Genomic DNA, 57,671 nt, shown 5'->3' on the forward strand with positions numbered 1-57,671 from the left:
TCACACGCTTTAAGGAAACATCCTTTCGCTCTAGTTCTGGAAAGGATTCGATAATTGCAAGTTTTTGTTCAAAAGTTAACATAGTGCCTCCAAAAAAATATATTTGATCATTTCTACATTATAACATTAGAAAAAAATATCTCCAAAAGCATTTAGTAAGACCGTTACCCTATTTGCTATTCTATACAAAACATTTTAGTTAAAAACATATTTTCTCGTTCGTAATTGCACATTCATAACGATTCCAATCGCTATCATATAGGTCAACAAGGAACTACCTCCATAGCTGAAGAACGGAAGTGGTATTCCCGTAATTGGCAATAAACCAACTGTCATCCCAACATTTTGAAAAACCTGGAAGGTAATCATTCCAATGATACCAGTACATAAATAAGAACCATACGGATCATGACATTGTAGAGCAATAATTGTTATTTTATGAAGAAGTAAAAAGAACAAAGAAAGAACAACTGTAGCCCCCAAGAACCCGAATTGATTCGCTATTGCCGAAAAAATAAAATCAGTATGAGATTCAGGAAGATATACATTCATGGATCCATACCCAGCACCAGTGTATTCTCCAGACCCTATCGCTAACAATGATCGAACTAACTGAAACCCTTGGGCATCTTGGTATTCGTACGGATTTAACCAGCCATAAAATCGATTCAGCTGATATTCAGGAATAAAATACGTATGAAAAAACTCAGGAAACTGAATGAAGATATAGAGAAACAAGGCAGCCGCTGCAATACAAATCGACACAATACCAATAATAATTCTCCACCGTATCCCTGATACTACTATTAGAGCAGCAATAATAGAAAGGTATACTAACGTGGTACCCATGTCAGGCTGTTTAGCAACTAATAGAATAGGTACAAGTGACGCTCCCATTATTTTAAATAGTAGAAGAAAGCTTTCTCTTACACTTGAATCTTCAAATTTTGCACGATGATCTGCAATAACCTTACTAAGTACTAAGATTATCGAAATTTTCATCAATTCTGAGGGCTGAAAATTCCCAATTCCTGGAATGTAATACCAACTTGTTGCCCCTTTTATATTCATTACTAATGGAGCTGGAAAATTAAATTCAAGTCCTAATAAGAAAATAACACCGATTCCATATGTGATCCATGCAAGATTTCTCAAATAATCAAAATGAATTAATAATGAAGCCCCTATACCAAAAGCGCCAATTAGAAACCATAACAATTGTTTTTCCATAAAATTAATTCCTTGCAAGTTAGATGGTAAAGTCGGCTCTATGCTGTCTATTGCAAATAAACTAGCAAGTACCATCATGAGCATCAGAAAGATTAACGTTATATCTAATTGCTGTTTATCATTATACTCCATACATACTTCTACCTCGATTTATAAAAGCTTTGGTGGACCAAGCTTACTTTATTAGAAGACTACAATCATGTAATGCATTGTTTGTATTGTTATCTTAACGAATAAATCATATGCGAGTATTTCTGTACAGTCAATTATTTTTATTAGAAGATTGAATATATATTCAGAGGATTAGTAGTTAACAACCGATTATATTAGAAACAGAAAAAGCATCGCTTCTTTAGGAAGCAATGCTTTTCCAGTTATCTATTTTCAGTTAATGCTCCTAGCTGTAAGGCTACCTGTTTCACTTGGTGATTTTCCATTTCTAGGATAGTCCAACTATGTTTATTTTGCTCAAACGTTTCAATTGAATCATCATCAGCATTTTGAATTTGAACTTGAATCCAGCCACCGATCGTATCGATATCTACACTTTCATCAAAAGTAATACCAAACTGATGCTCAATCTCTGTTAGTAGAACACGACCATTAATGTGATAAATTCCTTCAGCATGTTGTTGAATTTCAGGTACTTCATCTGAATCAAATTCATCACGGATTTCTCCTACGATTTCTTCTAAAATATCTTCCATCGTAATAATCCCTGCTGTTCCACCATACTCATCTATGACAAGAGCAATATGCACTTGATCTTCTTGCATTTTTAGTAAGGCATCTTGTAAAGAAGTGAACTCATGAATCAGAGGAAGTTCATGAAGGAAGTCTTTTAATTGACCTTCACGCCCTACTGCAATACTCGTTAACATTTCCTTCACGTTTACAAAACCAATTATATTATCCTTGTCTCCATCATCTGTAACAGGATAACGAGTATATTGATGCTCATCAAGTGTAGCTATAATCTCAGCACGTGAGAACGTTTGTGCAAGTGTTACTATTTGTACCCTCGGAACCATTATATCTTTCGCAACTCTCTCATCGAAAGTAAAGATGTTCTCCATATAGGATAGTTCTGTTTGATTAATTTCCCCGCTTTCAAAACTCTGCGCCATTATTATTTTTAATTCTTCTTCAGAGTGAGCTTGTTCATGACTAGCAGGTTGAACTCCAAAAACACGAAGAAGTATACGTGCTGATCCGTTTAATGTCCAGATGAGAGGATACATCGCTTTACCAAACCAATATAAAGGAGTGGCAAAAAACAATGTCATTTTCTCAGCGAACTGAATAGCTAAGGTTTTAGGTGCAAGTTCCCCTACAACTACATGCAAGAAAGTTACTAACGAAAACGCAACTACATAAGATATGGCACTTGTCATGGAAGCCGAGACTCCAATATTATGGAGGAAAGGATTTAAAATGGCTTCTACAGTTGGCTTTCCTAACATACCAAGACCTAATGCTGTTACTGTAATACCTAGCTGACAGGCAGATAAGTAATAATCCAAATCGTTAATTAATTTCTTTGCTATAATTGCTTTTTTATTTCCTTCTGCTATTAATTGATCAATACGAGACATACGCACTTTTACTACTGCAAACTCTGAACCTACGAAGAAGGCTGTTAGCGCAATTAATAAAGCCACTAAAAGCAAGTTAATAATCGTTATACTGTCCAATTGGTTCCCTCTATAATGAGGGATTCACCTCCGAAAAATAATAGTTTTAGATTTTATTCTTATTAATTATACCGATTCAATGGAAATATTTCTATTTTTTATATATGCTTTCTCCCCCTATAAAAAACTAAAAAACCTTCACCAAACTAATTGGTAAAGGTTTTTAATTTATATAACACCTTTACCTTATAGGCAAAGGTCTCGCAAACAACAATGAATGTTGCCAGTTAGGCCGGCGATGCATAAACATCACGGATTGACGACATAACTGTTAGCTACTCCCCTTTGGAGTATTATAAGCTTACTTGGAACAGCAGTTTTACTCTTAAACTACTAAGTTAATAATATTAAATTATAGCTCATAAGTCAATTTCTTTGCAAAATAGCCATGTAATAACCACAAAATTATTGCATTATTTCTTTACCCTATTCTAAATTTAAAAGAGAAGGTTTAGCCATTAATGACTTTCCTTTTCTTTCTTATTTTCACTATTGCAATAACAAGCAATATACCGATTAATAAGAATCCTAAAGGCTTCATATATATAGAAATTGTGGCTGCGGCATCCGCCCAATGGGGTCCGAGCTTGTACCCTAAATATACATAACCCGCTGTAATAGGGATCATTGCGATGAACGTGTAAATGGAGAATACCCAAATATTCATTCTCGCCATTCCACATGGAATCGAAATGGCTGTTCTAATCCCTGGAATGAATCTCCCCAAAAACGCAATACCCGGTCCATACTTATTAAAGAAACGTTCTGCTGCATTGATTTCTTTTTCTCTTATCAAGAAATATTTCCCATATTTTTCAATGAGAGGTCTACCACCATAATATCCAAGCGCGTAAAGTGTTAAAGGACCAGTCACCCCGCCGATACTTCCAGCAAGTATTGCCCAAAACAAGAACATATCTCCTTGATAAACCCAATAGCCCACTAAAGGCAATACCAGCTCAGCTGGGATAAACTCAAATGTTAATGCTAAAACAATCCCAAAATAGGAAAGACTTTTAAATGCTTCTAATAAGGTCATGATTAATTCTTCAAACAATTTGTTTCCTCCTGTTAGACCAATTAACTTATGTGGATGCTTCCAATGATTGAATACAGGAAACTTTTATCACACTATCATCCGTATATTTGATTTAAAGTAAAATCATTTTTACTATTATTATTGATTATAACAATAGAGCTAAAGGAATCGAATTTAGTCTTGTTAGTAAATATTATTTAATTTTAACATGCTAAAAAGGAAAAAAGTAGTATAAAGGGATTTTACCATTTTTTCGCTGCTACAGAACGCTTACAACCAACATTTGTAGTATATGTTTTTATTGGATTCAAATACAACAAATCAACCAAAAGAAAGCACTTCTCTAGCTAAGGAAAAGTGCTTCATTTTTATCTAATTAATTTTGTTAGTAGCTTTCTTTTATATAGAATAGCGATTAAATTCAGCAGTGCTCTAGGTATTTTCTTAGGAAAAAATCGATGAATATAGAATTTATAAAAAACATACTTCATATCGTCCCATTGAGAACATTGCTTCATTTGTTGAAAACGTGCTACATCGATAATTTTTGCTTTTTCATTTTTTAATACAATAATATTATGCAAATGAATATCTGATGGATTTAGTCCTCTTTTTCTAGCATACAAAAGGGTCTGATCTATTTGCGCTATCTGGTCTGATGATATTCTAACACCTTTCACTAAACACTCAAATAGCGTATCGCCTTCCAAGTAATCTATAACAATAAAGTTTTCACCACTACAAATCAAATTTGGAAAACCAGATACTCCTTTTAGTTTCTGATATATTTCTGCTTCCTTCCTCGCTATCTTTTCAAAAGGTGGGTAAAATACCTTTAAAGCGAGTTTGCTTGATGGAAGCCTAAATACATAAGCACTCCTCCCTGAACCTATAATAGTTAAGGAGGCATCTTTGCTTACCACTTCAGTCCTGTGCTTACCTTGTTGAAATACGATACTTTGGGCCAATTTGTTATACTGTGTAAACCCTTGTGTTTCTTGTGTCATTTACAACCTCTCACTCTCACCTATACTCTAAAAAGAGGCAATCTATATTATCTGTTATTAGAGGCCTAAATCTTCCACTACATTCATCAAAGTAGTTACTTCATTTATTAATTGGAAAAGCTCGGAGTTTTGTAATTTCTCTAATGCTAATTCCCCATTTACCATGGCACTGTCGATAACTTTTTGTAATTCTTCATTCTTTTCTACTATTTGTTGATGGAGATCCTCTGCTATTGCCGGGGGATCTGCCTCGTTAAATTCTTCGATTTCATCTAACAGGACATGTAATTCTTTCTCAAGTTCTTCTTTTGAATCTAGATTTGTCGCTGCCTCTTGAATTAATTGTGGCGCTTCCTGTCCAAAATCTTGCCATGTATTTATATGCTCAGTAGCCTTATTTGCATACTCTAATGAACTGTTTACTTCTTCTAATAAGGAACAGCCACTTAATAGTAGAGATGAAAATATAGCTAACACAATTATTGCTTTTTTCATTTACTATCACTCCAAATCCTTTACTTTTTCTTCATTCTCTTTTTGACTTCTTTCATCACTACTGGCATTACTTTTTTTCTTGCTATATCTACACCTTTTTTAAGAATAAAAGCCTTCACTAATTTTTTTATCATCGTCTTTAGTTCCCTCCTTTTCATTTTTCTTGTTCCCAAATAGAAAAAGGCCCTTCTCCGGATTATGGAAAAGGACCTCTTAAAATACAAAAGACCTTTGCCAGATAACACTTACTGACAAAGGTCTCGCAAACAACATATCGTTGCCAACAAAGCCGAGGATAAAAATCCCGTAATGACGACTTTGCTGTATAGCTACTCCCCTTTGGGAAAGGATATTAAATTTAATTGATGGTATTATCATAACTTAAGAGGGGAAAGTCGTCAAATATAGCCCCGCAAGTCAGAAGGCAGAGCGCTTGGTAGCACACAGATGACTTTTCTACAATTAAAACAACCCACGTGAGTAAACGTGGGTTTAATGCTGTCTTTTTTCAAATTAAACCTAATAATAAGGATAGTACGGATAATATGGTGGCGGATAGCCATATCCATATGGGCTGAGTAATGCACCGCCAAGTAAACCTCCTAATAACCCACCAACAAAGGGTGCTCCATAGTAAGGTCTTCTTCCATACGGGCGTCCATAACCATAACCATAACCATATGGTCTTCTCCCATATCCTGGTCTACCTATAATTCTTTGATCATTTGCATCTATGATTGGCATATTAATATTTTGACCGTGATAATAATTTTGTAGCTGATCCATGATTGCCTCCTCATTCCTTTTTCAATAGAATTTCTTTGTCTATAAAGCCTTCTTTTATAAGTATGAAGGAAGGAATCAGGTGGTACATTGTCTAAATACGTAAAGACCACTCAACTGTTAGTATCACTAGTAGTTGAGTGGCCTTCTAAGTCTTTAATGCTACACTATGCTGTCGTTCGTTTCTTTAATAAGCCTACCATTAATGCCGTCACAAAAGCACCAATCAAGATTGCTAAAATATATAATAAAATACTACCAGTAACGATTGGAATAACAAATATTCCACCATGTGGAGCAGGCAAGCCGATTCCAAAAAACATGGTTAAGGCTCCTGCAACTGCTGCGCCCACTACCGCTGAAGGGATAACGCGCATCGGATCTGCTGCTGCAAATGGGATTGCCCCTTCAGTAATAAAAGTTGCCCCCATGACATAACATGTCTTTCCTGCTTCTCGTTCTTGCTTGTTAAATTTATTTTTAAATAAGGTTGTAGCAAGTGCTAATCCCAGTGGTGGAACCATTCCAGCTGCCATTATCGCAGCATGTGGTGCATAGTTTCCAGCATCAATCATCGCAATTCCAAAGGTGAAAGCAGCCTTATTGATCGGACCACCCATATCAATCGCCATCATCGCACCAAGTAATAATCCTAAGAACACTAGATTACCAGAGCCTAACCCGCTTAACCAAGCTGTTAATGCTTCATTAAATGCTTTTAATGGAGTTACAACTTGAAGCATAATCATTCCCGTGATAAAGATACCCAATAAAGGATATAATAACACCGGTTTGATTCCTTCCAAGGATGCAGGTAGTCCACTCAATAGTTTCTTTAAGCCAATGATGATATATCCTGCAAGGAATCCAGCAATAATACCACCTAAAAACCCCGCTCCGCCAGTAGACGCCATTAATCCCCCAACCATACCAGCAGCTAAACCTGGACGATCTGCAATACTCATCGCGATAAATCCAGCGAGTACTGGAATCATTAATCCAAAGGCATTTCCACCACCAATGGTCATTAAAGCTTCTGCAAACCAATGATAGCTCGGGTCATTCGGATCTGATGCATTGATACCAAACATAAATGATAAAGCAATTAAGATTCCGCCTCCAACAACGAATGGAAGCATATTGGATACACCGCTCATTAAATGCTTATAAAATCCAGAACGACCTTTTTTCTCTTCAGATTCAGAAGAGGCTTTCCCAGAACTTGTATAGGTTGTTCCTTCCCCTTTACTCGCTTTAGTTAGGAGCTCTTCCGGTTTGCGAATCGCTTGCGCAACTGGAACTTGGATTATTTTCTTCCCATTAAAACGCTCCATATCCACATGTTTATCTGCTGCGACGATAATTCCCGCAGCTGAATCAATATCTGCCTTCGTTAATTCATTTTTTACTCCGCTCGATCCATTCGTTTCTACTTTTACAGTAAAACCAAGCTCTTTTGCCTTTTGTTTTAACGCATCCGCTGCCATATACGTATGTGCAATACCAGTTGGACAAGCAGTAACCGCTAAAATCATTCCCTTTTCATCTGCTACTATTTCCCTTGCTTCCTCTTGGAATAGTTCTTTTTCTTTTCTATCTATTAAACTAATAATCTCTTCTTTAGTTGCAGCATTTACTAAGCCTACTCGAAAACCCGTGTCCATTAGCATAGAGGATAAACGAGATAATGTTTCTAAATGCGCATTATTTGCTCCTTCACTAGCCGCAATCATAAAGAAAAGATGACTTGGCTGACCGTCCAATGCTTGATAATCCAGACCTTGCTTTGAAACACCAAAGGCAATCGCTGGCGTTTTTACCGCATTTGTTTTGGCGTGTGGTATCGCAATACCTTCCCCAATTCCAGTAGTGCTTTGTGCTTCTCTTGCAAGGATTGCTTCTTCATAGCCTTTTTTATCTGCAAGCTTTCCTGCTCGATCGAGTGTATCGACTAATTCACGGATAACACTGCTTTTCGAGTTAGCTTGTAAACGAAGTGTGACAGTTTCTATCGTTAACAAATCTGTAATCTTCATCGCTGCTCCTCCTCTATATTTTCTCTATGGTAACTTGATTTAATAGTTTTTCTACTTCTTCCTTTTGACATAAATCATCGGAAAAGGCTGTCGCACTCCCGGAAGCAATACCTAGACAAAGCGCTTCTTTTATATCATTATGCTTAACATATCCTGCTAAAAATCCAGCTACAAGCGAATCCCCTGCACCGACTGAATTTTTCACTACTCCTTTAGGTGCCTTCGCTATATAAACACCTTCATTTGCGTATAGGAGGGCCCCTTCTCCTGCCATCGATACAACGATATTTTCTACCCCTTGTGCATGGATCTTACCAGCAAAATGAATCGCCTCTTCTATTGTTGAAATCGATACATCGAATAAATCACCTAGTTCGTGATGATTTGGTTTAATTAAGAATGGCTTGTATCGTAAAAGAGCTTTTAAAGTGGAGCCTCCTGTATCGAGGACAACTTTTGCCCCTTTGACCGTACACTTTTGTATAAGCGTCTCATAAATCGTCTCAGGCATCGTGTTAGGAATATTCCCAGCTAAAACAACGATATCTGTTGTTGTTAATGTATCTAGTTGCGCTAATAGGCTTGCTACTGCATTCTCGTCGATAATAGGACCAGTCCCATTTATCTCTGTTTCCTGATTAGCTTTAAGCTTTACATTTATTCGAGAATTACCTTCTACCTCTATAAGACGGACAGCAACTTGTTCTCCAATTAATTTTTCTTTGATAAAATTCCCTGTAAACCCTGCTGTATATCCTAACGCTGTTGTATCAGCACCTAAACGCTTAAGCACTCTCGAAACATTGATCCCCTTACCTCCTGGATAATACATGGTCGTTTCAGCCCGGTTAACTTCCCCTACATGAAAGGAATCTACCTGCATAATGTAATCAATGGAGGGGTTTAACGTAATTGTATAAATCATATGCTCACCACCATAACGGATGTTTTATCTTCAAAGGTTGCTCTAAATTCCTTGTCTACGTGGTTTGTAATTAAAGTTGCTTCTTGAATACTTGCTACATTAGCGAATGTTACTTCGTTAATTTTCGACTCATCTGCTAGGACATAGGCTTGCTGAGCCTGTTTGATTGCCAAACTTTTAATGTACGCCTCTTCCGGATCTGGTGTCGTATATCCACGCTTCACATGCACACCATTAGCACCGATGAACGCTTTATCGAAGTTATATTCTTTTAAGCTTTGTGTTGCCTTTCCACCGATAATTGCCCCAGTTTTATTTTTCATAAAACCACCAATAATATAAGTGGAAATCCCTTTTTCCATTAATGCATGTATATGAGCAAATCCATTTGTCACAACAGTAATTCTATTTGCAGCCAAGTGCTGAATCATTTGAAAGGTAGTCGTACCAGCATCTAAAAAGATACAATCCCCTTCTTGCACAAGTTCTGCTGCTGCTTTTGCAATTAGATTTTTAGCTTCTAGATTAATCGAGGATTTTTCAAGAATACTCGGTTCTTCGCCTTTCTGATGGAGCCTTGCCGCTCCACCATGAACCCGTTTTAGCTTATTTTCCTCTTCCAACTGACTTAAATCTCGTCGGATAGTGGATTCTGAAGCACCTGTTATATCCACTAATTCTTGCAATTTAACTACATCATTTTGTAAAACTAAGTCTATTATTTTCTGTTGTCTTTCTGGAGTTAACATGACATCACCTTTTTGTAGTACTTTTGTATGTACCCTTATTCTAATGCAAGCCCTTTCAAAAATCAATCAAAAACAATCAAAATGAATCAATATCAATCATAACCATTCGCAAATTCATCACAAACAGTCAAAAAGGAACAATTAAACATTCAATCATCTAGTTTGTTCTAGCAATCTCTTCATTCCTCTTAAAAGAAAGGATCTGTTAAACACCGCTGTTGATTTCCGCACTAGCACTAGGCTTCGCTTATCCAGAGGGCGCTTGTGGAGCCTCCTCGGCTTGCCTGCGGGGTCTCCACAAAACGCTATCTCCCGCAGGAGTCTTCGCCTATTGCTCCAATCAACTGCTATCGTCCTAAAAAAATCAACATTGTACTTTAACAGAGCCAAAAGAAAAAACACCTCCAACATTCAGAGGTGTTCATCTAACTATAAAATATAAACCCTTGCATCATACATTCAATTCGCTTTATCGCTAGTCCCTACAATCCCAAATCTAAATTTCGTCATAGATGAATATTTCTGATCCTTATCTAATATCCAACTTGAAAAGTTCGGATGGTGGATAGCATCTGGTAACCCTTGTGTTTCCAAACAAATCCCTAAGTACTGCCGCGAAGGAACTCCGTTAATCTCTATCCCCTCAGATAGCATATTACTAGTGTACACGACCACCCCGGGTTCATCCGTCTCCACTGTTAGTCTTCGGCCATTCATCTCGTCATATAAAACAATTTCACTATCATGATTGGTGTCTAATAAAAACGGATGATCAAACCCATTTCCCACCATTACATTTTGTGGATGGTTAGAAACAACCCCGGCTTTAATAGACTTCCCTAGTTGAAAATCAAAAGCAGTCCCATCCACATTTAAAATTTCTCCGGTTGGTAAAAGCTCCGAATTAAGTTGTAGAAAACTACTACTTTTCATCGTTAAGGAATGATCTAAAATATCCCGTTTTGCATTTCCACTTAAATTAAAGTAAGAATGATTCGTCACATTTAATAACGTCGTTTTATCGGATACACCCTCGTATTGAATAGTCAGCTCATTATTATTAGTTAACAAATAAGTAACCTTCATTAAAAGATTACCCGGATATCCACCTTCACCATCGGGACTATGATAGCTAAACTGCACTCCTACTTCCCTTTCATTTTGAATAGAAGAAGCATCCCATACAACTCGATTAAAGCTTTTGCTCCCACCGTGAAGATTATTATTCGCTTCATTCTTTTCTAATGAATAGGTCTTGCCGTCTAATTCAAACGATGCTCCTCCAATTCTGCCAGCAGTTCTACCTACTATACAGCCAAAAAAGCATTCATCCTTTATATATTCATCCAGTGTTTCGTATCCTAACACAATATTTTCTAAAGCCCCAAATTGATCTGGCATCAGGATTTTCGTAATAATGCATCCATAGTTGATACATTCAACTTCTATTCCATGGTTATTAATGAGAGTGAATGCATATACAGACTGATTGTTGATCATGCCAATTTTTCTTTGCTCTACTTTCATCCCCATTACCTCTTCTAATTTGTTATATTTCGAAATGTATGAAGTTCCTCATTAAGTGCTCTCGTTTGTTCATATACTTTTTTATAAAGGATAAACAAGTTTTGATACTTTTCTACATTTTCTGCAATTGGATAATACGTTTTACTCGGCTTAATATAATCATTCGCACAATCTTCTAATGTCGTATACCAGTTACAACCATAAGCTGCAAGCATCGCTGCTCCCATGGCAGGCCCTTGTTCACTTGATAATTTTATAATAGTCGCATTGAAAATATCTGCTTGCATTTGTAACCACACTTCATTTTTAGCACCTCCACCAATGGAGATGATGTTTTCAATGACTTTGCCATTCTCTCTAAAGATTTCAATAGATTCATGAAGCGAAAAAGTAATTCCTTCAAGCACAGCTCTTACAAAATCAAGTCGCTTATGGGATGCGTCCATTCCAATAAAGCTTCCGCGAATTTTGGAATCAGCATGCGGTGTCCTTTCCCCAACTAAATATGGAGTAAACAGCAGACCGTTTGCTCCGATCGAAACATTTTCTATTCCATTTAACAGCTGTTCAAAATCTTCTGCCTCAGCAAAGGTTTCTTTAAACCAGCTTAAGCTGTAACCAGCCGCTAAAGTAACCCCCATACTATAAAAAGCATTGGATTTTCCGTGATTGAAATAGTGAACCTTTCCTTGATAATCCTGATCGTTCCGTTCTTCATGTGAGAGAACGACACCAGAAGTTCCTATACTACAAAGTGTATTTCCTTCTGTTAAAATCCCCGCTCCAATAGCCCCACATGCATTATCAGCACCACCTGCAAAAACTTTAACTGATTCTGCTAAACCAGTTGTCTTGGCAAAGTCAGAGGTAATCGTCCCTACAAAATAATCGGAATCTACCAATGACGGACACATGTCAAAAGGAAGTCCTAGCTTTTCACATAATTCTTTACTCCACTCTTTTTCTTCTATATTAAGTAGTAAAGTTCCTGCCGCATCGGAATATTCCGTATGAATCTGTCCTGTCATACGATATCTTAAATAATCTTTTGGCATCATAAAAACATGAGCTTCAGCAAAGATTTCCGGTTCATTTTGTTTGACCCATAGAATTTTTGGTAATGTAAATCCTTCTAATGCAGGGTTTTTCGCAACCTTTAATAAACGTTCTTTTCCAATGGCTTCATATATTTGCTGGCATTGCTCCGTCGTCCTCGTATCGTTCCACAGAATCGCATTGCGCAAAACTTGATTATTTTTATCTAGCAGAACAAGCCCGTGCATCTGTCCGGAAAAGCTGATACCTTCTATGTCCTCTGGATTCCCTGAAAACGCTTGAACAAGTTCCCTTAGCCCCTCTTCTGTTTTCGCGACCCACTCATTAGGATCTTGCTCACTGTAACCAAATTGAGGCTGAATCAATGGATACGCTTTTGATACTTCCAGGCATACTTCCCCAGCTTGATTGATTAATAATATCTTCACTGCACTAGTTCCTAAGTCAATTCCAATTACATATTTCATATTTATCCTCCGTTCTTACTTTACTCTTTAAAAAAAGGCTGGAACAAAAAGCTTCCAGCACTTCATAAACAGCTATTCAATTTACACCGTTACTTTAGTTAATGTTTCAATTAAGTATTGATTTACGATCGCTTTTAAGCGTTCTTGACGACCAGATTGATTTTTAATTGGAGCAAGACCTAAAGCGTATTCCTCCAGCTTTTTGAAGTCTGTTTTTCCTTCAATAATTTCAAGACCAATACCTTTCGTGAAGCTTGCATATCTGTTATCAATGAAATCTTCCAAGACTTTGTCCTCTAGCAATCTATTAGCTACCTTTAAACCAATAGCAAAGGCATCCATTCCAGCAATATGAGAATGGAACAGGTCATCGGCCTCAAAGGAGCCTCTTCTTACTTTCGCATCGAAATTAAGACCGCCTTTACCTAGTCCACCATTCTTTAAGATTTCATACATAGCTAATGTCGTAGAATATAAATCTGTTGGGAATTCATCTGTATCCCAACCTAAAAGAGTGTCTCCTTGGTTAGCATCTACAGAACCTAACATCCCATTAATTCTTGCTACTCTAAGCTCATGTTCAAAAGTATGACCAGCTAATGTCGCATGGTTTGCTTCAATATTAAATTTAAAGTAATCTTGTAGATTGTATTTTTGTAAAAATGCTAGACCAGTTGCTACATCAAAATCATATTGATGTTTTGTCGGTTCTTTTGGCTTAGGCTCAATTAAAAATTGTCCATCATACCCAATTTCCTTCGCATAATCAACTGCCATATGGAAGAAACGCGCTAAATTATCCTGCTCTAATTTCATATTCGTATTTAATAACGTTTCATAGCCTTCGCGGCCACCCCAGAATACGTAGTTTTCAGATCCAAGCTCTTTAGCAACTTCTAGGCCTTTTTTAACCTTTGCAGCTGCATAAGCAAATACATCTGCATTATTTGAAGTTGCAGCGCCATGTACATAGCGAGGGTGGGTAAACATATTTGCAGTATTCCAAAGTAATTTCGTCTTACTCGATTTTAAGTTTTCTTTAATTAAATCTACAATAATATCAAGGTTTTTATTAGTTTCACTTAAAGTATCTGCCTCAGGAGCAACATCCACGTCGTGGAAACAGAAGTACGGAGCATTTAGCTTTTCAAAAAATTCAAAGGATGCTTCTACACGTGCTTTCGCTAAATCCATTCCATTTAAATGGTTCCAAGAGCGTTGCATTGTGCCTGCTCCGAAAGGATCGCTTCCGTCAGCTGTAAAGGTATGCCAATAAGCAACAGAAAAACGTAAAAGATCTTGCATGGATTGACCATTTACCTGCTCCTCTGGATTGTAGTACTTAAATGAAAAGGGATTGTTGGATGTTGGTCCTTCAAACTTTATTTGGTTAATATTCTCAAAATATGCCATAATTAGTTTCCTCCTATTATTCAATATAAAACGTTTTCATTTTTCAATATTATCATTATATAATTTCAATCTTACTTAGTTGTTATTGCTTAACTTGATTTCATTATAGCACCAGAAACTTAGTTTGTCTATTGGATAAACTAAGTTTATAATTAAATTATGAAAATTATTCGTTATAATATAACTAAGTACAAAAGGAAGGGAAGCGCATGATTATGCAGGGCAATTGGAATCAACAGTTGGTAAAGAAGGAAAATAAATCGTTAGTGTTACATTTAATTAAGCAAAACTCCCCTATTTCTCGAGCTCATACCTCACAAGTTTCGGGACTAAATAAGGGAACTGTCTCATCCCTTGTTTCAGAGCTATTGGAAGAAAAATTAATTTATGAATCGGGACCTGGTGAATCTAGTGGAGGAAGACGTCCCGTCATGCTTTTGTTTAATCAAGGAGCAGGCTTTTCTATCGGAATCGATTTAGGAGTTAACTATATTTTAGGTGTGCTTTCTGATTTAAACGGAAATATTGTTCAAAAAAAGCAGGAATTTTATCAAAATATCTCTCTTGAAGATACACTCGAGCGATTAACTCAGGTAATTTCCTATTTAATCAAAGCTGCTCCTCCTTCTCATTATGGTGTTATCGGTATCGGGATTGGAGCACCGGGTATTGTTAATAACGAAGGAGATGTATTATTAGCCCCTAATCTAGGCTGGAAAAACGTCTCTCTTAAGGAAGAAATGGAGAAAACCTTTAACATTCCGGTAATAGTTGAAAATGAAGCAAATGCTGGTGCATATGGCGAAAAGCAATTTGGAGTTGGTCAGGAATCGGAAAATCTTATATATGTGAGCGCAGGAATTGGAATAGGGGCCGGAATTATTATTAATAATGAGCTATATAAAGGGATAAACGGTTACTCTGGAGAGCTCGGTCATATGACAATTGATCGCGAGGGCATACAGTGTAGATGTGGGAATAAAGGCTGTTGGGAGTTATATGCATCAGAGCAAGCTCTTTTATCAAAAGCCAATAGTCTAGAGTGGGAACTTAGTGATAGTAGTCCTATTCAATTAGAAACCCTCATTAACCTTGCAGATCAGGACGTGCGACAAGCTATTGACCTTTTTGAAGAAATTGGTCGTTCCATCGGTGTTGGTCTAATTAATATTATTCACACATTTAATCCGAAGCAAATAATTGTCGGAAATCGTCTAGTAGAGGCTAGAAAATGGATAGAACCTTCTGTTGAAGACGTAGTGAGACAATATACCTTACCATTTCATCAAACGGATATTAAACTATCCTTCTCAGACTTATCCACTCCTGTCTCCGCTTTAGGGGTAGCAGCTTTTTCTATTGAAAACTTTTTTAAGTCCATCCAAACAGTATAAAAAACGGGTACCAGCACTTAACCTGGTACCCGTTTTCTTTCTATATTTAGTAAGAATTTATTAAACTATCATCTAATCCAAAGTAAGTGTTCGTTTCATCTTTTACTGGAATTATCTCAATAAGTGTTATTTCATTCTTTGTAAGTGTGATAGTTAGATCGATGATTCCATTTTCTGCTGTATCTTTCCACGTACTTAACTTCGGCTTGGCTGCCTGTTTTAATGTTTCTACAGAGTTTTTATCAGGAAATCTTGGTCTGCCCATTTCCTGCCAGACCCTCCACGGATTTGCATGCTGCTCATCTACTGTTTGGCGCTTTATAAATACATTCCCTGAAGCAACCGGGAGTTCTAAACGGAGCTCTCTTTCAAAGCCTTCTCCTTTTTCCAGTACTTCATTCCATGCAACTAATACGACAGTGCCATCTTTTCTTTTTGTGACAAGAACTTGCTCATCACGATAAACTTGAGTTTCTCCTAATTGATGAAAAAAGGCAAACAAATGAAAGGTTGGCTTTGGAATTTCATTTAAAGCCATCAATCCAAAGCCACCATGGAATTGAGCTTTTGGAACATCCGCTTCCTCGAAAACATCACTAAATGTCCAGTAAGAGAAAGAATCTACATAATCTCCACCCTCACTTAGTATTCTTGCTAAGTACGCTGCATTTAATGGTGTATCATGCACTGGATTAATTGGACTATAAGAAGTATTGTATTCTGTTATATGAAACGGCAATTCCGGGAATGGAGATTCCTTGATTAGTCCCTTTACGACCTTAAATTGATGTAACATGTCTGTATTGTCTACTAAGTTTTGATAATAATAGTCTGGTGTCACTTTATTTGGACTTTCTGATGTGTAAGCATGTCTACTAACAAAATCTACTGGGACATTTTCCGTATGGCAGAATTGAAGAAAATCCACAATCCACTGATCGGCTCCCCCACAAATTGCAGGACCACCTACTTGTAGCTCAGAATTCACTTCTTTTACCGCGTTAGCCGTCACTTTATAGAGCTTGAAATACTCCTCTTTATTCGCTCCTTCCCAAAAATTAGTTAGATTTGGTTCATTCCACACTTCAAAGGGCCAGGTTTTCACTTCGTCTATTCCATATCGTTCGATAAAATGAGAAACTACCGCTACAATTAAATCCTTCCACTTTCCATAATCCTTTGGAGGAGTTACATTCCCCTTCCAATAAAATATCGTTTGATCTCCTGAAGCAAGTTGAGATGGCATGAAACCAAACTCAATAAATGGACGAATTCCTATTTCCAGAAAAGAATCAAAAATTCGGTCGATATACGTAAAGTTATAAAAGACTTTCGTTTCTTCGCCAACCTTGATTTCTCGATAAATTCCCACATCGTCCGAAAGTAGACCATGACCGCGTATATATTTGAACCCGATTTTTTCCTTAACGATTTTCAAATGATCTAAGTATTCCTTTTGCAAGGCAAGTCCTAGGCGGCCAGTTCCAACGCAGAAATTCCAGTTCGTATTAAGAATTGTACCGGTCTCTTCTTGAACCTTAATAGATTTCATGATAATCTCCTTATCTTCATTAAGAATAATAAATCAATAAATTTTTCTACCTAATTCGTCTGCTATTCCAGACTTTCGATAAAAGTACGTATTAATAATATCTCTCCATTCCTTTGAATGCGCAAGCTGAATCTCAAGTCTCTCTAAGACCTCTTTATATTTTTGTTTGTCCACCCTTCCATTCAACTTTTCCCATCTTTCTTTCAATACGGTAACTTGCTCCACCCCTACAAAATGGGTGTTGTAAATATGCTGGATAACCGTTTCGCCTGATTTAAGCTGATGGGTATACGGAACATGATGGAAGAATAATACTAGATTATCAGGGCAAGTCTCCAACGATTCATAAAGACTAGTATTTTCCGGAAAATATTGAGTGGTATAACCCGTACCACTTGTTACGGTTCTATTAACACCAATCCCCTGAAAATCAGCATAATGATAAGTTCCCCATACCGAGTATTCATAGCCATCTACATTTGGTCCGTAATGGTGGTTCGGATTCACCATCCAACCAACACCAAGAGGGGCTGTATAATTTTCATAGATTCTCCAAGAATCTGCTAACATTCTATTTACTTGCTCTAACACTTCCTCATCTGCCCCAAATGTTCGGATAATCCACTCATTTGTTATATCTTCTGCTGACAATTCAGGATTCCATGTTAGTCTGCCATATCCATATAAATTGGCCTGTGCAAGTGTATGACCAGTCCAATTGGAGTCATCCCCTACATTGATGACAGCAGAAACTCCACTGAACTTATAAGAATAAAGTGACCCATCCACAATTCGTTTAACAGGAGAACCTTCACCTTTTGCATACGTATCAAAATCTAATACTTCTTTCCATTGAGGGATTAAATAACATAGATGCTTCTGCTGCCCTGTATACTCCTGGGTAATTTGGAATTCAATGATCTGATTCGTCGTTGGCATCGCTCCAAATAATGGAGAAACCGGTTCCCTTACTTGGAAATCCATCGGTCCATTTTTTATTTGCAAAATAACATTATCCATAAACTGTCCATCTAAAGGTTTAAAATGATCATAGGCCGCTCGTGCTCGATCTGTCTCGCGATCACGCCAATCTTGCAGACAGTTATAAACAAAACAACGCCAGATGACAACACCGTTAAATGGAAGTAAAGCTTCTGCTAACATATTGGATCCATCAGCGTGATTTCTGTTATATGTAAATGGACCAGGGCGATGTTCAGAATCGGCTTTTACAACATAACCACCAAAATCAGGAATATAGTTATATACTTCTGCTGTTTTCTCCTTCCACCATTCCCGAACTCGAGAGTCAAGGGGATCCGCTGTATCAAGCCCCCCAAGCTGAATCGTGCTAGCATAGTTAATACTTAAAAAGGTCTTTATTCCATAAGAACGAAAAATCCCTGCTATTTCCGCTACATCAGGTAAATACTCACTCGTTATAAGCTTCGATTCTATTTCATGAACATTCACATTATTTATTGCAATCCCGTTTATCCCAATAGAAGCCATTAAACGTGCGTAATCTTTGATTCTCTTAAAATTTTTCGTAAACTGATAATCTTTATAGAAGATGGAATTTCCAGCATACCCTCGCTCTATACTTCCATCCATGTTATCCCAATGATTTAGCATACGCAGTTGATTTACAGGATTCTCTACAATTGAAACATTCTCCAAATCAGATTTTGTTTGCAGAAGTCTAAGTAAATGGAAAGTGGCATAAAGTAACCCTTTATCCGTTTTACCAATTAGAAGTAGACAATTTTGATTATTTACAGTTGCTGCAGTAAGCGCGTATCCTTCATCATTTAATGCTCCCTCGCACTGATCCCAATCAACCTCATTAGAAATACCTCTATTATTTAAAGTTGTTAGAATAATAGAAGGTTCCAGTACCTCTACTGTAGAAAATCTCGGTTCCATCCCTGTTATCGCTGTGATTCCATTAACTAATTCCTCTTTAGCAGCTAAAATTATCGGTGATTCTTCCTCCTGAATGACTAAATTGGAGAAAAAAACTGGGTAATTACGAGAGCTATCTTGCTTATAGTCTAACCAACACGTATCATATTCTTGATTTTCCATCATTTTGTTACCTTCTTTCATCTAAAAGTTGAAATCTGTTGCTAAAATCAGTTCAAGTTGAGGTAGTATTCTGTTGTAATCACATCTATTCATCCGATTTACATGTCTATCCGTCCAAAATCACTTAACATTCGTCCGATTTGCATAGATATTCGTCCAAAATCACTTGACATTCATCCGATTTGCATAGATATTCGTCCAAAGTAGTTCCCAACACCTGAATAAACTTCATGAAGAGGCGCCATTAAACCCCTGAATATGCCATAAAACCGCCATCTACCGGGACACTTATTCCGGTTACAAATCCACTTGCTTCTTCATTCACTAACCATAATAATGCCCCAAGTAAATCTTCCGGGTTTCCTAAGCGCCTCATTGGAGTATTAGCTAATATTTTTTCGGTTCTCTCGGTATAGCTTCCATCAGGGTTCTTAAGAAGTGCTTCATTTTGCTTTGTTAGGAAAAATCCAGGAGCAATCGCATTTACTCTTATCCCCGCCTCTGCCATGTGGACCGCCAGCCATTTTGTAAAATTCTCAACACCAGCTTTTGCAGCACTATAGGCTGGTACCTTCGTCATTGGGCTTGGTGCACTCATCGATGAAATATTAATGATGGTTCCTTTGTTTCCAATCATTCTTTTGGAGAAAATTTGCGTTGGAAGTAAAGTACCAATTAAGTTTAAATTAAATACAAAAGAGAAGCCTTCTAGTGTTAAATCAAAAAATGTCGTAAGCTCTCCATTTTGAAAATCAGCCAAATCAAACTTTTCTTTCGTCGTTACTCCTTTTGGATGATTACCTCCTGCTCCATTTATCAATACATCAGCTGGACCAAATTTCTGAAATACAGTTTCTTCCGCTTGCTTCACACTCTCTATATCCGTTACATCACACGCTACTGCTAATGCAATGCCTCCCTGCTCTCTTATCTCCTTAGCTACTAATTCAGCTTTATCAAACGTACGGTTAAGAATGGCTACTTTTATACCTTGTCTTCCTAATTCCTTCGCCATGCAGCCACATAACACTCCGCCTCCACCTGTAATGACGGCAACCTTACCAATTAGGCTCTCATTTAATGGCAGCATCGATTGTTCTCCCTTCCAATACTGATTCTTTTTTACTTTTCTCAAGCGCTTCCCATATCCCCTGAATATACATAATTCCCATGCCCCTATCATAAAGACCATAGCCAGGTCGAGCTTCTTCTCCCCAGATCATTCTTCCATGATCAGGGCGGAAATAACCTTGGAATTCATGATCATGAAGTGCTTTGATGATTTCAAACATATCTAATGAGCCATCAACACTCCTATGTGAGGATTCCTCAAAATCACCATTTTCATAGATTTTTATATTTCGCAGATGTACAAACGGAACACGGTCCATTTCTAGAAAATGTCTCATTATCTCTGGAATATTATTGGCGGGATTAGCACCAAGCGAACCAGAGCACAATGTAAGACCATTCGATGGACTATCCACAAGTTTCACAATTCTTTCGAGATTTTCTTTGTTCGTGACAATTCTTGGTAGGCCGTAAACAGACCATGGTGGATCATCCGGATGAATCGCTAATTTTATGTCGCACTCTTCCGCGACTGGTATAACCCTTTCTAAGAAATACTGCAGATGCTGAAATAGCTCTTCCTCATTTACATCTTTGTATAATTCAAAAAGTCGCTTTAATGATTTCAAGCGTTCAGGCTCCCAACCCGGCAAAGAATAACCGTTGGAAAGCTCCTCCATATTTTGAACAAGATCTAATGGATTGAGACCTTCCACTTTTTCCTTTTCATAAGCAAGAACCGTTGAACCATCTGGTAGCTCTTTTGCTAGGTCTGATCTTGTCCAATCAAATACGGGCATGAAATTATAACAAATCACCTTCACTCCGACCTTTGACAAATGTCGAATCGTTTGAATGTAATTCTCTATATATACATCTCTACTTGGAAGGCCAAGCTTTATATCTTCATGGATGTTAACACTTTCAATTACTTCAAGCTTAAGTCTATGCTGATTGACTTCTTTCTTTAATTGAAGAATATCCTCAAGTGGCCAAACTTCGCCTACTGGTATATGAAACAGAGCTCCTACTATCCCATTGATGCCAGGAATTTGCTTAATATGCTCTAATTGCACGCTATCTTCTTCTTTCCCAAACCATCTAAATGAAGTTATCACATGAAAGTCCCCTATCAATTATTATTAAATAATATGTAATTAAAACTGAGCAACAGTGATGCCGCCCAGAGAAAACGGTTAAATAAAAAAATGTGGAAATCGTTCAAGGAACATATCCTTTTCAAGATCAACTAAGCATAAATGCTCCTCCATCGCATTTTTTGCACCTTCCACATCTTTATTTACAATCAAACGATAAATTTCTTTATGCTGGGAGATAATATGTTCCCAATTAGAGTGATGAGATAATCGCAAAACTCGTAATCTATTAAAATGTATATTCAGCTGCTGAATCATTTTCCAAGTACGTGCTTTACCACATGAATAAAATAAAATTTGATGGAATTCTTCATCCAATTCAAAAAGCTTTAAATAATTTTTATTCTCGACACATAGATCCTGCATAGCTAAATTACTTTCGAGTTTAAAGCGGTAATCCTCTGATAAGTGATTGATAAGTAAGCCGACAATTTCTCTTTCTACTTTTTCCCTGATGAATCTGCCTTCCTCCACATAATTCATATTTATCCGAGAAACAATGGTCCCACTTTGAGGAATGATGTCTAAGAGCTCTTCTTGAGAGAGCCGAATAAAAGCCTCTCGTATCGGAGTCCTGCTTACTTTCAGCGTTTCTGCAATTTCCTTCTCAGAAATTTTAGTTCCAGGTTCGAGCTCAAAATTTAATATTTTGTGTTTTAACAGGTTATAGGAAAAATCCCTAGTGGACCCTCTAATAGTGTGTTGAACAAGCAATACTGTTCCTCCTTTATGAATGTCATTAGAGAATCACGTAACCGTTTCAAAAGTTTCTTCCAAACTGTTAGCCTTGCATTCTCTCGCTTTTCTTATATGCTGTACGATGCTTCTGCTGTCTCAATTTTCAGCGCTTTTTCTTGGGCTTCTATGCACAACTCCGCTGCTTTAAAAGCATGCTCTTGAGTCATCGCCGTCTCTGTTCCATTTAGGCAGTCCAAAATGAAGGCACCAAAGAAAGGAAACCCAACCTTTCCAGAACAATCAATATGCGTTTCTCCGTGATGATTGACTAAATATAAGTGGTTAGAAGTGTTTTCTCTTCCGATATCAATATATTTCCGAACTTCGATATATCCTTCTGTTCCAAGAATGATAACGCGACCATCTCCCCATGTTCCGAGTCCATCAGGTGTCAGCCAATCTACTCGGAAATAAAAAGTGGCACCATTGTCAGCAACTAATGTAGCATCTCCAAAATCCTCAAACTTCGGGTAATTCTTAAAGCTATAATTTGCTACCTTACTATGTAGCACCTTCGCATCCTTTGCCCCACTATAAAATAGAAATTGTTCGATTTGATGGCTCCCAATATCGCATAGAATTCCTCCATAATACTCTGGATTAAAAAACCATTCTGGACGACTATTTGCATTCGCACGATGCGGCCCTGTACCAATAACTTGAACAACTCTTCCGATTGCCCCTTCATCTATTAGTTGTCCAGCATATACCGCACCTTCCACATGTAGACGTTCACTGTAATAAATTCCCCATTTTAAACCGGTCTCAGTTACTTTTTGCCGAGCTTGTTCGATTTGTTCCTTTTTCGTAAAAGCAGGTTTATCCGCAAAAAAATGTTTTCCATTGTCCAACGCCTTGAGACCTACTTGGTAACGGTTAGAAGGAATACTTGCACACGCAATTAGCTTAATCGATGGATCATTTAAAATTTCCTCTTCTGTTTGTGCAATCTTTACACCGGAATAGATTTCCTGAAACTTCGATACTTTGTTACTGTCAGCGTCATATACTACTGCTAACATACCTCCAGCCTCTATTAAACCGTTACACATTCCATAAATATGCCCATGGTCGAGTCCAATTGCAGCAAACAAAAACTCACCTTCTTGCACAACTGGCTTCTCCTTATTTCCTACAGGTGCGTAATTCATCCCATCCGCTTTATTCATTGAATTAACCCCTTTCCTATTTTCCTCTTCATTCCATTGCAGAGTTAATAGTTTCCACCTGTTGTAATCGTGTTCTCATTGAAGTTAACTATTTCTTTTTTCTTTTCATAGAATCGTATAGCATTCTTCATCATGCCATCTCGTGTATAAAATGGACTGTCCTTTGTAATTGGAAGCACTACTGTTTGCTTTAAGCTTGCTGATTGGAAAATTGACGTAATAATTTCTAATGTTTTTCTGCCCTGCTCTCCATCTACTAAAGGATTTCTTCCTTCTTCAATCGCATTTAGCACATCATCTATCTGTCCTGTGTGTCCTTCATAAGAAAGAGTTGGAAATTGATCATATATTTCTTGAAGCTTTATTTCTAATTCCTTATTCTCTACAGGGAAGCCATTTTCCGAAGCCTTTGATGCTCTCACCTTCCATGGAACGGATACTCTTGCATCCTTCCCTTGGAAAATCAACTGCTGTTCTTCACCATGGTGTACGACCGAACTTGTAATTTGAGCCATGCTTCCATTCGGATATCTACCTATTGCAATTGATAAATCCTCTACCTCGGCATTTTCATGAGAGGTATTACTCATAGAAGCCATAATTTCAGAGGGTGCACCTGCTAACCATTGATAAATGTCGATGTGATGGACAGCATGATTTAACGTACATCCCCCACCTTCCTTCTCCCAGGTTCCTCTCCACCACAAATCATAATAGCTCAAACCTCTCCACCAATAAGAATCTACTTGAGTATGAACAATCGGACCAATTAATTGTGAATCAAGAACTTGCTTAAGCTTCATTACCGAATTTCGAAAACGATTTTGAGCTACCACAGATAATAACTTTTGATTTCTCTTGGCAGCTTCAATCATTTTGTCGCACTCTTCTAGTGAAGAAGCCATTGGTTTTTCAACAAGTACATGCTTTCCGGCATTTAACGAAGAAATTGCCGCTTCCGCATGTGTAAATGGAGGAGTACATATAGAAACTAAATCAATATCTTCCCTTTTAAGCATTTCATGAATGTCTTGATAAATTTGGGCTTCAAGTTTATACGATTTTACTAACTTCTCTGCTTTTTCCGGATAAATATCACATAAGGCGACGATTTTACACTTTTCAGGGAAGGTTAAGTATGCCTTTATATGTTCAGAGGCAATCGCCCCGGTCCCAACAATGGCAATTCCACGCATGACGATCAGCTCCTTCGTTTCTTTAAATGTACTTGGTCTCTCTTAGAATCCTGACTTCTTTAGCAGGGAGAGTTATTTGTTCCCCCTTCTCATAATAATTTTGTTCCAATACACAAAAGCAGTGATTTGGTAATACAATATTTTTTGTTTCATCCGAATGATTTAAAATAAAGGTAAAGACTTTATCCTCTTTATGACGTCTTACAATTTCTAAGCCTTGGTCTGCTTCAATATCTGAAGCAATTCCTTTTTGTTCCGTTAACTGACTAAATAATACTTCTAATAATGCCGCTTCTGGCTGACTCCCAATATACCAAGCTTCTCCAGCTCCATAATGATTTTTCGTAATAACCGGTAACCCAGCATAGAAATCCTTTCCATATGTAGCAATTATCTCTGCATTTTCTGTTTGAACTAAGTCAAAAATTAGGTTACATGTGTACGAGCCTTGTAGCTTACCATGATCTAGGCATATGAGATTATGATCTGCCGGGTGCAATGTGTCCGTTTCGTCAATTCTAATGCCAAGTAGATTCTTCAATAATCCTGGACTCACATCTAATATTGCATTATCATACTCATCCACAATTCCGCTTAAATACGTAGTGACAAATATTCCGCCCTTCTCCACAAACTCTTCTAATTTTTGATAGTAATTATCTTTCATCATATGCAATAGAGGTGCGATAACGATTTCATAGTCCTCAAGGCTTTGATCAAGACCAATAACATCAATATCAACATTCAATTTGTATAATGCTTGATAGTAATGGATCATCGTCTGCTGATAACTGATATATCTACTTGGTCCATCAGAAATTTCAACAGCCCACCAGCAATCCCAATCAAATACGAGGGCAACCTTGGCCTTCGTGACAGCGCCAATTACCTCATTTTCAAGCAAAAGCAATTCCTCACCGAGTCCTGTTATTTCCTTAAATACTCTCGTATCATTCCGACCTGAATGGTCAATAACGGCTCCGTGATACTTTTCAGATGCCCCTTTCGATTTTCTCATTTGGAAAAATAAAATAGCGTCCGCCCCATGCGCAAGAGCCTGATAACTCCATAGCCTCATAACACCTGGCCTTTTCACTGGATTTATATCTCTGCATGCAGTTGTACTAGGAGTTTGCTCCATTAACCAAAATGGCTGACCTTTCTTTAACCCCCGCATCAAACTATGCGTTAACGCCATTCTTGCTTCTGAATGCATATCAGGCGGATAATTATCCCACGATATGAAATCTAAATGCTTCGCCCACTTAAAGTAATCGAGAGGTCGATACATTCCCATAAAGTTTGTCGTTACTGGAATGCCTGGAGTAATATCCTTTACTATTTCTTTTTCTGCGATGAAATTAGCTAACATGCTGTCAGAATTAAAGCGCATATAATCTAGCGTAATCCCTTGAAAGGCTGTTACATTTTCTTTGTTATAATGTTCACTTAATGCATTAGGGACTACTATTTCCTCCCAATCATAAAAATAATGCGACCAAAAAGTAGTATTCCATGCATCATTCAACTTTTCTAACGTACCGTATTTTTTCTGTAACCATGAGCGAAAAGCCTTTTCGCAATTTTCACAGTAACAAGTGCCCCCGTACTCATTGTTCACATGCCAAGCAATAATATTGTTATAATGATGATATCTAGTTGCAATTTTTTCAGCTAATAACTTAGAGTACTTTTGATAAACAGGACTATTGGGACACGAGTTATGTCGTTGACCAAATTTTCTTTTTCTTCCTTCAAAATCTACTCGTGTCACCTCAGGGTATTTATTCGCCATCCATGGTGGATGTGCTGCAGTGCCTGTTGCAAGACAAACATTTTTGTTATTCGCCTGCAAGAATTCCATTATTTTATCTAAAACGGAAAAATCATACGTATTCTCATCTTTTTGAATAATAGACCAGCTAAATACACCAACCGTTAACGTTTCAATATGAGCCTCACCAAAAAGATTCATATCTTCTGACCATACTTCTTCAGGCCATTGTTCAGGATTATAGTCTCCTCCAAAAAGTACTTTCTTCATATTCCTACCTCCACTTTTCCTATCCCTGTTTTACAAAATTCTTTTTAACATCTTCTAACATTTCTTGTTGATTAAGGAGAATTAGATACGCTACGATACTAGAAACAAAAAGAATCAAAAAATTAGTAGTGATGACAGTGGCTACTCCAACAAGGAACAAAATAAAAAAATTTCCCAATGTGCATTTTACCTTGTTAAAACAGTAGTACATGGATAATTTCCATATATCTCGTAATCTAAAATTGAAATGAGAATTAATTGTTAACGCATTGATACAAACCATTACTCCTACTATCATCAAAATAAAGATAACGATAGATAGGACTTGATTAGTATCTGATGCAGACTGGCGAAGATATTGGAGATCAACAAGTAAAATGAAATAGATTAAGAGAATTTGACTCCATAAAAATAAGGTAGATTTCACTTTTGTCTTATACCCATACAGAAAATCTTTGGTAGGCGATAGCTCTTTCTCGTGAATGAGCTTGCCCATGGAATATAATATTCCTGAAATAGCTGGTCCAGATGGGATAAGTGCTAAAAAGTATAAAATGATATTCGAAAATGTTGGAGTTAATGTCATAAAGAAAAAGAGAAAAACGATATTTGCTAGAATAAAGTAAATGTTGGTTAAAGATATCCAGTATACATAGTTAGTAAAAGTAAATAGTATTCCTTGTCCGAATTCTTTTCTTTGTTCCATTTTCCATCATCCTTTATTCTAGCTTGTAGTTTTATTTAAGTTGTTTTAGGCTACCCTGAAAATAAGTAGGTTGTCTGTCAAACTCCCTTCCAATTTCCGCTCCTGTCACTTGCTTTCCGCGGGGCGTTTCGGGAGCCTCCTCGGAGCACAGCTCCTGCGGGGTCTCCCGAAACGCGCTTCTCCAGCAGTAGTCAAGTACCATCCGCTGCAATCTACAGGGGAAACGGATAAATAGGAAGGTTTTCTGTCTAAATCCTCCCATTTTTCATTGCTCATGTTGCAATTTGGTTAGTTAGACAATTAGGTTGCCTCTCCTTTTGAAGGAGTGGCAACCTTTTTTATTAGTTGTTTTTCTTGTTGTAGTCTTGGTATGTTTTGTTAGCAAGTTCTAAATATTGATCAAGTCCTTGGTTTTTTAGTTCATTGACGAAAGCATCGAATTCGCTTAGATCACGTGTTCCTAGAATAAATTTTAAGGTGTTTTGATCTGAGTAATCTTTTAATGGTGTACTTAATAGTGTTACTCTTTCTCGATCTTCAATTGTGTATGGAATCGCTGGTTCTGCTGGAACTACTGTTTTTACATTTTTCATGTTCTCTTGGAATTTGATTTCTTCCTCTAGCATCATGGAATGTAATAATTCTGTATTACCACCATATGTGAATACACCGCCAGAGAAGCCATTTTCTATCCTTAAATCTTTCGAGCCTGCTGGGTTTAATCCGTTATAATTCCAATCAGCTGTTAATTTTCTTTCCCCATTTTCTTTTGTAAAGGTCGTACCTTCTACTCCCCACTTCACAAACTCTTGAGCTTCATCACTGTAGTAAAGCCAATCTACAAATTGTAATAAAGCTTCAAAATTCTCACTTTGTTTTGCTTTAGAAGAAATCATGACACCGTTTTCAAGACGAGTTCCGGCCATTAGCTGTCCAGCTGGTCCACCTGGTACCGTAATTTTAGAAATGGAATAGTTTCCTTCACCTAATAATTGATTCATACTATTGCGGTAAGAGACAACATCTTGAGAGTTTCCATTTATGATGAAGGATTTACCAGATACAAACTTTTGAATTGCTTGCTCGTCATCTTGTGTGAAGCTCTCTTTGTCTAACAATCCATCATTAACTAATTTATTGAAATAAGTAAGTAATTCCTTATACTCATCCGTAGTGGATGTGTAGATAAACTCATCCGCATCTTTTTTATACGTTAGACCATTGACAAAACCCCAACCTGCTTTTGTTCCAAATCCTACTGAGCTAATGTTTAACGTACTGTTAAATTGATAGCGATCAGAGAAAGGAATGTTGTCTGGATACTTTGCTTTCAAGGTTCTCATTGCCTCATATACTTCATCCCACGTTGTAGGTAGAGGAATATTATTCTCTTCAAAAATATCTGTACGAACGATTAAGGTGTAGTCAGGCCATACTGCTTCATGCAACCCCGGAAGCAAATAATACTTTCCATCGTTTTGTCTTAAACCTTCTAACTCATCCTCTAAGCCCCATTTCGTTACTTTATCCATAAAATGTGGCATTTTATCTACATAGTCACTAACTGGTAAAATTGCACCAGAGGAAACGAAGGCAGATTCTTCTCCACCATATGTTTTCGGAATAATAAGTGGTGAATCACCTGAGCTGATTAATAGGCTACGCTTTTGACTATAGTCACTCATCGGTATAATAGTAGGTTTTAATGAAACATTTGTTCTATCAGCAATCTCTTCCCATAGCAACCAATCTTTTTTGTATGGGTAGTTTGGATGATCACTGTACATAATTGTAAATTCTAGCTCTTCAGCTGATTTAAATGTTTCTCCGACTCCATAGGAATCCATTGCCCCTTTTTGCTCTTTTTCTACATCAGTGCTCGACTTGTCCGAACACCCTGCAAAAACAATTGTAAAGATAGTTAATAACACCAACATCCTCATGCGCTTTGAAAAAAATTTCTCCATTCCCTTTTCCCCCTAAAAAATAATATATGGTAAAAATGTAAAACCCCTCATTACTTTACCGATCCTAACATTACACCTGATACGAAATATTTTTGTACAAAAGGATAAATAGTTAAAATCGGTAAAATTGTTAATACCATCGTTACAGATTTAATATTCGCAGCAATTTGCGTTAAATTATCAGCTGATGTAGCTCCTGCAGAAACACCACCTGTTACCCCTGCGATCATGTTCCTCAAATAAATCGTAACGGGAAATAGCTCTTTTTGATCTAAATATAAGAATGCTGGAAACCAAGAGTTCCAATGTGCAACAGAATAAAAAAGGATCATCGTAGCAATTACTGCTTTACTTAAAGGCAAGATGATTTTCATTAAAATCCCATACGTATTTAATCCATCGATGGAAGCTGCTTCTTCTAGCTCTTCCGGCATATTCTCAAAAAATGATTTCATGATAAGCATGTTATAGATACTAATTGCTCCTGGAATAACAATTGCCCACATCGTATTGCCAAAACCTAGAGCATTAATCAATACATAGTTTGGAATTAATCCACCATTAAAGAACATAGTAAATACAGCAAATAGAGTTAAGTACTTTCGCCCCACAAGTCGTTTTTTCGATAGGGCATAAGCAAATATCGTCGTTAGAAACATCGAGATGACAGTTCCAACTACGGTGTAAACAACCGTGTTTTTATAGTTAATCCAAAACATTTTATCTGCTACTACCGTTTTATACGTGTCGATATTAAAGCCTTTTGGTAGCAAGTTTACTTTTCCTGCATTGATATATGCTTCACTACTGAATGATTGCGCAACCACATTGAGAAATGGATACAGCGTACAGAAAATTACTAATATCAAGATGAAGCCATTAAACACTTTAAAAATCTTATAAGACAGTGACTCTTGCATTATTTTCCCCTCCTACCACAAGCTTCTCTCTGTTAATTTTCTTGATATCTTGTTGGCTGAAAGCACTAATACTAATCCAATGATTGACTCAAATAATCCAATCGCTGTAGCATAGCTGAAGTTACTAGATTCTAAACCAACTCGATATAAATAAGTAGAAATAACATCTGAAGTATCATAAATTAATGGATTGTATAGGAGTAATATTTTCTCAAAGCCTACTGATAAGAAACTACCAATATTTAAGATTAGTAAAACTACAATGGTAGGTAAGATCCCTGGAATCGTTATATGTAAGGTTTGTTTCCACCTATTTGCACCATCTATTTTTGCCGCCTCATATAAAGATTCATCAATCGTCGTTAACGCAGCTAAGTATAAAATAGCTCCCCATCCCATCCCTTGCCATATTTCTGAGGTAATATAAATGGTCCTAAACCATTCTGCTTGCTGCATAAAATTAAGGCGCTCGCCGGTGAAAAATTCAACTATTGCATTGATAGATCCATTCACTGCAGTTAGCTGTAGGACCATACCTGCAACAATTACAATGGAGAGAAAATGTGGCAAATATGATGCCGTTTGAACGAATCTTTTAAACTTTCTTGCTTTTACTTCATTTAATAGTAGGGCAAATATAATCGGTATTGGAAAAGCAATAATTAACGTAAGACTTCCTAGAACTAATGTGTTAGTAAAAACCTTCCAAAAAGTAGGGTCATTAATAAACATTCTAAAATAGTGGAACCCAACCCAGCTTTCTCCATAAATATTTCCTCCAGGTACGAACCTTCTAAAGGCAATAACATTCCCAAGCATAGGGCCATATTTAAAAATAACTAAATAAATAATAGGTAAGATTAATAGTGAGTAAAGCTGCCAATCCTTTCGGATAATTGCAGCCATTTTTGCAAACCGTTTCTTTTTGTAAGGCTTTAATTCCTGCATAGGCTTTTTCTCTATTCCTACTTCCATCTTATCCCCCCATCTCTATACAAAAAGGATTCCTAACATGCTGATACTTAATTTTCGCCTGATTCCAATTCTTCATATCTAAAGTAATCAAAATCGGCAAAATGTCTTCTGCCAGAGGTATCCTGACAATGCATCCCAACAAATGCTCCTGTAAAGAAACCACCTTGGTCAATATAGTCATCAGAAAGCTTATAAGACTCAAATGCGACAGGAATATCATTCCAATTAGTACCATCAAAGGAATATTCAAATAGGAAGTAATCCTTCCGTACCTTCACTTTTAAATGCACCGCTTTCACTTCATCTGGAACTGTAATTTCTTTGCCTTTAATTGGTGCAGACGTTTGGTAACGATCGCATGCCATAATATCGATAATACGTCCCTTTTCCTCATGCTTTGTTACATGAAGATAAACCCAGTTCTTCGTATTGTAATAGCAGGTTAATCCAGCCATTTGTTGGAACGAAGTTGGATTAAACTCTACCTTCGTCTCCGCATCAAAATAGAAGCTTTGCCAGCGTCTTGCTACATGGGCTTGCGTGAATAAAGAGTGTAACGATTCTCTGCCGTACAATCTTAAATAGCCTGTTCGATTTGTTAGAGAGCCAATTTCCTTAGAAAAAGGAATTCGTAAAGTTTGAAAATGATGATTAAGAACTTCTGATTCGAATTCATCTTGAGTGTCAAAATCCTTTTCCCATACCACTTCTGGTAAATCGGGACCTTCTACCTGCCAAGATGGTGTGTTCCCACCTACTACGTATGGCCAGCCATCTTTCCACTCTAACTTTTGAATCGCCGTTTCCCTCCCTAATGGACAATAACCACGCTCTTCTAGGATTTTTCTTCCTTTTCGCTTCAAAGGTCTACCAGTTAAATGAACCATATACCACTCACCATTTTGCGTTTCCACAATGGAGGCATGCCCTGCCTTTTGAAGGGAATTTCCTGGATCATGCCAAGTAGTGATTAATGGGTTTTCAGGATGTACTTCATATGGTCCTGTAAGGCTTTTAGAGCGCGCAATTGTTGCGGCATGCTCATATTTCGTACCACCCTCTGCTGTGAGTAAATAATAATAACCATTAATTTTGTAAATATGAGGAGCCTCTGTTAAACCAAGATCTGTTCCTTTAAAAATATTTAAAGGTGCCCCAATTAATTGTTTCGTTTCCGTACAATACTCTTGAAGATTAATTCCATAGAAATGATGGTTGTCTACTCGATGATCCCAAACCATATTTGTTAAGTATTTTTTTCCGTTATCGTCATGAAATAATGAAGGATCGAATCCTGAACTGTTTAAATAAATGGGTTCGCTCCACTCTCCGTCAATTTGCTCAGCTGTGACAAGATAGTTATGCCCATCCTTCCACACATTTCCGTCTACTACCTTAATATCCGAATAGATTAACCAAAACTGCCCATCTGCATAACTTAAACATGGCGCCCATACCCCACCAGAATCTGGATTTCCAATCATGTTTAATTGACTCACTCGATTTAACGGTCTGCTAATTAATCGCCAATTCTTTAAATCTTTTGAATGGTGTATCTGAACACCTGGGAACCATTCGAAAGTGGATACCGCAATATAATAATCATCTCCCACTCGACAAATACTTGGATCTGGATTAAAGCCCTTTAAGATTGGATTTTGAATCATATAAAATTCCTCCTTATAAAAACGCTTTCAAATTATTTTAGAAATGTATCAGTTTGAAGCTCCTATACTAGTAATAGTAGTATGGTAGTTTGATAAAAAATGAAAACCCTTACATTTCAGGGCCGATTCACTCCTTTGGATAAACAAAAACCTTAAGAGTTGTGTTCTTATCCTTTATCGCTTTTTCGAATGCATCTTGCGTTTTAGCTAAGCTGTATTTATCTGTAATCATCTTTTCTATTTTATTTTCACTACTAGATAACAATTTAATTGCTATTGGGTACGTATGGTGATATCTAAAAATTCCCATCACATCAAGTTCTTTTTCTATTACTTGAGCAAGATTGATGAAGGCTTCGTCCTTTGAAGACATTCCAACAATCGCTACCCTACCTCCCCTTCTTACAGAAGAGATGCAGCCCTTTACTGCCACTTCACTTCCTGCTGTTTCAATAGCTAAATCTACTCCAGCTCCATTCGTGTACTCATTTATTCTCTCTTCTAAATTATCGTGAATGACATGAATAGCGTGAGTCGCTCCCAACTCCAGTGCTACATCTAAGCGATTTTGTTGAAGGTCTACCACAATAATATTGGCCGCCCCTTTTAATCTCGCTGCAGTTACTGTCATTAAACCTATTGGTCCCATTCCAAAAATAACAACTGTCTCTCCTGTAGACAAATTTCCTCTTTGGACTGTATGTAAGCCGACGGAAAATGGCTCTATTAACGCAGCTGTTTCATAGCTCATAGTATCAGGTATTGGGAAAACCAAGTCAGCCCTTATCGTGATATATTCACAAAAGGCCCCATCATATGGAGGGGTAGCTAAAAATTCAACTTGCGAGCATAAATTGTAACGACCATCCAAACAATTGCGACACGTTTTACAAGTTTTCCCTGGCTCAATTGAAACACGTTGCCCGACAATAAGCTTTTTCACTTCGATTCCTAGCTTTACAATTTCTCCAGACAGTTCATGCCCTAAGATTATTGGCTTTTCTACTACAAAGTTCCCTATTTTTCCATGCTCGTAATAATGGATATCTGATCCACAAAGTCCCACAGCCTTCACTCTGATCAATACTTCATCATCCTTAGGTTCTGGCCTTAGCACCTCTTGAATCTCTATCTTTTTTGAGCTTGTTAAAACTGCTGCCTTCATTTTGGTTTTTAACACGTATAAGATGCATTCCTTTCCAATTCATTTTGTATATAACTGAAATCATTCACCTAAGCTTAAATATGTTTTTTCTGACTTTTCAATCTTATTGATAAAAGTATACCACCAGAGACTTTGTTTGTCTATCGAATGAACAAAGTTTATTTTGAGACTTTTCTCTTATTTTTTCACTATTTTATAAGTTATAATAGACTTAGGTTTTTAAAGGAGTTGGCAACATTGCATACTGTGACAGGATTTTTATATAGAAGTTGCGAATGGATTATGAGATTTGCGTTTTTAAATCTTCTTTGGATCGTTTTTACATTACTTGGATTTATTATTGGAGGTTTTTTTCCATCCACTATCGCGATGTTTACTATCATTAGAAAATGGATAATCGGACATTCAGATCTCCCGGTCTTACACACCTTTTGGACTACATATAAGAAGGAATGGCTGAAAAGCAATCTACTAGGGGTGCTTTTACTCGCAGCTAGTTCCATTATTTATTTGGAATATACCGTTATTAACAATAGCACCCACTCCTTTTTGCAGTTAAGCAAATATCCTTTTTTTCTATTAGTAATTCTTTTTACTTTTCTACTGTTATATAGTATTCCTGTTTATGTGCATTACAACATTACGATACTGCAAGTATTCAAGAATTCCGTTCTTATTATGCTAATTAATCCCTTAAACAATATCGTAATGATACTTGGCTTAGTTCTTGTTTATTACATTGGACAAATTCTACCGGCCCTCCCTATCCTATTTGGTGGCAGTGTGAGCGCATTTATCATTATGTGGACCTGCATCCAAAGCTTTAAGCATATTGAACGCAAGAAAGATGCTTTAGCAACCATAAAAAAAGAAGAATAAACCCTCATTCGTTTATTCTTCCTTTTCATTATTCCCTTTTCACCTCATAACACTACTACCAAAAAGAGAGTTTAACAGATAACTTACCTATTTTCAGGGTAGCCTATTTCATAAAATTGTCCGCATCCTCATTAAGCCATAAAATACTCGTTACACCCCTTGGATAATACTTACTTCCACTTATTTCACCTGAAATGATTTGGTCACTCCAGCTCCAGACAGATAGCGTTGGGTGTGTCAGCCAATCCACATGGGCGGCATCTGCCTTCAGTCCTTTTTCATCCCATTTCAAGCCGAGAATTTGGCGTGCGATAAATTGAGATAAATAGATTTTACTTAACCAAGAATTATTGCTAGTCGAGGATATTTTCCATCCACCATTGTCAAATAAGCAGACCTCATCAACTAAGACTGTTTCTAGATGTTTTTTTAAGGCTTTAATATAATCAGAAAAACGACCGTTTGGATCTAATGCTTCCTTGGCGTTTGTAAAGTATGGAAAAACTAATCCTTCAATAGCAGGAATAATTTTCGAATCATTTCCTTCTCCAACTACTGCTGGGATATAGCCATCCTCCGTTACATGGCTGATGATTGTATTTGCACACTTTTCCGCTTGCTCTCCTGCCATTTTACTTAATTCAAGTTTTTCGGTTTCCGCGAAAAGTCTTTCCAGTGCGATATAAGAGGCCCAGCACTTTCCTGCTAAATAAATGTTGTTTCTCGCCTGTCCTAATGAAACATCTAAACTATCATAGGTTGTAATTTCAGCCCCACCCATGACACGACTTGAATCTAATCCCATAACTCCATTTCGCTTTTTGGCATCCGGATGATCTCTATTTAATAAACTAGTAAAACACTTTTCAACTATATTCATATTTTGGTTTAACCATTCTCTATCTTGAGTATGCTCCACATATGCGGCAGCACATAGCACCCAGTTGACTAGCTGCTCATGGGTCATATGCGAAAAGCAACCATCCAATCCATATAACTCATACGAAGAATATTGCGGTCGCGATATCGTGTTAGCGACCCCCATATCATGTGTAAAACTGATTCCACCTGGATACACCTGCTCCTCACCAGGAAAACGAACCTCATCTTCATAACTAAATCTTTTAACAAACATATCTAATTCATTTTTTACAGTCCAAGGATTCATTTTTAGCTCAAAGAACAATTGATCGACTGTCAGATCAAAGGTGTTCATCATGCGATATTCGCCCTCATTTACAATCCAGAACGGCTCCCCCTCGTGATCAAGTAATTGCGTGCATCCATAATAACTTCTTATTGAATGAGCTAACATAAACTTTTGATCATCTGATAAATGTTCTGCACCCTGTATGAGCTGATCTGCTTGGTGAGCTTTGTCTTTTACAATGTCACACTTGGATAACGCATATGTAGCTACCTCTTCAATGTTTTTAAAAAAGTGGGTGTAGTAATAAGAAGCATCTAATCCAGCCGTTACATATCCATCACGATGAAAACAAATGGCAAATTCATAGGTTTTGCTCTCACCCGCTGGAACGTCCATCACTAATGCACCAATAGGTCCTAGCCCAAATGTCCAGTTTTCTTGGAGTGGTGTAGTCAAGATATTCTCTAAACTGAAATGCATCGCCGATTTCACTTCTGAGTTTGCAGAAGCGATCGCTGTTATGCGTCCCTGCCCTACTCCAGCAATATTTTCACATGTATCATCTAAACGCCTCATCGAGCTGTACGGATCATTTCCTTCATAGGCAAAAAATGCTCTTCTTGGACTGGTTCCCTTTGTATTATCTACTGTTAATTCTGCCATCACAGCAGGCATTATCGTTAATTTCAACTCTTCATCTGAACCAGTGCCAGGCTCTGGAACCGGCGTGGCCTGTGTATAAATGGTAAAGGTTATATCCCCAGCCTTCCAAGTATCCGTTCCTAATTGGAAATCACGCTCTACCACTTCTTTTGCAAATGGATGAATGATTTTTGGTTTATCAGGATTAGGATCTGGATTTTCGATATCATATCGCTTACTTTCATCCTCCCCTGTATCAAAAAAAGGTAATGCTTCGTAAATTCCCTCTTTACCTCTAGATTCCACACCGATATACACATTCTTTCGTGGAGAACGACCTAATTCTAAATCTAAGCCACCACCACTACCTGGAAACCCAAGGGTAAAACTTGAAAAAGCACCGATTGGCGAATGATGAGCATTAAAGAATTTATTTTTCACCAAATTAAACTCCCTACTTTCTTCTGTTTTCACTACTCTATTTATCCTTTCACTGCACCGGAGGCAATCCCTTCGACAATCTTATTGCTTAAGAAGAAGAAGACAATCAAAATTGGCAAAATACTTATTACTAAAGTAGCGCCGATTGCTCCCCATTCGGTCATATATTGCCCAATGAAATTTTGGATTCCGACTGTCAAGGTTTTATATTTATCAGAGCTGATAAATGTATTGATAAAAACAAATTCATTCCAGTTATATATCATATTAATAATGACAGTAGTTGAAATTACCGGCATCGTTAGCGGCAACGTAATTTGAAAAAAGATTCGATGGACAGAGCAGCCGTCCATTACTGCTGCCTCTTCAATTTCGCGTGGTAATGTATAATAAAACCCTAATAAGATCATAATCGTCAACGGTAAATTAAAGGCAGTGTACGTTAAAATAATCGATAATGGATGATCTATTAAATTAATATTTATGAACATCTTAAACAAAGGAATTAATGCAGAGTGGACTGGAATCATAATCCCAATCATAAATAACCCAAGTACAAACTTACTATATTTCCAATTCATTCTTGTAATGGCAAAGGTCACAAGGCTTGCTGAAAGAACAGTCAACACTACCGCAACAAGTGTGATCCAAACACTATTAAAAAAATAGACACTAATATTTCCTTCTGTCCAAACCGTCACATAATTCTCCCATTTCGGGTTGGATGGCAATGCAAATGGAGAAGCATTAAACACTTCCTGATTATCCTTCAGCGAGAAGAACACTAACCAAACCAATGGATAAATTTGTAAAAATGCAATAATTCCAAGAATGAGATACATTACTCCGAATCCAATTTTTCGGATGATAGGGTTCGTCGACTTCTGGCTATGAAGTGGCGTTGCAGGGATTCCTGTATTCCCTTGTTGTTTCGGTATAGCATTCATATTTTTCCCTCCCTTTAGTATTGAACCTCTTCATTCGAAACGGTTAATTTACGAATCATCCAGGTAATTACTAAGCAGATTAATAGTAAGAAGAAACCAATAGCACTTCCATAACCAAAATCATCAGCTTTAAAGGCTTTTTGGTACATGTACGAGGCGATAACCTCACTTGCACCATTCGGACCGCCACCAGTCATTACATAAATTAAATCAAAATACTTTAGCGATCCAACAATGGCTAATACGATCGTCACTTTGATTACTCCAGCTATTAATGGGAGTTTGATTCGATAAGCAATTTGGATTGGCGAAGCACCATCAATTTTAGCTGCTTCTACGATGGAGTCCGGGATATTTTTCAATGCTGCATAATAGATTAAAATGTAAAATCCTGCATACTGCCAAATAATCGCAACAAATATAGCGCCTAACACTAACTTAGGTTCCGAGAGCCATGCCGGAGGATTATCAATACCAAGCGACATTATTAGGCTGTTCAATAATCCGTTCGATGGATGATAGATTTTCAACCATAGCTGTGCAATTGCAACAGAGGATAATAGCATCGGAATTAAATAAATTTTTCTTAATAGATTTGCCCCTTTTATTTTACCTGCCAATAATAAAGAGATTGCTAAGTATCCGACTAAACTTAACGCAGAGAATATTGCCAGTAAAAACGAATGACCAGCACTATTCCAAAAAAGCTTGTCTTGTATCAGCTTGATGTAGTTATCTAGCCCAATAAAAGACATCTCACCAATTCCATCCCACTTCATTAATCCATAATATCCAGTTAAAATAATCGGAATATAAATTAACACAGTGATTAACAGAAGCGCGGGGAGAATATATAAACCGATGATGAATTTGTTAGACATAACCTTATTCATTTTTTTCAGCCCCTTATTTAAGAAGGACATATCACTTAGTGTGGATATGCCCTTTTTCATTCTTTTCTTATTCTTCGTTTGCTAAGGCAGCTTCATGCTGTTTTGCAAAATCTTCTGGTGTCGTTTGCTTCCCAAATAACGCTTGAATCATATTTAAATGCTCTTGCGCTACAGATGGACTCATTTGTACATCTGCATACAATGTAATATTACTTGCATTACTTAATTCATTTAACACATCAATGTACAATGGTGGTAAATCAATAGCAGAAGTATCAACCTTCGTTGCTGGAATTACTCCTGCATCTGTAACCGATCTCTCTCCCCATTTCTCTACGAAGAACTTAACAAAATCTTTTGCTTCTTCCTTAACAGTTGATTTTTCAGAAACGAATAAACCTACTCCTGGTCCACCGACAAAGCTATTAATATCTCCTTTTCCTCCTGTTACAGTTGGAAATTTAAAGAAACCGATTGAATCTCTGAAGTCTTGTGGAACATCTTCGTTTGTCGTATAGTTTGGTAACTCCCAAGATCCCATTAAATACATCGCAGCTTGATCATTCATAAATGGACCTTTTGCTTCATCATTGGATAATCCATTAAAGCCCTTAACGAAAGCATTCATGTCTACTAAGCTTTGAATCTCTTTCGCCGCTTCAACTAGTGCCGGGTCTTCAAAGCTACCTGTTCGATTAATAGCATTCGTTAATGTTTCTGGACCACCTAAACGGTCAGCAAGATACATATACCACATAGACCCAGTCCAGCGATCTTTATTTCCTAATGTAATTGGTGTAACACCGTTGTCTGAAAGTGTTTTTACAATGTTTTTAAATTCGTCATATGTTTCTGGCACTTCAAGACCATATTCTGCAAAAATATTTTTATTATAATAGATAGGGGCAATATTTAATTCAAGTGGAAAGCCATATGTTTTCCCATCAACTGCATATGCTTCTGTCGTCCCAGCAATAAAGGATTCTCCTAATTCACCCGCTAGCACATCATCTAGTGTTGCAAATTTATTTCCATTTACATACGGCTCTAAGAAACCTGCCGCCCATGTCATCCCAACATCAGGTAATTCATTAGAAGCTGCTAACACTTTTAGTTTCTCCTTATATTGTTCATTTGAGAGAATTTCTGTTTCAATTTTCACATTCGGATTATCCTTCTCAAACTCTTCAATAATATCCTGAACAATTAAGTTGTGCTGTTTCGAGCTACCTGCTGGCCAAAGATGCATGAATTTTACAGTAGACTTATCGCCATCACTATTACTCTCTTCAGAACTAGAGCAACCGGACAAGGCTAGTACCAATACTAGGGAAAGAGCAATAAATAATGGAAACGCTTTCTTTTTCAACAAAAAAACAACCCCCTCTATTTTTGTGATGTATCATGTGTAATACATGTTTATTTTAGCATCACAATTTAGAGCAGGTAAGGTAACAATGATTGGGTAAAACTCTAAAATATTTAGATTTTTATGAAAATATTTTCTTTTTATATTTACTTGGTGTAACCCCTTCCGCTTCCTTGAAGATTTTTATGAAGTATTTCGATGTATTATATCCGACTAATTCAGCAATTTGATCTACTGAAAACTCCGTTGTTAATAGAAGATTTTTCGCTTTTTGAACTCTGCTTCTTGTGAGATACTCACTAAAGGTAATAGTTGTCTGCTCTTTAAATAACACACTAAAGTAACTAGGATTTAGGTGGACGTGACTCGCCACTTCCTTCAGGCTTAACTGCTGTTGTATATGAGCATCGACATAGGTAATCGCCTTTTTTATGGCTCCCTCCACATGATCCACTGCTTTTAAATTTACTAATCTATCATCAACTACTTTTTCTATTATATCTACTCGATGACGTTTTTCTTCTACTTTTAATGCTTTTGCTACTTCTTCTATTAGCTTCTGTTTATTAATTGGCTTGAGTAGGTAACTCACTACCCCCAATTCAATAGCTTCTTGCGCATATTTAAAATCAGAATAAGCAGATATAATTATGACCACCGGAAAATTGCTATTTTCATTTAGTGTTTTTAGCATATCAAGACCTGTAATTTCCGGCATTGCTATATCGGTAATAAGTAAGTGAACTTTTTGTTGCTTTAAAACCTCCATTGCAGAATGCGCATTAGAAGTAGTAATAACCTCATATTTCCCATTAGCCCAAGTCACCAGCGTTTTTCTTAATCCTTGAAGTGTAATTGGCTCATCTTCCACGATTAATATGGTCTTCTGCATCATCCATACCTCCAATAAGTGGTATTTTAAAGCTACAACTAGTTCCTTTGTTTCGTTCACTCTTAAAATAAATTCCATTTAAATCATAATTTTCGTAATAAAGCTTTAATCTCTTATTTACATTTGCAATTCCTATTCCTTTACCTTTTGTGTTGAATGCGCTTTCAGTGTTAGTTAAATTATTCATTCTATTTACTTTTTCCGGATCCATTCCTTGACCATTATCCGCGACTTCTACGTTAAGACCGTTGAATGAGTTACTTTTTCCAATCTTAATTTTTACAATACCATCACCAATTTTATTACTAATTCCATGAATGATTGCATTCTCCACCAGTGGTTGAATCAGCAATTTTGGTATCTTAATGTGTTCATATTCTTCTGGAACTTCTATCATCCAATTAAATTGCTTTAATCTAAATTTCATCACAAGCATATATTTATCAATATGATTTAGCTCCTCTTTAATAGTGACCCATTCATCTTTATTACCATTATCAATCGTATAACGGAATAGGTCTGACATTGCTACTATTAGCTCTGCTAACTCTTCTTCTCCACTTTCCTCGAGGGACCAATAAATAGCATTTAGTGTATTAAAAAGAAAATGTGGATTAATTTGTGACTGTAACGCCTTTAATTCTGTTCTGCTACGTACCAATTCTTTTTCGTAAACAACTTGGATTAAATGGTTAATTTCTTCGACCAATTGATTATATGTTGTATTCAACTCATTAATTTCAACTGTGGAGGATACCTCAGTATTAAAAGTTAACTCCCCTTCACTTCTCTGTTTCATCGCTTTTGTTAGTTTAAAAATCGGGCGAGTAATCATAGTAGAAAGAATATAAGACAAAATAGTAAACAAAAAGAATCCAAGTATACCGGATAGAACGATCGCCGTTCGTAAAACAGATACACCTTCCATCAATTTTTCAACCGGAGTTAAAGTAACAAGCTGCCACCCTGTTACTTTCGATTTCTGCTTAACGATCATAAAGTCGCTCGCTTGGATTGGGACGATTCCATCTTTACTCTTAGTAAGATCCTCTATTTCCCCAGGATAATTAGTAGTGATTGGCTCATTATAATTATCTAGTAAAAGCATATAATCTCCTTGAGGAATAGGTCTCTCTGCATTCATCAATTCAAAATAGTTAGGAGTAATTTGAATCAGCAAGTAACCTCCAGTGGCAAAAGAGTCTTCCATTAGACTAACTTGCCTAATTGCCAAGAAATGATCTGGTTGCTTCGGGTCACGTCCAATCCAGACCAGTCCTCCTTCTTCCTGTTTTGCCTTCTCAATCCATTCTATTTGTAGCCTACTAGATAAACCAACATCATCTAGGGGAATAAGCTTTTTATAATTTTGCGTATATAATTCAAAGGATGAAATGCCGTTTGAATACGTTTGCAATTTATTGATCGTTCCCATGAGCAATTGGCGCTCTGTAAAGCTAAGCTCTTCTCCCATTACATTTTTCAACAATAAATGCTGGACACTAGAATTAGTAGAAACTTGTATGCTTATATTATTTATTTGCTGATATAATGACTCAATTCTTCCAGTTGCCTCTATCGCCGTTTGTTGCATTTGCTTTTCAGCCTTATCTGTAATTAAATTCAAAACAATGATATACGTCATGACTCCCACAAACAACAAAACTACTAACATCGTAAACAAATAGACGATGAGGATTTGATTACGCAAAGTTTTACTTTTTCCAAATAATGCTTTCACCTATCTCCCACCCTCAAAAAAGCTCTTGAAATAAATTTTACGCTAGGAATGGAATTTTTACTATAACAATTAGGTTCTCTTAAACACCTCTGTACTTTAACAAAGCCAACACCGTTAAGAAGAGCTACAAATATATGGATGAATTCTGGTCAGAGTTACCTAGATTGATTTATACTTTTAAGATAGCAACGATCACTTAGTTTGTCTAGATGACGAACTAAGATACATTCAAAAAAAAGAGCTAATAGTTACGAAAATAATGTCAACTAATAGCTCGTATTTAAGAAGAAACCTTTTAGCCCTTGTTTTTATCTTGTACAATACTTATGGAAAATCCATCGTACCCCTTACTTCCTACTGTTTGAATTGCAGTAGTTAAGATTCTATCTTCTTTAGATAAAGCATCAAAAAAGTGACGAACACCTTCTATTCTAGAATCTGTATTGGCACTATTAGTTACTTCTCCTGCCCGAACAACATTATCCCCAATAATGACTGTACCCACTTTCGCTAATTTAAGCGACCATTCTAAATACTTAGCATTATTTTCTTTATCAGCATCTATAAAAATAAAGTCAAAAGGCTCCACACCCTCTACTTCTAATTTTGCCAATGTATCAAGCGCAGCCCCTATTCTTATTTCTACTAAATCTAATAAACCAGCTTTTTCTATATTAGATGTAGCAACTTCCGCGTGTCTCTGTTCGAATTCTAACGTTATTAATTTACCACCCACCGGTAAAGCTCTTGCAAGCCAGATCGTGCTATAGCCCCCTAAAGTCCCAATTTCAAGAATTCTTTTTGCCCCTTTCATTTTGGCAAGGATATGTAGAAACATAGCTTGATTAGGTGCGACATCTATAGGTGGCAAACCTGCATTCGAGTTATTTTCTAATACGTTATTTAATATGGAATCATATTTTAATAGTTTCTCTTCAATATATTGATCGACTTCTTCCCATTTTTTCTCCATCAAAAATCGTCCTCTCTGTATATATACTTTATTCAACTTAATACTTATTATGCTGCACCCTAATAGAAGTTAAAAGAGTATAATTATTATACGAATGTCCCTTTTTTCAAGTATCGTAAGGGAAATTTGCTAGGATGTCTATAAATTAAAAGTTTAAGCCATTTTCTGTACAATAAGATAGTTTTAAGCTACATCAAAGATACCAAATAAAAAAGGAGTAAAACAATGAACTTACATTATGAAGTTATATCTGATGATAAAATTGAATGCTGTAGAGAAGTGTGCAATGAGCTCATGGCCTACCAAAAAGCAAAATCATCCATAACACCAGAACTGTTTGACAATATGAATTTCGACACCCGGATGGTTCCTTCTATTAAAAAAGCTTTATCCAATTTTATAGTGGTAGTGAAAGATGATGATAAAATCGTAGGTTATGTGTATTCTAATATTTCACCTAAGGAAACTTATTCCAATGAATTCGCCACTTTTTTTGACCTTTCTTCTGTTAGTAAAAATAATGTAGGTTGTTTATCTCAATTTTATATTAGAGAAGGGTACAGACAATACGGGGTTGGCTCAAAACTTTTCAATATGTCTATGGATTGGTTGAAGCACTTTGACAATGTAGAGGATTATTTTATCTTTGTTTCCAATGGCAATCATGACGCCTTGAAGTTCTATCAACGTAAAGGATTTACTGTTAGTCATGATATATTGGATGGTTTTATAACTGTTTTGCGAAATAGTAAGTAAGTTGTTAATAGGATGTGTAGCTTAGTGTTTACTTCAAATAAAGGGGTCACATTTCAGGCAGAAGCGGACAACTTGTCCCAATGATCATAAAGGTTAGTAACACTACAAAACGTAATTTTTCTCTGCGTTTTGTTTTATATCTCTCCCCATGGTGGTTTTCATAAAAGAATAGGTAACATTAACCACAGATGACTGGTATGATGTGGGCGATGTTAGGTGTGATGCTTTCTACCAATGATACGATTTTATTAGTAAAAATTTTATTAAGTATAACGATTAGTATCTCCATTATTTGTATACTTCTTTTTATCCCAATAAAAAAAGAGGAGAAGCCCCCTAGCTTTAAGTGGTTTTTATGGCCAGTTTCCACCTTTTGCATTCTCCTTCTCTTATTTATCGGTATTGATCAAATCAAGGTTTCGTCTAATGAAGCAAACCAGGATCATTCTTCTCATTTGAATAAAAAAAGAAACGAAAAAAGTTGAAATAGTTACTTCTGGCTTAAACTACTCCCCTTCTCATGTTACTCTCATCAAAGAAGAAGCCTTGAAATTACAATTAATAAATCACGATAAAGTAGAACATGATATAGAAATCGTTCTTTTCCCACATACGATAATAGATGGTGCATAACATGATCATAATGCGAACCATGCACAGTAACACTCACTTTTCTTTTATGCTATCCAGTAAAATATAACCAAAAACCAAGCCGGTCATTACTGTTATATTGGAGCCTAATAATAGGCTTACTCCCCTTGAAAATGGAAGGAAATTTCCGAAACTAGTGAAAATCAGAAGTTGACTGACAGTAATATAAAGAAGTGGGAACCCGATTGCGATTAGCTTCGGCCAGTTTATCTTCCATTTTTTCTCTGCTTTCATTTCTTTTATTAACATTGGTAATCGCAGTAGCATTCCGACAAAAATAGGGAAAAATATCATAAAAAACAAAAATGGCCTGATCTCATACGTCGTTTGCGAAAGCACTTCCAAACTCAATTGAATCCGATTTCCCACGTACAAAACAATCCCGATTATAACTGTCCATATGAAATATTGTAAAAATCGTTTCATCTTCTAACCCCCTCGACTCCTCAATAATGGAATATTTTCACTCTCTTACTATATACGAATAGGCAAATAAGAAGTTCTCTTTTTTTGAAAATTAATACCGATCGTTCACTTTCATTTTTCAAGTAATAATAATTGAAGTTTTTTCAATTGTCTATTCCTGTCTCTTATGCTAACATATTGGCAAGATCTTCAAGGAGGTGTTATCAAATTATAGGAAAAATTAGAGAAGAATCATTTAATCTAGAGGCTTTAACTGCTGCCTGTACTCGACTTTCTAAGAATGATCCACTTTATCCACTTATCTCAGCAAAGCAATTATCTCTAGAGGCTGGTATAGCTGGAGAAGATAGAGTGGCAGAGATACTCCGCCAAATTTCTTTTCCAATGGAACACCGCATTTTCCACGACCTGACCCTTAAAGCAAGCGAAACTTTCCAAATCGACTCCTTGCTTATAACACAAGCTTTCTCCCTTATTTTCGAAGTGAAAAATATCTCGGGAAAATTAACATTTAAGGAAGATCCACCACAACTAATCCGAGTTAAAGAGAATGCCCAGATTGATGGATTCGATAGTCCAGCTGCACAAGTAGAGCGGAACGTCGAATTATTTCAAGAATGGCTCCAACAGCGCGGAATAAATATTCCTGTCTTTGGAGTAGTCGTCTTGGCATACCCGAAGCAGATTGTCGATGTTGCCCCTAAGAAAACCAAAGTTTTATTCCCAAAGTTAATCCCAACCTACATCAAGAAATTTTATCCACTTCCAAAAAAATTCGATAGTAAAACTTTAGACACCATCACAGCTAAACTTATCCAAGCACATCAACCTTTTATTCCAAATCCTATATGCCAAACTTACAATATTCCCAAAACCGTTTTTCAAACTGGGGTACTATGCACATTTTGCGGCAAATTCGGAATGACGAAAATAAAGAAATCATGGCAGTGTCCTAGCTGTAAAGAAACAGATCGACTCGCACATCAAAAAGACATTAGAGTTTGGTTTTTACTAATTGGGAGAAAGATGACGAACAGTGATTGTCGTGAGTTTTTGAGGGTAGATGATCCACCTACAGCATACCGTCTCTTACAGAGTATGAAGCTTCAAGGTATTGGAGTTTTTAAAAAACGTATCTATTATATGGATTTCAACAAAAAAATATAGCGATATTTATATTAATTGGTATACGTAGAGATCCGCTAAGCAAAGTGTTGCTATCCGTCGGTAATCGCTTCATTCGTTGGTAGTTCGTCCCTATCCGTTGGTAAATCCCTGCATTCGTTGCTATTTCGTCCCTATCCGTCGGTAAATCCCTGCATTCGTTGGTATTTCGTCCCTATTCGTCGGTAAATCCCTGCATTCGTTGGTAGTTCGTCCCTATCCGTCGGTAAATTGCTTCACTCGTTGGTATTTCGTCCCTATTCGTCGGTAAATCCCTTCATTCGTTGGTATACGTCCCTATCCGTCGGTAAATTGCTTCACTCGTTGGTATTTCGTCCCTATCCGTCGGTAAATCCCTTCATTCGTTGCTATTTCGTCCCTATCCGTCGGTAAATCCCTGCATTCGTTGGTAGTTCGTCCCTATCCGTTGGTAAATCCCTTCATTCGTTGCTATTTCGTCCCTACCCGTCGGTAAATCCCTTCATTCGTTGGTAGTTCGTCCCTATCCGTCGGTAAATCCCTTCATTCGTTGGTAGTTCGTCCCTATCCGTCGGTAAATCCCTTCATTCGTTGGTAGTTCGTCCCTATCCGTCGGTAATCGCTTCATTCGTTGGTAGTTCGTCCCTATCCGTTGGTAAATCCCTTCATTCGTTGGTAGTTCGTCCCTATCCGTCGGTAAATTCCTTCATTCGTTGATAGTTCGTCCCTATCCGTCGGTAAATCCCTTCATTCGTTGGTAGTTCGAGTCAAGTCCATATTATTGTGTAAAAGTGTCAACAATGAGTTTCGACAAGACAATAAATAAGATTAGGTGAGCGATACGTATTTCGAATTTACATCGAGAGGTGGGCATGATAGCCTGCGTGGGCAGGCCAGGTTTAAGAAACCTGGCTTCCTGGCTTTTCATCATGCCCACAGAGGCTCGATGTCAATTTGAAATTAGGCTTAACCACTATCTTTTAGGGTTAATTAGGCTTGATATCTTTTAGATAGGGGATGTTATGCTTATTCCAGTCTGCTTCTATATTCATTAAAACGGCTCCAATGATTCGATTGGCAGATTGTTCATTAGGGAAAATCTGAATGACTCGTTCTCTTCTACGTATTTCTCTGTTAACACGTTCTAACATGTTAGTGGTACGTAGGTTCTTATGGTGTTGAACTGGTTGTGAATGAAATTGAATAGCGTCCTCAAACCCATCCTCTAGTTTATTAATAGCTTTACTGAAGCCCTTTGTGTCTTGGTACTTTTCCACAAAACGGGCTTTCATCTCTCTTACAAGTTTGATATCCGAGTTCTGAAACATGTCTTTAAGCTCTTGTCGAGCTTCTGTTGTCTTTTTAGGGAGGGTGTCCATGATGTTCCTTAAGAAATGGACCACACATCTCTGCCAAGAGGTTCCTAAGAATGATGTTTGAATGGAAGAAACCAAACCAGCATGGGCATCAGAGATCACCATTTTAGGAGATTGAAGTCCTCTAGATTTTAGGTACTCAAAGAAATTAGACCAGCTTTCAGTGGATTCCGAGTGATTAACTTTCAAGCCAATGATTTCTCTATGCCCGTTTTGGTTCACCCCACAAGCAATATGAACACTTTTAGACACCACCTTTTGGTTTTCCCGAACCTTGATATATAGAGCGTCCACGTAAACATAAGGGTAGTAAAACGTGTTTAATGGACGGTTTCTCCATTCGTTGATGATAGGATCAAGTGTTTTGGTTAAATTGGAAACGAGAGATTTAGACACACTTTTCCCACACAGCTCTTCTACAATTTTCGTTACCTTTCGTGTAGAAACCCCATTTACCACCATTTCAATCATGGAAAGAATAAGAGCCTGTTCGCAGCGTGCATATTTTTGAAAGACAGTGGTAGAAAATTCCCCATCTCGTGTACGAGGAACTCTAAGTTTTAGAGAACCAGCTCCCGTAATCAACTCACGCTCATAATACCCATTCCGATAGGATCGGCGTTCTTCAGTTCTCTCATGAGAGAGTGCGTTGATGTACTCATCTCTTTCTTTTTCCATCAAAGAATTTAAAATAAGGGAAAGGGATGCTTTTACAGGTGATTCTAAAGCGCTTTTTTCGATTTTCTCTTTGAGATCTTCTAAATTTATAGTAATATTGATTTGGGTCATCATCATGTCCTCCGTGCGTGTAGTTTTCTTGGTCGAAAACATTGTAACACCACGGGTCATGATGGTGACCTTTCTATTTACACAATTATATGGACTTTATCGTAGTTCGTCCCTATCCGTCGGTAAATCCCTGCATTCGTTGGTATTTCGTCCCTACCCGTCGGTAAATCCCTGCATTCGTTGGTATTTCGTCCCTATCCATCGGTAAATCCCTGCATTCGTTGATAAGTGTCCTAAGTGTCCGCTCACCCACAGCAAAAAAAGGCATCGACCTAAACCGATGCCTCTAAATCTATTGCTAGCTACCTGAAATGTTACCTAAATCAAATATACTTCCGATGCACACTCTTCCCATCATAGGTAAACAACACATTTTTTGTCTCGATAACCGACTCCATATGAACCGGTCTGCCCCAGATTTGATGAATGTAGGGCAACACTTTCTCTAGGTACTTGAGGTCCAGTTCGATTCCTTCGTACCAGTGCTTCAAGTATAACTCTCCAGTTCTCAAATAATCTCCGTCATTTACAGTGATGTATGGGAAACCGCCATTTACACGCATATTTACTAGTTGCTCTCGTACCCCTTCCCATGCTTTGTCAACGATTTTGTAGTCTTTTCCTTGTTTTTGGAAAAGATACATATCTTCGCGCATGACTAAGTCTTTGTTAAGGTAGTTTCGTAAAAATGAGATGTCAGATTCTACTTCTCGAACTTCAAACATTTTCTCTCGACCAGATCCAGGTACAACTCCATCTCGCTTCATGTCCTCAGTTGGGTTGTTGTAGCGTTCTTCGATGTCCTCAAAGATTTTGATTCCAAGGTAGTAAGGATTAATACTTGTTCGGGAAGGCTGCACGACTCCAGCATTCAGTTTTGCATACTCTAATGCATCCCCACTTGTTAAGTCCATTTCCCTTAGAATACGTTGATGCCAGTACGATGCCCAGCCTTCGTTCATTATTTTTGTTTCCATTTGTGGCCAGAAGTAGAGCATCTCTTCGCGCATCATCGTTAAGATATCACGCTGCCAGTCCTCAAGTTCACTACTGTAATGTTCAATAAAAAGAAGAATATCCTTTTCAGGCTGCGGTGGGAATTTCTTTTTCTTTCTTTTAGGTACTGACTTCGGTTTGTTTCGCTCATCTAAGTTCCATAAGTCATCGTATACGCTGGCTTTTTTCTTTACCTCTTCTTCTTCTTCCATATCCTCGATACTCCAGGCAAGTTTAGAACGTACCAACGATGGATCGATATGCTCTTGAATGGCTAGCACAGCATTTAGAAAATCCTCTACTTCTTTTTTTCCATGGTCTTGCTCATACTGTTTAATTCTTTCAGCTGTTGCAGCCATGCTTTCTACCATATCGCGATTTGTATTTTGAAAACGGCAGTTATTCTTGAAAAAATCACAATGTGCCAAAACATGCGCAACAATTAATTTGTTTTGAATCAAAGAATTGGTATCTAGTAAAAAGGCGTAGCAAGGGTTCGAGTTAATCACTAGCTCATAAATTTTACTAAGACCTAGATCATAATGAAGCTTCATTTTGTGAAATTGCTTTCCAAAGCTCCAGTGGGAAAAACGTGTTGGCATTCCATAAGCACCAAATGTATAGATGATGTCTGCTGGACATATTTCATAACGCATCGGATAAAAATCTAGCCCAAAGCCTTTTGCAATCTCGGTAATTTCATCAATGGCTCGAAATAACGCTTTTTCGTCATCTGCCCTCATATTACAACCTCCCTTTTCCTCTTATCACAATGTATGAACAAGTTTGCAATATCATGAAAGTCGATTGTTTTTTCCAGCATTAATTTTGGCATTAAGAAAAAAAATGCAAGTTTGTCATGGTATAATTCTCATGGGGAGATGTTACGATGGAATTTATACTATTAATTATTTTAGGTTTTTCTATTAGCATGTTATCTGGATTTTTTGGGATTGGTGGAGGATTTGTCTTAACCCCCATACTATTATTGTTAGGTTATAGTCCGCTTGAAGCTATTTCAACTAGTCTTTTGTATACGATTGGTACTTCCATAGCTGGAGTGTATGCTCATTATAAAATGAAAAATATCTTATGGAAGGAAGCGCTAATCATTGGTTTGAGTGGCGTTGTGGCAACCCAAATTGCCTTTCCTTTTGTGAGTTGGTTAGAAGTAAATAATTATTCCGAAATAGCAATACCGTTCATGTACCTTTCACTTCTGTCTTTTTTGGCTTTTAAAATGCTCTCTAAGGTATCTACATCCAGAAAAAAATCTGGGCCACCTTCATTCATTATACTTATAACGATTGGATTAATAGCGGGATTCTTATCCACTACTTTAGGAGTTGGTGGAGGATTTATCATTGTACCACTTCTTATTACTTTCTACTCGGTAACTTCTCGACAAGCAGTAGCAACAAGTTTAGCAAGTGTGATTCTTATTGTATCGGCGGGATTTATCACTTATGCAATGAACTTACCAAAAATCCACTATGAAACAGGTTTATTATTAATCGTCGGGGCAATTGTCGGAACTCAGCTAGGCGCACGAGCCACTATTTTTGTCAAAAATGAAAGTATCCCGCGTTTGTTAGGCTTTCTTTATATCGTAACTATAACTGGTTTAATTCTGAAGATGTACGATCAAACAATTATTGGACTCGTAACTTTAATCTGTTATACATTGTTTGTGAACATTTACCTGGCTATGCACCTAATTAGGCGCAAAGTATTGCCATCATATTAAATTTTGCTAACTATTTTTTTATAAAAAAGCTATCCTACAGTCAGTAATCACTGACAGAATAGGATAGCTTTTTTCAAGTTGAAGTAATATAAGATAAAAATGCAGTTGCAATTCCAAAATAAATGAGTAGCGATAAAATATCATTTACCGTTGTAATAAGTGGCCCTGATGCAATAGCAGGGTCAATATTTAACTTATACAAAATTAACGGAATGACTGTTCCAGCTAAAGTACCAATGATAAGCGTAATAAAAAGGGAAGAGCCTACTACTAAACCAAGCACTAAATCTCCACGCCATACGTAAGCAATAATAGTTATAAGAATCGCACATGTAATTCCAATCGTTACACCAACACCAAACTCTCGTAAAATAACCCTTGTCACGATTTTTTTATCTATCTCACGGGAAATAAGACCACGAACAACGACTGCTAATGATTGTGTTCCAGTATTCCCTGTCATCCCAGCAATCATTGGCATGAAAAAAGCCAATGCGACTGCTTTATCTAAAGTTTCCTCAAAACCACTAATAATACTACCAGAAATAAGTCCAATAAATAATAATAAGATCAACCAAGGTAGTCTTCTTGCAGACGCCACAAGCGCTGGTGTATCAAAATCAATATCCTTACCTGATGCAGATAGCTTTTCAATATCCTCGTTTGCTTCTTGAATCACTACATCGATGACATCATCGACGGTTATAATCCCGATAAGCATTCTATTATCATCTACTACCGGAACTGCTAAGAAATCATAACGTTCAATTACATGTGCTACTTCTTCTTGATCAGTATCAACATGCACGGAAATGACTCGGGAAAACATAATATCCATAATTTTTTCATAGGCATCTGCTAAAATTAAATCTCGGTAGGAAACAACCCCTACTAATCGCTTTTCTTCATCAATAACGTATAAGTAGTTAATGGTTTCCGCTAGTTCTGCGTAGGATTTTAATTTATCCACTACTTCACGCACCGTATATTCCTGTGGTATCCATACATAACGGTTTGTCATTAATCGTCCAGCTGTTTCAGGTTCGTACTTCATTAAATCCTGAACAGCCGTCGATTCCTCTTTATTCATTTTAGATAAAAATGCACCTTTAATCTCTGGATCCATTTCATTAAACAATGCTGCAAGATCATCGTTGTCCATACGATCCATAACTTTTGCTGATTTATCTACTCCAATTTTTTTGAGCACTTCTAATTGTAATTCCTGATTCAGCTCTTGTATAAGTGCGGTTAATTGTTCAATCGTTAAGTAAGTTAAAAAGCGCACTTTATGCTTTTCTGGAAGCTGTTGATAAATAATTCCCGTATCATAGGGCTGTAATTCTTGAATGATATCTTGAAAAGCTTTACGTTTTCCATCTTTTAAGTAGTTAATAATATTTAAAATAATTTGATCCTCTGTCATGTTATGCACTAGGCTCATGCTCACTACCTCCTCTGCCAACTAGGAAGGACAAGGATTCACTCTATTTTTCAACCAACAGGCGGCAATCAAAAAATAAATATGGCCCTTGCACTTCATTTATCTTCGTCCTCGGACTTGGACTACTATCCATTTTTGTTACCACCTCCGTTTAAATGTGTACGTTAGGTTTTGAAGCTAAATCCTAACAAATAATTTCCATTTTCATTAAAAAAAGCACCTTTCATTCAAATCGAATGAAGGTGCATAAATGCCTAAATAAGCCATTTATTCCCCCCATTCGTAGAGCTTTAGCACTGTGTGGCATAGGATTACTCCAGCTACATTAAATACCACCTTATATCGATGGTATCTGTTGACCCATTGGCGTCTTTGGACGTTTCTGGGCAGCAGCGTCTCTCCAACACAGGAGCCTCACCTAACGAAGGTTCAAGTGTGCTTCAAATAATACTCTACAAGGAAAAAACGGAAAGTGTCAACCTTTTTTTATTGCACCCCGTCAACTTCTAGCGATACATTTTTTTATTAAAAATAAATCATTACTATATAACCCGATGATTAAATAAAGACACTTAACAAACTAAATACCCTTTTTCCAATTTACAAAAACCCCTACTATAACATTATTCTTCCTCATTTACATTTGTTTCATTACTTGATAAAAATAATTTCTTTGATTTTGTTGCTAAATAGAATCCAACCTTTTTATTTCGGTTCCACTCCTCATAAAAAACTGCTAGTGGCGGGTTAGTTTCTTGAACGGGATAAGATATTTCTGGTGTAAATGACGGCCTTTTAAATTCAGAGACAAACCAGTCTGAAAAGCCTCCACCTACAGCATGTTCTTGAGGATAATCTAACTGATACCCAGTCATATTTGATAGCTCTTTCGCTATCGCTAAATCCCGTTTTACAACCGCTTTATCATTATTGAAATTCCAATAAAGGACCCTACCAGAAGAGTGATAAGTAACTGCCATTAAAGGCTTGGTCTGTCGAGTAAACCTTACAATTGCTCTCGTTTCCTTTGCTTGTAAAGGAAATTTACCTTTATAAAACTGATATGAAGGTACTGACGTTTGCTCTTTTATAGTCGACCAGCCAGTTGGATATTGACGATTTAAATCTAGACCTTTTCCATTAGCTTTCCATCTTTCGAAATTTTTGCTGTTTTCATTCATTTGGATAAGTTTATTTTGCATATATTTTGGTAAAAAACTAATACCTTCCTGTTGAATTCGAATGCCATCCGGATTTACCATTGGAACGAACCAAATGGCGACCTCATCAAGGATCGCGGAATCATAACCAAACTTAGATTCTTTTTTTGAATAGGCATCTAAATAATGTTCCAGCTTTGTCATCACAAGACTCGTTGTCAGCCACTCCCTCCCATGATGACCTGCTAAAATAATGATACTTGGTTCTCCCGTTCCCACCTTTATCGCCCAAATATTTTTTCCGAATTCACTTTTGCCAATTGAATCTATTTGCATATCGTTACGATATTTTCTTTTTAACCCTTTTAGGTCTTCCACCATTCTTTCATAGGTATACCATTCCTGTGCATTTACAAAATTCGCATAGCTTTGGTACGGAAGGATATTTATTAAAATTATCAGTATTATTACTGTTTTCATTTGCATACTTGGTCACCTCAAAAAACTGTTTCACTTATTTTGCCTTAGTATTCAGTTGGAGATACGACCAACATTTACAATGAGGGTTTATCCTAAAAAAGACACAAAATAATAACACTCCTTACCAAGAGGAGGAAGGAAAAGATGAATACAGTTGATTATGACCGAGCATTGTATTACACTCACCGATCGGAGTGGGATAATCTGCTCATACTAATGGTGAGAACGAAGGACGATTTTTTATCGAAAAATATTGAACACTTTTTACATTCCTACAATTTCTCAAAGGACTATCGAGTCATTGAGCGACATTTGAATCAGTTATTGCGTTATATTGATCATGCTGTCAATAGAAGCATAGCCGATCACGACCTATCAGAAGTAAGTCATGGGTATTTGGTGTAAAATTGTAGTGAGGGTCCTGTACTAGCAGCAAATAAGGGGAAATGTATACCTTATTTGCTGCTTTTTAAATTTTTGCTTGCCTGGAAAGTGATTTTTTATTACCTTTTTTAATTTTTTTCAAAAAAAGGTAACTTTACACACAAATTTCACATTGATTTACCAGATTTCCGACAGGGTTCTCACGTTTCTCAGCGAGGTTCTCACGCTTCTCGGCGAGGTTCTCACGCTTCTCGGTGAGGTTCTCACGCTTCTCAGCAAGGTTCTCACGCTTCTCAGCAAGGTTCTCACGCTTCTCAGCAAGGTTTTCACGCTTCTCAGCAAGGTTCTCACGCTTCTCGGCAAGGTTCTCACGCTTCTCAGCAAGGTTCTCACGCTTCTCGGTGAGGTTCTCCACGCTTCTCGGCAAAGTCCTCACCTCCCTCTCAGTCGAGCAGTTCTCAATAAAAAAAGAGCCCCATCTCTAGGCCTCTTCCTTCGTTAGCATATATTGACGCATTTCTACGTACATCGTTAATTCTTTATATAGAGCGTCCACTAACTTTGCGCTCTCTTCGTTAACACCATCATTTTGATAATCAAAGCAATGTGGATCAAGCACTAGTTGTTTTGGAATAACATTTGCATAGACACCACGTCCCACTACGCGCATATTGTTCAGTGCGTTAATTCCGCCTTTGCCGCCGCCTGCAACTGCTAAAAGTCCAACTGGCTTGCTATGAAATTGCTCGTTTCCTAGAAAATCCAACGCATTTTTCAAAGCTCCACTCATTCCACTGTGATATTCTGGTGAAAGTAGAATTACTGCATCTGCTTTTTTTACTTTATCTCGTAATGCCACTATATTCTCTAATTCATTTTGATACGCTTCTCCATTGTATAAAGGAATATCTCCTTCGCTTAAGTCAATGAGTTCTGTTTGATATGTTCGTTGAATGAATCTTGCAACTATTCCAGTTCTTCCACTTTTTCTTGGGCCACCGCTAATAACTAAAATATTCATTGTAATGACTCCTCTCTTACTATTTGTATTCTTAGTATACCTGTAAGTACACTTACGTAAAATCGGAAAATATGGCTAAGTATACCTACTAATTTAGACGGAGATTCATACGCAAACCTCCTACTTTAGTCGTAGAAAATTAACCTAATCCATGCTTCACTGCGTACAGGGCAGCTTGTGTACGATCTGCTAATTCTAATTTCGCCAATATATTTGAAACATGTGTTTTTACTGTTTTTTCCGTTATAAATAAAGACGAGGCTATTTCTTTATTACTTTTACCTTTAGAAATTTCACCTAATACTTCCAGTTCTCTTTTTGTTAAATCTTCATGTAGGATTTTATTGGAGCCACGACCATGTGTAAAATGTGACATCACATGAGAGGTTACTTTAGGATGCAGCTGACTTTCGCCACGATGAACAGCATGAATCGCTGCAATTAATTGATCTGGCTCCACGTCCTTAAGTTGATAGCCTGCTGCACCAGCGCGGATTGCCGGGATAACATGATCTTGATCAGAAAAGCTAGTCAAAATTAATACCCTACAAGGAAGTCTCTTTTCCATAATTCTTCTAGTTGCTTCAATCCCATCAACACCAGGCATTACTAGGTCCATAAGAATAACATCTGGTTGTAAAGTAATAGCTAATTCTACCGCTTCTTCTCCATTTTTCGCTTCCCCGACTATTTCAATATCCTTTTGAGTCTTTAGAAAAAATAGTAACCCCCGCCGTACAACGTGATGATCATCCGCAATTAGCACTCGTATCATTGTTTCTCCTCCTTTTTAACAGGCATTTCTATTCGAATCTTCGTACCCTGTCCCAATCGACTATCAATGGTGAAGATTCCTCCAAATGCTTCTGTTCGTTCCTTCATACTTGATAATCCAAGAGAAGGAATGAATTCACTTGGATCAACGGAAAAACCTGCGCCAAAGTCTTCAATTTCAAATACTACGCTTTTGTTTTCTATCTCGATTCGCAGCATCGCTTCACGTGTCCCAGCATGTTTTTTACAATTATTGAATGCCTCTTGTCCTATTCTCCATAGACATTCTTCGATGTGGGAAGGTAGATCAACTACCCCTTTTACTTCACAATCAATTTCCACACCTAGGACTTTCCCGTAATTCATT

Annotated in this window: 50 protein-coding genes and 1 riboswitch (2 of these 51 cut by a window edge); of the genes, 7 read left to right on the forward strand and 43 right to left on the reverse strand. The window is 37.1% G+C overall.

Annotated elements, in window-relative coordinates; all coding sequences use genetic code 11:
• The 13 genes from BK580_RS17750 to xylA all read right to left on the reverse strand — a co-directional run.
• A protein-coding gene (locus BK580_RS17750) for a hypothetical protein (RefSeq protein ID WP_078381638.1) crosses the window boundary here: on the reverse strand, window positions 1-82 show its start. Its footprint begins 395 nt before the window's first position; the window shows 82 of its 477 coding nt (coding positions 1-82); the start codon lies at window positions 80-82; the stop codon falls past the left edge of the window.
• 113 nt (window positions 83-195) lie between these two features.
• Window positions 196-1,362: an FtsW/RodA/SpoVE family cell cycle protein gene (locus BK580_RS17755; RefSeq protein ID WP_078381639.1), complete on the reverse strand. Its 1,167-nt coding sequence runs from the start codon at window positions 1,360-1,362 to the stop codon at window positions 196-198.
• 242 nt (window positions 1,363-1,604) lie between these two features.
• Window positions 1,605-2,924, reverse strand: a complete 1,320-nt coding sequence (locus BK580_RS17760) for a hemolysin family protein (RefSeq protein WP_078381640.1) — start codon at window positions 2,922-2,924, stop codon at window positions 1,605-1,607.
• A gap of 451 nt (window positions 2,925-3,375) precedes the next feature.
• On the reverse strand, window positions 3,376-3,963 hold the full coding sequence (locus tag BK580_RS17765) for a DedA family protein (protein WP_078382817.1): 588 nt from the start codon (window positions 3,961-3,963) through the stop codon (window positions 3,376-3,378).
• Between the two features lie 368 nt (window positions 3,964-4,331).
• A complete protein-coding gene (locus tag BK580_RS17770) occupies window positions 4,332-4,970 on the reverse strand; it encodes a serine/threonine protein kinase (RefSeq protein ID WP_078381641.1) in 639 nt (212 codons plus the stop codon).
• A 57-nt stretch (window positions 4,971-5,027) separates the two neighbouring features.
• Window positions 5,028-5,465, reverse strand: coding sequence for a DUF6376 family protein (locus BK580_RS17775; protein ID WP_078381642.1), 438 nt, complete (start codon window positions 5,463-5,465; stop codon window positions 5,028-5,030).
• Window positions 5,466-5,984: 519 nt separating this feature from the next.
• Window positions 5,985-6,209, reverse strand: coding sequence for a hypothetical protein (locus BK580_RS17780; RefSeq protein WP_139365000.1), 225 nt, complete (start codon window positions 6,207-6,209; stop codon window positions 5,985-5,987).
• A 206-nt stretch (window positions 6,210-6,415) separates the two neighbouring features.
• The gene (locus BK580_RS17785) at window positions 6,416-8,284 is read right to left on the reverse strand and encodes a PTS fructose transporter subunit IIABC (RefSeq protein ID WP_078381644.1); all 1,869 of its coding nucleotides are present in this window, start codon (window positions 8,282-8,284) and stop codon (window positions 6,416-6,418) included.
• A gap of 13 nt (window positions 8,285-8,297) precedes the next feature.
• Window positions 8,298-9,209, reverse strand: coding sequence for a 1-phosphofructokinase (gene pfkB, locus BK580_RS17790; protein ID WP_078381645.1), 912 nt, complete (start codon window positions 9,207-9,209; stop codon window positions 8,298-8,300).
• A complete protein-coding gene (locus tag BK580_RS17795) occupies window positions 9,206-9,958 on the reverse strand; it encodes a DeoR/GlpR family DNA-binding transcription regulator (RefSeq protein WP_078381646.1) in 753 nt (250 codons plus the stop codon). Before BK580_RS17795 ends, pfkB begins: the two co-directional genes overlap by 4 nt.
• A gap of 459 nt (window positions 9,959-10,417) precedes the next feature.
• Window positions 10,418-11,485 carry an aldose epimerase family protein gene (locus BK580_RS17805; protein ID WP_078381648.1) on the reverse strand — a complete coding sequence of 356 codons (1,068 nt, stop codon included), beginning with the start codon at window positions 11,483-11,485 and terminating at the stop codon, window positions 10,418-10,420.
• A gap of 14 nt (window positions 11,486-11,499) precedes the next feature.
• Entirely contained in the window at window positions 11,500-13,008 is a 1,509-nt protein-coding gene (gene xylB / locus BK580_RS17810; RefSeq protein WP_078381649.1) for a xylulokinase, read from the reverse strand.
• An 81-nt stretch (window positions 13,009-13,089) separates the two neighbouring features.
• Window positions 13,090-14,421, reverse strand: coding sequence for a xylose isomerase (xylA, locus tag BK580_RS17815; protein WP_078381650.1), 1,332 nt, complete (start codon window positions 14,419-14,421; stop codon window positions 13,090-13,092).
• A gap of 209 nt (window positions 14,422-14,630) precedes the next feature.
• Between xylA and BK580_RS17820 the strand changes: the two genes are divergently transcribed.
• A complete protein-coding gene (locus BK580_RS17820) occupies window positions 14,631-15,815 on the forward strand; it encodes an ROK family protein (RefSeq protein WP_078381651.1) in 1,185 nt (394 codons plus the stop codon).
• Between the two features lie 46 nt (window positions 15,816-15,861).
• Here the strand turns inward: BK580_RS17820 and BK580_RS17825 are convergent, their stop codons facing one another.
• The 14 genes from BK580_RS17825 to BK580_RS17895 form a co-directional block, all read right to left on the reverse strand.
• Entirely contained in the window at window positions 15,862-17,367 is a 1,506-nt protein-coding gene (locus BK580_RS17825) for a GH39 family glycosyl hydrolase (RefSeq protein ID WP_078381652.1), read from the reverse strand.
• Window positions 17,368-17,400: 33 nt separating this feature from the next.
• A complete protein-coding gene (locus BK580_RS17830) occupies window positions 17,401-19,458 on the reverse strand; it encodes an alpha-glucuronidase family glycosyl hydrolase (RefSeq protein ID WP_235864063.1) in 2,058 nt (685 codons plus the stop codon).
• Window positions 19,459-19,699: 241 nt separating this feature from the next.
• Entirely contained in the window at window positions 19,700-20,545 is an 846-nt protein-coding gene (locus tag BK580_RS17835) for an SDR family oxidoreductase (protein ID WP_078381654.1), read from the reverse strand.
• A complete protein-coding gene (uxuA, locus tag BK580_RS17840; protein WP_139364926.1) occupies window positions 20,529-21,644 on the reverse strand; it encodes a mannonate dehydratase in 1,116 nt (371 codons plus the stop codon). The genes BK580_RS17835 and uxuA overlap by 17 nt, the downstream gene beginning before the upstream one ends.
• A gap of 78 nt (window positions 21,645-21,722) precedes the next feature.
• Window positions 21,723-22,397, reverse strand: a complete 675-nt coding sequence (locus tag BK580_RS17845) for a GntR family transcriptional regulator (RefSeq protein ID WP_078381655.1) — start codon at window positions 22,395-22,397, stop codon at window positions 21,723-21,725.
• Between the two features lie 92 nt (window positions 22,398-22,489).
• Entirely contained in the window at window positions 22,490-23,590 is a 1,101-nt protein-coding gene (locus tag BK580_RS17850) for a Gfo/Idh/MocA family protein (protein ID WP_078381656.1), read from the reverse strand.
• A 44-nt stretch (window positions 23,591-23,634) separates the two neighbouring features.
• On the reverse strand, window positions 23,635-24,786 hold the full coding sequence (locus tag BK580_RS17855) for a Gfo/Idh/MocA family protein (protein ID WP_078381657.1): 1,152 nt from the start codon (window positions 24,784-24,786) through the stop codon (window positions 23,635-23,637).
• 22 nt (window positions 24,787-24,808) lie between these two features.
• Window positions 24,809-26,830 (reverse strand): beta-galactosidase, encoded by a 2,022-nt coding sequence (locus BK580_RS17860; RefSeq protein ID WP_078381658.1) that lies wholly within the window; start codon window positions 26,828-26,830, stop codon window positions 24,809-24,811.
• Between the two features lie 19 nt (window positions 26,831-26,849).
• Complete coding sequence (locus tag BK580_RS17865) at window positions 26,850-27,536, reverse strand: DUF624 domain-containing protein (protein ID WP_078381659.1); 687 nt, start codon at window positions 27,534-27,536, stop codon at window positions 26,850-26,852.
• Window positions 27,537-27,877: 341 nt separating this feature from the next.
• On the reverse strand, window positions 27,878-29,503 hold the full coding sequence (locus BK580_RS17875) for an ABC transporter substrate-binding protein (RefSeq protein WP_078381661.1): 1,626 nt from the start codon (window positions 29,501-29,503) through the stop codon (window positions 27,878-27,880).
• A gap of 50 nt (window positions 29,504-29,553) precedes the next feature.
• Window positions 29,554-30,423 carry a carbohydrate ABC transporter permease gene (locus BK580_RS17880; protein WP_078381662.1) on the reverse strand — a complete coding sequence of 290 codons (870 nt, stop codon included), beginning with the start codon at window positions 30,421-30,423 and terminating at the stop codon, window positions 29,554-29,556.
• Window positions 30,424-30,435: 12 nt separating this feature from the next.
• Window positions 30,436-31,371, reverse strand: coding sequence for an ABC transporter permease (locus BK580_RS17885; protein WP_235864132.1), 936 nt, complete (start codon window positions 31,369-31,371; stop codon window positions 30,436-30,438).
• 74 nt (window positions 31,372-31,445) lie between these two features.
• Entirely contained in the window at window positions 31,446-33,065 is a 1,620-nt protein-coding gene (locus tag BK580_RS17890) for a glycoside hydrolase family 43 protein (RefSeq protein ID WP_078381664.1), read from the reverse strand.
• A gap of 127 nt (window positions 33,066-33,192) precedes the next feature.
• Window positions 33,193-34,254: an NAD(P)-dependent alcohol dehydrogenase gene (locus tag BK580_RS17895; protein WP_408055264.1), complete on the reverse strand. Its 1,062-nt coding sequence runs from the start codon at window positions 34,252-34,254 to the stop codon at window positions 33,193-33,195.
• 222 nt (window positions 34,255-34,476) lie between these two features.
• Here BK580_RS17895 and BK580_RS17900 point away from each other — a divergent pair, with 222 nt between their 5' ends.
• Window positions 34,477-35,109: a YesL family protein gene (locus tag BK580_RS17900; protein WP_235864133.1), complete on the forward strand. Its 633-nt coding sequence runs from the start codon at window positions 34,477-34,479 to the stop codon at window positions 35,107-35,109.
• A gap of 103 nt (window positions 35,110-35,212) precedes the next feature.
• On the opposite strand, the gene BK580_RS17905 is transcribed toward BK580_RS17900, so the two are convergent.
• The 7 genes from BK580_RS17905 to BK580_RS17935 all read right to left on the reverse strand — a co-directional run bounded on the left by BK580_RS17905 (window position 35,213) and on the right by BK580_RS17935 (window position 44,157).
• The gene (locus BK580_RS17905; protein ID WP_078382820.1) at window positions 35,213-37,345 is read right to left on the reverse strand and encodes a glycoside hydrolase family 52 protein; all 2,133 of its coding nucleotides are present in this window, start codon (window positions 37,343-37,345) and stop codon (window positions 35,213-35,215) included.
• Between the two features lie 38 nt (window positions 37,346-37,383).
• The gene (locus tag BK580_RS17910) at window positions 37,384-38,184 is read right to left on the reverse strand and encodes a carbohydrate ABC transporter permease (protein ID WP_235864134.1); all 801 of its coding nucleotides are present in this window, start codon (window positions 38,182-38,184) and stop codon (window positions 37,384-37,386) included.
• 119 nt (window positions 38,185-38,303) lie between these two features.
• Entirely contained in the window at window positions 38,304-39,182 is an 879-nt protein-coding gene (locus BK580_RS17915; protein WP_078381666.1) for a carbohydrate ABC transporter permease, read from the reverse strand.
• Between the two features lie 67 nt (window positions 39,183-39,249).
• Window positions 39,250-40,551 carry an extracellular solute-binding protein gene (locus BK580_RS17920; protein WP_078382822.1) on the reverse strand — a complete coding sequence of 434 codons (1,302 nt, stop codon included), beginning with the start codon at window positions 40,549-40,551 and terminating at the stop codon, window positions 39,250-39,252.
• Between the two features lie 121 nt (window positions 40,552-40,672).
• A complete protein-coding gene (locus BK580_RS17925; RefSeq protein ID WP_078381667.1) occupies window positions 40,673-41,446 on the reverse strand; it encodes a response regulator transcription factor in 774 nt (257 codons plus the stop codon).
• A complete protein-coding gene (locus BK580_RS17930) occupies window positions 41,412-43,184 on the reverse strand; it encodes a cache domain-containing sensor histidine kinase (protein WP_235864065.1) in 1,773 nt (590 codons plus the stop codon). Before BK580_RS17930 ends, BK580_RS17925 begins: the two co-directional genes overlap by 35 nt.
• A gap of 295 nt (window positions 43,185-43,479) precedes the next feature.
• The gene (locus BK580_RS17935; RefSeq protein ID WP_078381668.1) at window positions 43,480-44,157 is read right to left on the reverse strand and encodes an O-methyltransferase; all 678 of its coding nucleotides are present in this window, start codon (window positions 44,155-44,157) and stop codon (window positions 43,480-43,482) included.
• Between the two features lie 225 nt (window positions 44,158-44,382).
• Here BK580_RS17935 and BK580_RS17940 point away from each other — a divergent pair, with 225 nt between their 5' ends.
• Window positions 44,383-44,913 carry a GNAT family N-acetyltransferase gene (locus tag BK580_RS17940; RefSeq protein WP_078381669.1) on the forward strand — a complete coding sequence of 177 codons (531 nt, stop codon included), beginning with the start codon at window positions 44,383-44,385 and terminating at the stop codon, window positions 44,911-44,913.
• A 188-nt stretch (window positions 44,914-45,101) separates the two neighbouring features.
• Entirely contained in the window at window positions 45,102-45,398 is a 297-nt protein-coding gene (locus tag BK580_RS17945; protein WP_078381670.1) for a hypothetical protein, read from the forward strand.
• A gap of 181 nt (window positions 45,399-45,579) precedes the next feature.
• Here the strand turns inward: BK580_RS17945 and BK580_RS17950 are convergent, their stop codons facing one another.
• Entirely contained in the window at window positions 45,580-45,990 is a 411-nt protein-coding gene (locus BK580_RS17950; protein ID WP_078381671.1) for a hypothetical protein, read from the reverse strand.
• 147 nt (window positions 45,991-46,137) lie between these two features.
• On the opposite strand from BK580_RS17950, the gene BK580_RS17955 reads away from it, so the two are divergent.
• Window positions 46,138-47,157 (forward strand): nuclease-related domain-containing protein, encoded by a 1,020-nt coding sequence (locus tag BK580_RS17955; RefSeq protein ID WP_235864066.1) that lies wholly within the window; start codon window positions 46,138-46,140, stop codon window positions 47,155-47,157.
• A gap of 962 nt (window positions 47,158-48,119) precedes the next feature.
• Here the strand turns inward: BK580_RS17955 and BK580_RS17960 are convergent.
• Both BK580_RS17960 and BK580_RS17965 read right to left on the reverse strand, forming a co-directional pair.
• Window positions 48,120-49,298, reverse strand: coding sequence for an IS256 family transposase (locus tag BK580_RS17960; RefSeq protein ID WP_078378567.1), 1,179 nt, complete (start codon window positions 49,296-49,298; stop codon window positions 48,120-48,122).
• Window positions 49,299-49,621: 323 nt separating this feature from the next.
• Window positions 49,622-51,037, reverse strand: a complete 1,416-nt coding sequence (locus tag BK580_RS17965) for a SpoVR family protein (protein ID WP_078381672.1) — start codon at window positions 51,035-51,037, stop codon at window positions 49,622-49,624.
• Between the two features lie 146 nt (window positions 51,038-51,183).
• On the opposite strand from BK580_RS17965, the gene BK580_RS17970 reads away from it, so the two are divergent.
• Complete coding sequence (locus BK580_RS17970) at window positions 51,184-52,041, forward strand: sulfite exporter TauE/SafE family protein (RefSeq protein WP_078381673.1); 858 nt, start codon at window positions 51,184-51,186, stop codon at window positions 52,039-52,041.
• A 73-nt stretch (window positions 52,042-52,114) separates the two neighbouring features.
• Here BK580_RS17970 and mgtE read toward each other — a convergent pair whose 3' ends face one another.
• Both mgtE and BK580_RS17980 read right to left on the reverse strand, forming a co-directional pair.
• Window positions 52,115-53,485: a magnesium transporter gene (gene mgtE / locus BK580_RS17975; RefSeq protein WP_078381674.1), complete on the reverse strand. Its 1,371-nt coding sequence runs from the start codon at window positions 53,483-53,485 to the stop codon at window positions 52,115-52,117.
• 268 nt (window positions 53,486-53,753) lie between these two features.
• A riboswitch (M-box (ykoK) riboswitch) is annotated at window positions 53,754-53,918 on the reverse strand.
• Between the two features lie 190 nt (window positions 53,919-54,108).
• Window positions 54,109-55,131, reverse strand: a complete 1,023-nt coding sequence (locus tag BK580_RS17980; RefSeq protein ID WP_078381675.1) for a M14 family zinc carboxypeptidase — start codon at window positions 55,129-55,131, stop codon at window positions 54,109-54,111.
• A 138-nt stretch (window positions 55,132-55,269) separates the two neighbouring features.
• On the opposite strand from BK580_RS17980, the gene BK580_RS17985 reads away from it, so the two are divergent.
• Window positions 55,270-55,530 (forward strand): YhdB family protein, encoded by a 261-nt coding sequence (locus tag BK580_RS17985; RefSeq protein WP_078381676.1) that lies wholly within the window; start codon window positions 55,270-55,272, stop codon window positions 55,528-55,530.
• Between the two features lie 133 nt (window positions 55,531-55,663).
• Here the strand turns inward: BK580_RS17985 and BK580_RS17990 are convergent, their stop codons facing one another.
• The 4 genes from BK580_RS17990 to BK580_RS18005 form a co-directional block, all read right to left on the reverse strand.
• Complete coding sequence (locus BK580_RS17990) at window positions 55,664-55,936, reverse strand: hypothetical protein (RefSeq protein WP_078381677.1); 273 nt, start codon at window positions 55,934-55,936, stop codon at window positions 55,664-55,666.
• Between the two features lie 54 nt (window positions 55,937-55,990).
• Window positions 55,991-56,530, reverse strand: coding sequence for an NADPH-dependent FMN reductase (locus tag BK580_RS17995; protein ID WP_078381678.1), 540 nt, complete (start codon window positions 56,528-56,530; stop codon window positions 55,991-55,993).
• A gap of 139 nt (window positions 56,531-56,669) precedes the next feature.
• Entirely contained in the window at window positions 56,670-57,305 is a 636-nt protein-coding gene (locus tag BK580_RS18000; protein ID WP_078381679.1) for a response regulator, read from the reverse strand.
• Window positions 57,302-57,671 carry the 3' portion of a GAF domain-containing sensor histidine kinase gene (locus BK580_RS18005; protein ID WP_408055249.1) on the reverse strand. Its footprint extends 767 nt past the window's final position, so only the last 370 of its 1,137 coding nucleotides appear in the window; the start codon falls outside the window, past its right edge — the gene reads right to left on this strand; its stop codon occupies window positions 57,302-57,304. The genes BK580_RS18000 and BK580_RS18005 overlap by 4 nt, the downstream gene beginning before the upstream one ends.

It is taken from the genome of Sutcliffiella halmapala, assembly GCF_002019665.1.
In the GTDB taxonomy this organism is placed as follows: domain Bacteria; phylum Bacillota; class Bacilli; order Bacillales; family Bacillaceae_I; genus Sutcliffiella_A; species Sutcliffiella_A halmapala.

What these genes read in the sequence shown, in the direction of transcription:
- BK580_RS17755 (WP_078381639.1), bottom strand. Translation starts at nt 1,362, where the DNA reads ATGGAGTATAATGATAAACAGCAATTAGATATAACGTTAATCTTTCTG.
- BK580_RS17765 (WP_078382817.1), bottom strand. Translation starts at nt 3,963, where the DNA reads ATGACCTTATTAGAAGCATTTAAAAGTCTTTCCTATTTTGGGATTGTT.
- BK580_RS17770 (WP_078381641.1), bottom strand. Translation starts at nt 4,970, where the DNA reads ATGACACAAGAAACACAAGGGTTTACACAGTATAACAAATTGGCCCAA.
- BK580_RS17775 (WP_078381642.1), bottom strand. Translation starts at nt 5,465, where the DNA reads ATGAAAAAAGCAATAATTGTGTTAGCTATATTTTCATCTCTACTATTA.
- BK580_RS17780 (WP_139365000.1), bottom strand. Translation starts at nt 6,209, where the DNA reads ATGCCAATCATAGATGCAAATGATCAAAGAATTATAGGTAGACCAGGA.
- BK580_RS17785 (WP_078381644.1), bottom strand. Translation starts at nt 8,284, where the DNA reads ATGAAGATTACAGATTTGTTAACGATAGAAACTGTCACACTTCGTTTA.
- pfkB (WP_078381645.1), bottom strand. Translation starts at nt 9,209, where the DNA reads ATGATTTATACAATTACGTTAAACCCCTCCATTGATTACATTATGCAG.
- BK580_RS17795 (WP_078381646.1), bottom strand. Translation starts at nt 9,958, where the DNA reads ATGTTAACTCCAGAAAGACAACAGAAAATAATAGACTTAGTTTTACAA.
- BK580_RS17805 (WP_078381648.1), bottom strand. Translation starts at nt 11,485, where the DNA reads ATGAAAGTAGAGCAAAGAAAAATTGGCATGATCAACAATCAGTCTGTA.
- xylB (WP_078381649.1), bottom strand. Translation starts at nt 13,008, where the DNA reads ATGAAATATGTAATTGGAATTGACTTAGGAACTAGTGCAGTGAAGATA.
- xylA (WP_078381650.1), bottom strand. Translation starts at nt 14,421, where the DNA reads ATGGCATATTTTGAGAATATTAACCAAATAAAGTTTGAAGGACCAACA.
- BK580_RS17820 (WP_078381651.1), top strand. Translation starts at nt 14,631, where the DNA reads ATGATTATGCAGGGCAATTGGAATCAACAGTTGGTAAAGAAGGAAAAT.
- BK580_RS17825 (WP_078381652.1), bottom strand. Translation starts at nt 17,367, where the DNA reads ATGAAATCTATTAAGGTTCAAGAAGAGACCGGTACAATTCTTAATACG.
- BK580_RS17830 (WP_235864063.1), bottom strand. Translation starts at nt 19,458, where the DNA reads ATGATGGAAAATCAAGAATATGATACGTGTTGGTTAGACTATAAGCAA.
- BK580_RS17835 (WP_078381654.1), bottom strand. Translation starts at nt 20,545, where the DNA reads ATGCTGCCATTAAATGAGAGCCTAATTGGTAAGGTTGCCGTCATTACA.
- BK580_RS17850 (WP_078381656.1), bottom strand. Translation starts at nt 23,590, where the DNA reads ATGAATAAAGCGGATGGGATGAATTACGCACCTGTAGGAAATAAGGAG.
- BK580_RS17855 (WP_078381657.1), bottom strand. Translation starts at nt 24,786, where the DNA reads ATGCGTGGAATTGCCATTGTTGGGACCGGGGCGATTGCCTCTGAACAT.
- BK580_RS17860 (WP_078381658.1), bottom strand. Translation starts at nt 26,830, where the DNA reads ATGAAGAAAGTACTTTTTGGAGGAGACTATAATCCTGAACAATGGCCT.
- BK580_RS17865 (WP_078381659.1), bottom strand. Translation starts at nt 27,536, where the DNA reads ATGGAACAAAGAAAAGAATTCGGACAAGGAATACTATTTACTTTTACT.
- BK580_RS17875 (WP_078381661.1), bottom strand. Translation starts at nt 29,503, where the DNA reads ATGGAGAAATTTTTTTCAAAGCGCATGAGGATGTTGGTGTTATTAACT.
- BK580_RS17880 (WP_078381662.1), bottom strand. Translation starts at nt 30,423, where the DNA reads ATGCAAGAGTCACTGTCTTATAAGATTTTTAAAGTGTTTAATGGCTTC.
- BK580_RS17885 (WP_235864132.1), bottom strand. Translation starts at nt 31,371, where the DNA reads ATGCAGGAATTAAAGCCTTACAAAAAGAAACGGTTTGCAAAAATGGCT.
- BK580_RS17890 (WP_078381664.1), bottom strand. Translation starts at nt 33,065, where the DNA reads ATGATTCAAAATCCAATCTTAAAGGGCTTTAATCCAGATCCAAGTATT.
- BK580_RS17910 (WP_235864134.1), bottom strand. Translation starts at nt 38,184, where the DNA reads ATGTATCTCATTCTTGGAATTATTGCATTTTTACAAATTTATCCATTG.
- BK580_RS17915 (WP_078381666.1), bottom strand. Translation starts at nt 39,182, where the DNA reads ATGAATAAGGTTATGTCTAACAAATTCATCATCGGTTTATATATTCTC.
- BK580_RS17925 (WP_078381667.1), bottom strand. Translation starts at nt 41,446, where the DNA reads ATGATGCAGAAGACCATATTAATCGTGGAAGATGAGCCAATTACACTT.
- BK580_RS17935 (WP_078381668.1), bottom strand. Translation starts at nt 44,157, where the DNA reads ATGGAGAAAAAATGGGAAGAAGTCGATCAATATATTGAAGAGAAACTA.
- BK580_RS17940 (WP_078381669.1), top strand. Translation starts at nt 44,383, where the DNA reads ATGAACTTACATTATGAAGTTATATCTGATGATAAAATTGAATGCTGT.
- BK580_RS17945 (WP_078381670.1), top strand. Translation starts at nt 45,102, where the DNA reads ATGACTGGTATGATGTGGGCGATGTTAGGTGTGATGCTTTCTACCAAT.
- BK580_RS17950 (WP_078381671.1), bottom strand. Translation starts at nt 45,990, where the DNA reads ATGAAACGATTTTTACAATATTTCATATGGACAGTTATAATCGGGATT.
- BK580_RS17960 (WP_078378567.1), bottom strand. Translation starts at nt 49,298, where the DNA reads ATGACCCAAATCAATATTACTATAAATTTAGAAGATCTCAAAGAGAAA.
- BK580_RS17965 (WP_078381672.1), bottom strand. Translation starts at nt 51,037, where the DNA reads ATGAGGGCAGATGACGAAAAAGCGTTATTTCGAGCCATTGATGAAATT.
- BK580_RS17970 (WP_078381673.1), top strand. Translation starts at nt 51,184, where the DNA reads ATGGAATTTATACTATTAATTATTTTAGGTTTTTCTATTAGCATGTTA.
- mgtE (WP_078381674.1), bottom strand. Translation starts at nt 53,485, where the DNA reads ATGAGCCTAGTGCATAACATGACAGAGGATCAAATTATTTTAAATATT.
- BK580_RS17980 (WP_078381675.1), bottom strand. Translation starts at nt 55,131, where the DNA reads ATGCAAATGAAAACAGTAATAATACTGATAATTTTAATAAATATCCTT.
- BK580_RS17985 (WP_078381676.1), top strand. Translation starts at nt 55,270, where the DNA reads ATGAATACAGTTGATTATGACCGAGCATTGTATTACACTCACCGATCG.
- BK580_RS17995 (WP_078381678.1), bottom strand. Translation starts at nt 56,530, where the DNA reads ATGAATATTTTAGTTATTAGCGGTGGCCCAAGAAAAAGTGGAAGAACT.
- BK580_RS18000 (WP_078381679.1), bottom strand. Translation starts at nt 57,305, where the DNA reads ATGATACGAGTGCTAATTGCGGATGATCATCACGTTGTACGGCGGGGG.